The sequence below is a fragment of the Vibrio owensii genome, from assembly GCF_002021755.1.
In the GTDB taxonomy this organism is placed as follows: domain Bacteria; phylum Pseudomonadota; class Gammaproteobacteria; order Enterobacterales; family Vibrionaceae; genus Vibrio; species Vibrio owensii.
Genome location: NZ_CP019959.1, coordinates 3,056,590 through 3,114,260, shown reverse-complemented (window position 1 = coordinate 3,114,260; position 57,671 = coordinate 3,056,590). Strand labels below are relative to the sequence as shown.

Annotated in this window: 48 protein-coding genes (2 of these 48 only partly in view); 15 read left to right on the top strand and 33 right to left on the bottom strand. The window is 45.7% G+C overall.

Going from position 1 to position 57,671, the window contains the following annotated elements; translation table 11 throughout:
• On the bottom strand, nucleotides 1-804 hold the 5' portion of the coding sequence (locus tag A9237_RS14320; protein ID WP_078608440.1) for a leucine-rich repeat-containing protein kinase family protein. 435 nt of this gene lie to the left of the window's left edge; the window shows 804 of its 1,239 coding nt (coding positions 1-804); its start codon is at nucleotides 802-804; its stop codon lies beyond the left edge, outside the window.
• Between the two features lie 223 nt (nucleotides 805-1,027).
• Here A9237_RS14320 and A9237_RS14315 point away from each other — a divergent pair, with 223 nt between their 5' ends.
• The 3 genes from A9237_RS14315 (at nucleotide 1,028) to A9237_RS14305 (ending at nucleotide 5,184) form a co-directional block, all read left to right on the top strand.
• Entirely contained in the window at nucleotides 1,028-1,924 is an 897-nt protein-coding gene (locus A9237_RS14315; RefSeq protein WP_039842282.1) for a 1-aminocyclopropane-1-carboxylate deaminase/D-cysteine desulfhydrase, read from the top strand.
• Between the two features lie 362 nt (nucleotides 1,925-2,286).
• Nucleotides 2,287-3,639, top strand: a complete 1,353-nt coding sequence (locus A9237_RS14310; protein ID WP_078608439.1) for a LysM peptidoglycan-binding domain-containing protein — start codon at nucleotides 2,287-2,289, stop codon at nucleotides 3,637-3,639.
• 93 nt (nucleotides 3,640-3,732) lie between these two features.
• Nucleotides 3,733-5,184 carry a hypothetical protein gene (locus A9237_RS14305; RefSeq protein ID WP_078608438.1) on the top strand — a complete coding sequence of 484 codons (1,452 nt, stop codon included), beginning with the start codon at nucleotides 3,733-3,735 and terminating at the stop codon, nucleotides 5,182-5,184.
• A gap of 81 nt (nucleotides 5,185-5,265) precedes the next feature.
• Here the strand turns inward: A9237_RS14305 and A9237_RS14300 are convergent, their stop codons facing one another.
• From A9237_RS14300 to A9237_RS14285, 4 genes are all read right to left on the bottom strand, one after another.
• Nucleotides 5,266-5,760: a GNAT family N-acetyltransferase gene (locus A9237_RS14300; protein WP_078608437.1), complete on the bottom strand. Its 495-nt coding sequence runs from the start codon at nucleotides 5,758-5,760 to the stop codon at nucleotides 5,266-5,268.
• An 82-nt stretch (nucleotides 5,761-5,842) separates the two neighbouring features.
• A complete protein-coding gene (locus A9237_RS14295; RefSeq protein ID WP_078608725.1) occupies nucleotides 5,843-6,319 on the bottom strand; it encodes a GNAT family N-acetyltransferase in 477 nt (158 codons plus the stop codon).
• Between the two features lie 51 nt (nucleotides 6,320-6,370).
• Nucleotides 6,371-6,913 carry a hydrolase gene (locus A9237_RS14290; protein ID WP_005435018.1) on the bottom strand — a complete coding sequence of 181 codons (543 nt, stop codon included), beginning with the start codon at nucleotides 6,911-6,913 and terminating at the stop codon, nucleotides 6,371-6,373.
• A gap of 117 nt (nucleotides 6,914-7,030) precedes the next feature.
• Complete coding sequence (locus A9237_RS14285) at nucleotides 7,031-7,891, bottom strand: LysR family transcriptional regulator (RefSeq protein WP_038895249.1); 861 nt, start codon at nucleotides 7,889-7,891, stop codon at nucleotides 7,031-7,033.
• 114 nt (nucleotides 7,892-8,005) lie between these two features.
• On the opposite strand from A9237_RS14285, the gene A9237_RS14280 reads away from it, so the two are divergent.
• The 3 genes from A9237_RS14280 (at nucleotide 8,006) to A9237_RS14270 (ending at nucleotide 11,913) form a co-directional block, all read left to right on the top strand.
• Nucleotides 8,006-9,070 (top strand): HlyD family secretion protein, encoded by a 1,065-nt coding sequence (locus A9237_RS14280; RefSeq protein WP_078608436.1) that lies wholly within the window; start codon nucleotides 8,006-8,008, stop codon nucleotides 9,068-9,070.
• 9 nt (nucleotides 9,071-9,079) lie between these two features.
• Nucleotides 9,080-10,099 (top strand): DUF2955 domain-containing protein, encoded by a 1,020-nt coding sequence (locus tag A9237_RS14275; RefSeq protein WP_078608435.1) that lies wholly within the window; start codon nucleotides 9,080-9,082, stop codon nucleotides 10,097-10,099.
• 1,310 nt (nucleotides 10,100-11,409) lie between these two features.
• Nucleotides 11,410-11,913, top strand: a complete 504-nt coding sequence (locus A9237_RS14270) for an ankyrin repeat domain-containing protein (RefSeq protein WP_078608434.1) — start codon at nucleotides 11,410-11,412, stop codon at nucleotides 11,911-11,913.
• A 106-nt stretch (nucleotides 11,914-12,019) separates the two neighbouring features.
• On the opposite strand, the gene A9237_RS14265 is transcribed toward A9237_RS14270, so the two are convergent.
• The 3 genes from A9237_RS14265 to A9237_RS14255 form a co-directional block, all read right to left on the bottom strand.
• Nucleotides 12,020-13,048: a methionine synthase gene (locus A9237_RS14265; protein WP_078608433.1), complete on the bottom strand. Its 1,029-nt coding sequence runs from the start codon at nucleotides 13,046-13,048 to the stop codon at nucleotides 12,020-12,022.
• 30 nt (nucleotides 13,049-13,078) lie between these two features.
• Nucleotides 13,079-14,053 (bottom strand): DUF1852 domain-containing protein, encoded by a 975-nt coding sequence (locus A9237_RS14260; RefSeq protein ID WP_009706956.1) that lies wholly within the window; start codon nucleotides 14,051-14,053, stop codon nucleotides 13,079-13,081.
• A gap of 254 nt (nucleotides 14,054-14,307) precedes the next feature.
• A complete protein-coding gene (locus tag A9237_RS14255) occupies nucleotides 14,308-15,183 on the bottom strand; it encodes a LysR family transcriptional regulator (protein WP_009706958.1) in 876 nt (291 codons plus the stop codon).
• A gap of 112 nt (nucleotides 15,184-15,295) precedes the next feature.
• Here A9237_RS14255 and eamB point away from each other — a divergent pair, with 112 nt between their 5' ends.
• Nucleotides 15,296-15,880 carry a cysteine/O-acetylserine transporter gene (gene eamB / locus A9237_RS14250; RefSeq protein WP_078608432.1) on the top strand — a complete coding sequence of 195 codons (585 nt, stop codon included), beginning with the start codon at nucleotides 15,296-15,298 and terminating at the stop codon, nucleotides 15,878-15,880.
• 141 nt (nucleotides 15,881-16,021) lie between these two features.
• Here eamB and A9237_RS14245 read toward each other — a convergent pair whose 3' ends face one another.
• On the bottom strand, nucleotides 16,022-17,836 hold the full coding sequence (locus A9237_RS14245; RefSeq protein WP_078608431.1) for a DUF4365 domain-containing protein: 1,815 nt from the start codon (nucleotides 17,834-17,836) through the stop codon (nucleotides 16,022-16,024).
• Nucleotides 17,837-18,090: 254 nt separating this feature from the next.
• Between A9237_RS14245 and A9237_RS14240 the strand changes: the two genes are divergently transcribed.
• On the top strand, nucleotides 18,091-18,705 hold the full coding sequence (locus tag A9237_RS14240; RefSeq protein ID WP_078608430.1) for a 3'-5' exonuclease: 615 nt from the start codon (nucleotides 18,091-18,093) through the stop codon (nucleotides 18,703-18,705).
• A 194-nt stretch (nucleotides 18,706-18,899) separates the two neighbouring features.
• Here A9237_RS14240 and malE read toward each other — a convergent pair whose 3' ends face one another.
• The 14 genes from malE to A9237_RS14170 form a co-directional block, all read right to left on the bottom strand.
• Complete coding sequence (gene malE, locus A9237_RS14235) at nucleotides 18,900-20,081, bottom strand: maltose/maltodextrin ABC transporter substrate-binding protein MalE (protein WP_078608429.1); 1,182 nt, start codon at nucleotides 20,079-20,081, stop codon at nucleotides 18,900-18,902.
• Nucleotides 20,082-20,096: 15 nt separating this feature from the next.
• On the bottom strand, nucleotides 20,097-21,344 hold the full coding sequence (locus A9237_RS14230; RefSeq protein ID WP_167371685.1) for an alpha-amylase family glycosyl hydrolase: 1,248 nt from the start codon (nucleotides 21,342-21,344) through the stop codon (nucleotides 20,097-20,099).
• Nucleotides 21,345-21,373: 29 nt separating this feature from the next.
• Nucleotides 21,374-22,384: a substrate-binding domain-containing protein gene (locus A9237_RS14225; RefSeq protein ID WP_078608427.1), complete on the bottom strand. Its 1,011-nt coding sequence runs from the start codon at nucleotides 22,382-22,384 to the stop codon at nucleotides 21,374-21,376.
• A gap of 282 nt (nucleotides 22,385-22,666) precedes the next feature.
• Nucleotides 22,667-23,359 carry an ABC transporter ATP-binding protein gene (locus A9237_RS14220; RefSeq protein ID WP_167371684.1) on the bottom strand — a complete coding sequence of 231 codons (693 nt, stop codon included), beginning with the start codon at nucleotides 23,357-23,359 and terminating at the stop codon, nucleotides 22,667-22,669.
• Nucleotides 23,360-23,381: 22 nt separating this feature from the next.
• Nucleotides 23,382-24,665: an ABC transporter permease gene (locus tag A9237_RS14215; protein WP_005443345.1), complete on the bottom strand. Its 1,284-nt coding sequence runs from the start codon at nucleotides 24,663-24,665 to the stop codon at nucleotides 23,382-23,384.
• 2 nt (nucleotides 24,666-24,667) lie between these two features.
• On the bottom strand, nucleotides 24,668-25,882 hold the full coding sequence (locus A9237_RS14210; protein WP_020197208.1) for an ABC transporter permease: 1,215 nt from the start codon (nucleotides 25,880-25,882) through the stop codon (nucleotides 24,668-24,670).
• Nucleotides 25,879-27,150: a TolC family protein gene (locus A9237_RS14205; RefSeq protein WP_038895267.1), complete on the bottom strand. Its 1,272-nt coding sequence runs from the start codon at nucleotides 27,148-27,150 to the stop codon at nucleotides 25,879-25,881. Before A9237_RS14205 ends, A9237_RS14210 begins: the two co-directional genes overlap by 4 nt.
• Nucleotides 27,143-28,279 (bottom strand): efflux RND transporter periplasmic adaptor subunit, encoded by a 1,137-nt coding sequence (locus A9237_RS14200; protein ID WP_020197206.1) that lies wholly within the window; start codon nucleotides 28,277-28,279, stop codon nucleotides 27,143-27,145. The genes A9237_RS14205 and A9237_RS14200 overlap by 8 nt, the downstream gene beginning before the upstream one ends.
• Before the next feature lie 321 nt (nucleotides 28,280-28,600).
• Nucleotides 28,601-29,782 carry an alpha/beta hydrolase gene (locus A9237_RS14195; RefSeq protein ID WP_078608425.1) on the bottom strand — a complete coding sequence of 394 codons (1,182 nt, stop codon included), beginning with the start codon at nucleotides 29,780-29,782 and terminating at the stop codon, nucleotides 28,601-28,603.
• A gap of 148 nt (nucleotides 29,783-29,930) precedes the next feature.
• Nucleotides 29,931-30,386 (bottom strand): GNAT family N-acetyltransferase, encoded by a 456-nt coding sequence (locus tag A9237_RS14190; protein WP_078608424.1) that lies wholly within the window; start codon nucleotides 30,384-30,386, stop codon nucleotides 29,931-29,933.
• A gap of 75 nt (nucleotides 30,387-30,461) precedes the next feature.
• Nucleotides 30,462-30,917: a GNAT family N-acetyltransferase gene (locus A9237_RS14185; protein ID WP_061008818.1), complete on the bottom strand. Its 456-nt coding sequence runs from the start codon at nucleotides 30,915-30,917 to the stop codon at nucleotides 30,462-30,464.
• A gap of 50 nt (nucleotides 30,918-30,967) precedes the next feature.
• Nucleotides 30,968-31,438, bottom strand: coding sequence for a GNAT family N-acetyltransferase (locus A9237_RS14180; RefSeq protein WP_078608423.1), 471 nt, complete (start codon nucleotides 31,436-31,438; stop codon nucleotides 30,968-30,970).
• A gap of 38 nt (nucleotides 31,439-31,476) precedes the next feature.
• Nucleotides 31,477-31,941, bottom strand: a complete 465-nt coding sequence (locus A9237_RS14175) for an acyltransferase (RefSeq protein ID WP_078608422.1) — start codon at nucleotides 31,939-31,941, stop codon at nucleotides 31,477-31,479.
• 30 nt (nucleotides 31,942-31,971) lie between these two features.
• Nucleotides 31,972-32,820 (bottom strand): MBL fold metallo-hydrolase, encoded by an 849-nt coding sequence (locus A9237_RS14170; protein ID WP_078608421.1) that lies wholly within the window; start codon nucleotides 32,818-32,820, stop codon nucleotides 31,972-31,974.
• Between the two features lie 257 nt (nucleotides 32,821-33,077).
• Between A9237_RS14170 and A9237_RS14165 the strand changes: the two genes are divergently transcribed.
• Complete coding sequence (locus A9237_RS14165; protein ID WP_078608420.1) at nucleotides 33,078-33,617, top strand: TetR/AcrR family transcriptional regulator; 540 nt, start codon at nucleotides 33,078-33,080, stop codon at nucleotides 33,615-33,617.
• A 107-nt stretch (nucleotides 33,618-33,724) separates the two neighbouring features.
• Complete coding sequence (locus A9237_RS14160; protein WP_078608419.1) at nucleotides 33,725-34,234, top strand: GNAT family N-acetyltransferase; 510 nt, start codon at nucleotides 33,725-33,727, stop codon at nucleotides 34,232-34,234.
• A gap of 472 nt (nucleotides 34,235-34,706) precedes the next feature.
• Here the strand turns inward: A9237_RS14160 and A9237_RS14155 are convergent, their stop codons facing one another.
• Genes A9237_RS14155 through A9237_RS14140 form a run of 4 tightly spaced genes read right to left on the bottom strand, consistent with a single transcriptional unit; the run spans nucleotide 34,707 to nucleotide 38,698 of the window.
• Nucleotides 34,707-35,042, bottom strand: a complete 336-nt coding sequence (locus A9237_RS14155; protein WP_078608418.1) for a hypothetical protein — start codon at nucleotides 35,040-35,042, stop codon at nucleotides 34,707-34,709.
• Nucleotides 35,042-35,227, bottom strand: coding sequence for a hypothetical protein (locus tag A9237_RS14150; RefSeq protein WP_078608417.1), 186 nt, complete (start codon nucleotides 35,225-35,227; stop codon nucleotides 35,042-35,044). The genes A9237_RS14155 and A9237_RS14150 overlap by 1 nt, the downstream gene beginning before the upstream one ends.
• Nucleotides 35,224-37,773, bottom strand: coding sequence for a hypothetical protein (locus A9237_RS14145; RefSeq protein WP_078608416.1), 2,550 nt, complete (start codon nucleotides 37,771-37,773; stop codon nucleotides 35,224-35,226). The genes A9237_RS14150 and A9237_RS14145 overlap by 4 nt, the downstream gene beginning before the upstream one ends.
• Nucleotides 37,763-38,698, bottom strand: a complete 936-nt coding sequence (locus tag A9237_RS14140; RefSeq protein ID WP_153303225.1) for a hypothetical protein — start codon at nucleotides 38,696-38,698, stop codon at nucleotides 37,763-37,765. Before A9237_RS14140 ends, A9237_RS14145 begins: the two co-directional genes overlap by 11 nt.
• A gap of 343 nt (nucleotides 38,699-39,041) precedes the next feature.
• Between A9237_RS14140 and A9237_RS14135 the strand changes: the two genes are divergently transcribed.
• The gene (locus A9237_RS14135) at nucleotides 39,042-40,712 is read left to right on the top strand and encodes a zinc ribbon domain-containing protein (RefSeq protein ID WP_078608414.1); all 1,671 of its coding nucleotides are present in this window, start codon (nucleotides 39,042-39,044) and stop codon (nucleotides 40,710-40,712) included.
• Nucleotides 40,713-40,816: 104 nt separating this feature from the next.
• Here A9237_RS14135 and A9237_RS14130 read toward each other — a convergent pair whose 3' ends face one another.
• The 3 genes from A9237_RS14130 to A9237_RS14120 all read right to left on the bottom strand — a co-directional run bounded on the left by A9237_RS14130 (nucleotide 40,817) and on the right by A9237_RS14120 (nucleotide 43,897).
• A complete protein-coding gene (locus tag A9237_RS14130; protein ID WP_038885079.1) occupies nucleotides 40,817-41,329 on the bottom strand; it encodes a protein disulfide oxidoreductase in 513 nt (170 codons plus the stop codon).
• Complete coding sequence (locus tag A9237_RS14125; protein WP_078608413.1) at nucleotides 41,326-43,437, bottom strand: protein-disulfide reductase DsbD family protein; 2,112 nt, start codon at nucleotides 43,435-43,437, stop codon at nucleotides 41,326-41,328. The genes A9237_RS14130 and A9237_RS14125 overlap by 4 nt, the downstream gene beginning before the upstream one ends.
• Before the next feature lie 61 nt (nucleotides 43,438-43,498).
• On the bottom strand, nucleotides 43,499-43,897 hold the full coding sequence (locus tag A9237_RS14120) for a hypothetical protein (RefSeq protein WP_005438907.1): 399 nt from the start codon (nucleotides 43,895-43,897) through the stop codon (nucleotides 43,499-43,501).
• Between the two features lie 139 nt (nucleotides 43,898-44,036).
• Between A9237_RS14120 and A9237_RS14115 the strand changes: the two genes are divergently transcribed.
• The gene (locus A9237_RS14115; RefSeq protein WP_005438909.1) at nucleotides 44,037-44,942 is read left to right on the top strand and encodes a LysR family transcriptional regulator; all 906 of its coding nucleotides are present in this window, start codon (nucleotides 44,037-44,039) and stop codon (nucleotides 44,940-44,942) included.
• A gap of 66 nt (nucleotides 44,943-45,008) precedes the next feature.
• Here the strand turns inward: A9237_RS14115 and A9237_RS14110 are convergent, their stop codons facing one another.
• The 3 genes from A9237_RS14110 to A9237_RS14100 form a co-directional block, all read right to left on the bottom strand.
• Nucleotides 45,009-48,143: an HD domain-containing phosphohydrolase gene (locus tag A9237_RS14110; protein ID WP_078608412.1), complete on the bottom strand. Its 3,135-nt coding sequence runs from the start codon at nucleotides 48,141-48,143 to the stop codon at nucleotides 45,009-45,011.
• Between the two features lie 178 nt (nucleotides 48,144-48,321).
• Nucleotides 48,322-49,695, bottom strand: a complete 1,374-nt coding sequence (melB, locus tag A9237_RS14105; protein WP_005438913.1) for a melibiose:sodium transporter MelB — start codon at nucleotides 49,693-49,695, stop codon at nucleotides 48,322-48,324.
• Between the two features lie 395 nt (nucleotides 49,696-50,090).
• Nucleotides 50,091-52,208 (bottom strand): alpha-galactosidase, encoded by a 2,118-nt coding sequence (locus A9237_RS14100; protein WP_078608411.1) that lies wholly within the window; start codon nucleotides 52,206-52,208, stop codon nucleotides 50,091-50,093.
• Between the two features lie 839 nt (nucleotides 52,209-53,047).
• Here A9237_RS14100 and A9237_RS14090 point away from each other — a divergent pair.
• The 3 genes from A9237_RS14090 to A9237_RS14080 all read left to right on the top strand — a co-directional run.
• Nucleotides 53,048-54,289: a carbohydrate porin gene (locus A9237_RS14090; RefSeq protein WP_078608409.1), complete on the top strand. Its 1,242-nt coding sequence runs from the start codon at nucleotides 53,048-53,050 to the stop codon at nucleotides 54,287-54,289.
• Nucleotides 54,290-54,358: 69 nt separating this feature from the next.
• Complete coding sequence (locus tag A9237_RS14085; RefSeq protein ID WP_078608408.1) at nucleotides 54,359-55,234, top strand: MalM family protein; 876 nt, start codon at nucleotides 54,359-54,361, stop codon at nucleotides 55,232-55,234.
• Between the two features lie 90 nt (nucleotides 55,235-55,324).
• Nucleotides 55,325-57,671, top strand: partial view of a beta-galactosidase gene (locus A9237_RS14080; RefSeq protein ID WP_078608407.1) — the 5' portion only. Its footprint extends 746 nt past the window's final position; only the first 2,347 of its 3,093 coding nucleotides appear in the window; it begins with the start codon at nucleotides 55,325-55,327; its stop codon lies off the right edge, out of view.

Below are 57,671 nucleotides of genomic sequence, written 5' to 3'. Positions count from 1 at the left end.
GATGGATTTCACCAAGTTGTTGTGATGCCCGGCTTGTAAACATGCTTCAAGTTCATCATGTGGGTAACCGTCACTGGTCACTTCGCCCTTGAACACTTTCACCGCCACTTCGTTCGGGAAGTCATATTGAGCGTCAGTCCAGTTAGCATGAGAAATCACACCACTCGCACCTTGGCCAAGAACATGATTAAGCGAGTAACTGTTTGTCGTCACTTTCGGCACACTGTCTAACGAAGATGGGTGTTTGCAGAATGGGTTACCTGCGAAAGCAAACCATGCCAATTTAGGCAGCTTCATCAACACATCCGGGAAGTGCTCTAACTGGTTCGCAGATAAACGAATCAATTCTAAATTGACCAAGTTTTCCATGCTGTTTGGCAGTTGTTTGATGCGATTGCCCGCCAATGCAAGCTTTCTTAGGCGCGGTCTTTCACCTAGGCTGTTTGGAAGAACTTCAATCTCGTTGTCGGTCAGAATCAACCAACGTAACTGAGTTGGTAGTGAGGCTTCACTCACCACTTTGATCTTGTTGGTTTTAAACCCAACCATCTCAAGGTTTGGCAATTGACCCAAGACCTCTGGCAGATGGGTGAAACGATTGTTGGAAGCAAAGATGATTTTTAGCTTGGTCAGCTGTTCCAACTCTGGTGGTAAATCTGACAGTTCGTTGCCAGACAAATCTAACACTTCAAGCGTTTCTGCAAGCTCTAAAATTTCCATAGGAAACTCCGTTAGCCCTTGCGCTAACTTCAGTTGTTTCGTTCCTACTAATTGTCCTGTTTTTAATTGTTCTAGAGTTTGCAAAACCAAGCCTTCTGATTGAGTTGAAATAAGCGGCGTAGTCTACTTGGCTTGAGACAGAAAGGCGAGCCATGGAATTGAATCCCCTGAAACCAAAGCGGCCAAAACATCAGGAATAACCGAAATGGATGTACTGAAACCCAGACTTTTTATCTGGGTTTAATGGCGTTACACTACGCGCCCTTTTTAACGGCAAGGTCGCGTGGTTGGACACGTCAGCAGTAGCATGAAACTCTCTGAAAGCCCGATAACTCAACACAACTTCAACGGTCATACGTTTTTCCTTAAGCGTGATGACATGCTGCATTCTCACTTTTCTGGGAACAAAGCACGTAAGTTTATGGCGTTGATGGAAACGCAGAACAGCGACATCAAAACCCTAATCAGTTATGGCTCTGCCCAATCCAACGCAATGTACTCGCTTGCCGCTCTGGCGCAAATCAAAGGCTGGAACTTCGAGTTCTACGTTCAACATATTCCGTCTTGGCTTAAAGACTCCCCTATCGGCAACTATCGTGGTGCGCTTGATTTGGGTATGAGTATCACAGCGATGCAGGACATCGAATCTACTTTGCATCCAACCGAATACATCGAACAGGTTCGTGGTTTGGACGACACGACCTTGGTGGTTCCAGAAGGCGGTAAAGCAAAAATTGCCGAAGCTGGAGTAAAGCAATTAGCGCGCGAGCTTCTTGATTGGACTCGCCTTGAAGGCAAAAAACAGTTTGTTGTGGCCTTGCCATCAGGAACTGGAACCACTGCGCTTTACTTAAGTAAACATTTGAAGCCACACGGAATCGAGGTTGTTACCTGTGCTTGTGTCGGTGATGCCCAGTACCTCACTGAACAATTCAACACGCTAGAAACAGACAATCACCCAACCATTTTGTCGGTACGCGATAAGCACCATTTCGGTCGTTTATATCAAAGCGATTACGAGACGTGGAATGCACTCTACGATCAAACCAACCTAGAATTCGATCTGTTGTATGACCCTTACATGTGGCAATGCTTGCAGCCATGGTTGGCAGAAAATGAAGATAAGACGTTGATTTACATCCATCAAGGCGGGTTGCTTGGCAATGAATCCATGTTGCCGAGATACCAAAGAGAGTTTGAGTAAGCTAATTGGTTCTTCCAATAGGCCACAGCGCTAGTTAATGGTTATGATTCGCTATCGGTTATTAAACTGTCAGTTCTTAACTGCTAGTTATTAAGCTTTCGTCATTAATAACCAATAATTAGCGCTTCATGCTTTCCTAAAATAAACCATCAATATATCTACCCACCCTTCGCATTAATATTATTTATTGCATCATCCTCTCATTTTAATAAACATTATTATCATTAAATACCTTACCCTGCGTGACTTTCGTTCTGACTATAGATTTAGTAACTAAGCAAAAAGAATTGGTTGTTTTGTCTATAGTGCGTTCTTTTATTTGCCGCTAAGCTATCACCAATTAAATCCAAGAGGCGATATTAATGAAGCGTCCAACATCAACACGTGTGAGGGGAGCTGGCTACTCGCCACTTATCGAATCCACACCAACTACGTCAAACAAACATTCAACTGCTAGCCGTCATTCGAACACAAGTCACCAATCCAGTTCACAGAACAGTGCGCCAGCAAGCTACAGCTCGTCAGTCCACGACTATCAATCTCAGGCTGAGGCGGAATTTGAATGCCGAATTAAAATCCATGCGCCAAAAGACGATTTAAATACACTTCGACCGGGTGTTTTTTCTCTGGCAAAAACGCAAAAAGAACCGCTTATTAAACGCTGGGGAAAATTAGAGAAAACCCAACCGTCGCCCTGTACTGTATTATCAGCAGCATGTTTCGAAGCCGAAGACAAAACCCTTTTACACGAACTTTTTCAAGACGTCGGCTTACAACAAAAATACACTGTCACGCCAAAACCGATCGGCAGTGAATATACCAATGCTGAATTCATTCCTTTTATTCCTGCCGTCGAAACCAAAGGTCTACTGGGTTGGGCAGCGCAAGGCTTTTACTATTATTTCCATGATGGAAAGTTAATGCATGAAATGGCGATTCTTGGTAACGACAAGTTTTCTTGGCAAATGACCACTTCCAACGCCCATGGCATTACAGAAATACTGGCCAGCGCCAAAACATTCAACACCGTACTGGTACCGGTCGCAATCGAGGGTAAGAAAGCCGCACCCCAGCATATTTTCTACCGTCAAGAGAAGCTCACCAACGATGAGCTTGCCGAGATTAACCCTACTTGGTTGGAGCAAAATGCAACGCTCATTGATATTGCTGCGCTTAAAGCGATTGTGAAACAGTCTTTGTTACCAAGAGAAAGTACGACGACACAATCGAACAACGAAATGAGCAAAGCGAAGACCCATAAAGTCAGTACCAACGACGATGGAACGCCGGAACTATGGACGGATATTGCGCCTCAATATGGGTTGTCTGCAAAAGCATTGCTCAAGCTTAATCCGAGCTATGAAAGCGATCCGATCGCACTCAAAGTTGGTGATGTGTTGAATGTTAGTGCGGCTCAACAACCACAAAAAGCGACCAATGCTGAGCAAATATGTCCTCAAGACACCTTCACAGTAGGCCGAGCCTACCCGCTCGGAGACGTTTGGGGAAAGTACGCAAAACGCGATGTGTGGGGAGAATATTCGGACTTAACGCAGCCCTCTTCAGTGATCAATATATTTAATCACGCAGGATTGTCGCAAAACACGCCAGTATTAAATGTGCAAAAAATTGAAAGCCGCGTATTACGAGTGGCCGTTTCTTTCGTCGAGGACGACATACAGTTGACGCACATAACCAGCCTGTCTTCGGTCTAGTTTTTATGGCTTGCTGCTCGACAACGCAAATCAAGATGCCACTTGAGGGAGAGTCTCCCTCATCACTCATATTCAAAATAAGTGAACACACGCATGTACGGTGAAACGAACACTTCGGCGGCTACCTCAAGCCAAGCGAAAAAAAGAAAGAACGATGCCTCCAACACTGCGCAAGGAGGTTCTGCAACTAAGCGCTCGCGCGAGGATCAAACCAGAGAAAACGCCGACAAGTGGGAAGCGTTTCAACGAGATTGGCAAAACCACGTAGAAGAGAACAATCTCACTATCGCAGACCAAGCCGCTGAGGCACTAATACGCTTTAACTACCGCTACGTCGTTAACGACAACACAGGTGCGCTCAAGTATGAGCCTGTCAGTGTCGATCAGGTTTTGAATAACTACCGCGAACTGGAGCGTGTCTACTACCGCCGACAAATCCACGATCCAAGTCCGGTGCAAACTCGACAACAAAGCCAACAGTCAACGTCACCAAGCGCTTCTCATTTTGAAGTAATAATCGCGCCTCAATCCACCATGGGCACTGCTTTAATCGTTCCCTCCGTCGGTATGCCGAAAGAGTTTAAGATCAAAGAAAAACTGGAGGACTTGTATTGGTACACAGAAGGCAGCGACAGACCCGTGTACTTGTTCGTGCACCAAAGTGAGCTGAACTTATATCACGAGCAAGTGGGGACACTACTTCAAGCCGCTGGCGTAGGTTTGGTTGGGTGGTCATTCGAATCTGGCACCGTTGGTTTTGGTGCAACAAGAAAAGCCGTCGTCGATTTTTGCAAACTCAAACAACTCAAAAAAGTCACCATGATGGACTGCAATGTGTTGATGTCTGAAATGGATCTTATCTCCGCGGCGGAAGAAGCCACATCGGAAGTAAAAGATGACACCACCTTGTATATCTCGCTTGGTGTAACAAGTGGAGACACCTACGAAAAAGGCTCAAAAGCGCCGAAAGGGTTACTCAACGAGGGCGCTGTAAAAGGCCGACCAATCGAGCAGTTCACCATGCTCAACCGCAATGTGTTGTTTGACCCTGCGTTTATCTCATCTTCCGAAGACATTGATGTCTCTAACGATATGAAGTTCTTCAACAGCATCAATCAGCAAAAGTCGATTGCTCTAAAAGACTTAAAACTGCACCAAAAACTTAAGGATGAATTGGCGATTCAGTACCCAAGAATCAACAAACTCCGTTTAAGCCCAACATCTCAGGTTTACAACGAGCGGTTCACTGCGCATCTGACTCAAATTGCTCAGAAAGAGCAGAACATGGTGATTGAAGTCAAAACCGGAACCGAATCAAACGCGCAAAAGCACAAAGTGACGGTGAAAGCGCTCAGTGAATTTATTGCAACAAAGCTTGGGAAAGATGCTCTTCGCATTCAATCTCTGATCATTGAAAAGATGCTGGTGAAGTACAAAGACATGAGCATGAACTCGGGCTATCAATATGAAGCGGAAGGGCTGGAAGAAACACAAACCGCGCTGTCCTCTAGCAAGCGAGCATCGAACAAGAACAGGGATGCCTAAGTCAGCACAAGAGGCCGATTTCCCTTGGTAAGCTATTTAAAAAAATCAGGTTACCAAGGGAGGAGATTTCAAAGTTCGAGGTTACGCATTCAATTCCAACTGCCAATACCCGACAGACTTCTTCTCGCCGAACTTAAGCCCGATATTAGGAAACTCCCCTACCTTCTTGAAGCCCAATCTCTCATGCAATCGGATGCTTGACTCGTTAGGCAACGTAATCACGCCAATCACGTTCTTAATCTGTTTCTCTTTCAGGTTATCGAGCAAGTGTGAATACAAAGTGCTGCCAATACCTTTACTGGTGATGCCCTGCTTCACGTAAATAGAAGGTTCAACAGTAAAGCGATAAGCAGAGCGCGGCTTCCATCGATTGGCATAAGCGTATCCCAATACTTGGCCGTCGACCTCGGCTACCAACCAAGGTAAGCCTAAACTCAGCACTTCTTCTATTCGTTGCTGCATCACCTCGACGGAAATAGGTTCTTCCTCAAAAGAAATCGACGTGGACTCCACATAGTAATTATATATTTCAACAATTTGAGCTGAATCCGTGTCTTTAACTTCTCTAATTTCCATTTGTCATCCTTAATCCCTAACACATACCCAAAGTGAACTAGGAGCTAAACCCCAGTACCCTTTATCCGGCTTTAAACCTTTTCTACAGTCGCTTTTCCATGAGTAAAAGATCCCAAACCTCGTTATCAAAACAACGGGTTCCTGATTCATGAGAAGTCACTTTGAAACCAAGCGATTCATAGCAATTCTTCGCGACCGTATTACGCTCAAACACCGCCAACGACAAGACTTGAGCACGGTGCTGAGTTTGAGACAGTTCGATGAGCTGCGTGAGCATGACCTTTGAAATGCCTTGCCCTCGAAACGCGTTAGCAATGAACACACGACAAATACGAAAGTGTGAATCTGAAACTTTGAACAGCTCAACATACCCCGCCTTCTTTCCGTCGCAAATAAGGATAAACGGGAAGACTTCAGGTTTGGAGCAATGAGCAGTGATTTGTTCATCATCCAAAGGGAAATGAAAGTTTGGGCCTCCCCACTGGTAGTTCAATTTTTCTGAATCAATCCAGCGGATGAGTACCTCGTAATCTTCCTTTTCAAATGCTCTCAGTTCCATCTTTGCCTCTGCCATGTTTCACCGTAACAATTGTCTACGACTGCGGTTGTGCTATTTAATGAGCCCTAAGATCTCTTTAAACTCTGGAGCTCGGCAATCTTCTACCATTTCATACAAACACATTTCGACGCCCGTTAGACCAACGCCATTCGCGGTCAGTTTTGCAAGCGCTAGCGCTTTGTTCGCTGGCGTTCGAGAAGAGACACAATCGGTCACCAATTCCACTCGGTAACCCATTTGACGCAGCGACACCGCGGTTTGATACACACAAATGTGCGCTTCGATACCACAAACTAGCCAAGTGTCGACTTTGGCATTTTCTACCGCGAGTTTGAATGTCGGTTCTTTGCAACCATCAAAGGTGTACTTAGCGATGGGTAAGTGATCTTTCGCGAGCACTTCACGAATCGGCTCAACCGTTGGTCCTAAACGATCTGGGTTTTGCTCCAACCACACTATCGGCAAGTTAAGCGCTTTTGCGCCTTTGACTAACTTGGTGGTGCTTTCAATCAGTGCTTCGCTTTCGTGCATGAGCGTTGCCAACTTACCTTGCACATCGACAACAATCAGTCCGGTGGTGTTTTTCGATAACATTCTCATCTCCTATGAGCAGCTTAAACATCATTCTGCTCAAGCCTTTGAATAAAACGAATGTACCAGAAGCGCAGGATAATCAGATCGGCAAATTCGCAAAATTATTGTCCGCTCACGCTATTTGAATCGTTCTCGAAACAGTTCAATCAGCACTTTTACCTTGTTTGGTAAAAACAGATTGGATGGATAAATCAGAGTCAGGTGCTGCTTAGGATGCGTAAACTCTGGCAGGACTTCCACTAACATGCCGTCCTCCAATGCTGGCTTGGAATGCACTTGAGGAATAAACGCAATGCCATTGCCTGCGATAGCCATAGAGCGAAGCAAATTCAAATCATCTGATTTCAATGCCACATGCAGTTCAGAGTCGAGTAAGTCCGCATTGTAACGGTTGGTGAGCAAACGATGATGCTTTAAATCTTCCATGGTTTTTAATGGTGAATGCGCCTCTAGGTAGGCTTTAGACGCAACAAAATGGCTGCGATAAGGCAACAAGCTGAACTGAACATAACTGTCGTCCGACACTTTCGCCACACTAGGAAGAAGCTGAAGATCGAACGCCTGACGCTTGAGATCGACACTCTCTTGGTGGTTTTCAATCTCCACCGACATCTCTGGGTAGCGCGTGGTGTATTCGTTAATGATCCAGTTAAACGCGGCTGAGCTCATCAATGCAGACGGAATCGCGACGCGTACCTTGCCCGTCAGTTCTTGTTGATATTCGTGCATCACATTCAAGCCTTGCTGAATATGCTCAATCGGTTGTCCCACCAGCTCAAACAGACGCTTGCCGTGCTCGGTCAACTCAATGGTTCGCGTGGTTCTAATCAGCAATTGGCAGCCTAGCGCTTTTTCCAATTCCTGTAGTCTGCGGCTCACTTTGGAGCGCTGTAATTGGTTAGCATCTGCGGCAGCACTGATGCCTCCGTGTACAACGGTTTGGCTAAACAGGTGAAGATCATCAAAACTTACGTTCATTGTCCTACTTTTAGGTCATTCATGCACTTAATGTCATTCTACTGAACTGTGACCAACTTCTCTATAATCGCCTGTCTTATTTGCTTGTTAGCGCCATAAATTCAGGTATCTCTTATGACAGCGGATCATAAATTCAAACACTGGATGCGAACACTTATTGTCCTGTTCATTGTACTCTTTTTCTACATCATCATTGCTGACCGTCATGCGCCAATCACCACCGAAGGGCGAGTTCAAGGTTACGTAGTGCAAGTCGCGCCAGAAGTCTCCGGCAAAGTGACCGACGTGCTTATCGACAACAACCAGTCGGTACACAAGGGTGATGTGCTATTCAAAATCGATGACCGCAAATACAAAATTGCCCTAGAGCAAGCGGAGTTGTCATTGCAATCGGCTTACGAAAAAGAAGCCACTCTTTACTCACAGCGTGAAGCGGCATTGGCAAACATTGCACGAGCAGAAGCGACCTACAATAACGCACACCGTGAATACTCACGTTTGCAAAAACTGTCGAAACAGAAAGTGATTTCTCAATCCACTTTGGACAACGCTTTCGCACAAAACCAAGTGTCACGAGCTGCGCTCAAAGCAGAACAACAAAACTTGAAAGTGATTGAAGCACAACTTGGTGACAAAAAAGGCCAAAGTACGGCAGTTCGAATTGCGAAAAACGGCATTGAGAAGGCTCAGCTAGACCTAACCAACACCGCAGTCCTAGCTCCGAGCGATGGCGTGGTAACGAACCTACAATTGGAAGTCGGCACTATGGCAAACACCAACATGCCATTGCTCACGTTTGTCCCAACAGGCTCAATGTGGGTAGCTGCGGATTTCCGTGAGAAGTCTGTGGCAGGAGTAAGCAAAGATTACCACGCAATGGTGGCATTCGATGCAAATCCAGGTTCTGTGTACGACTTCGAATTATCGAGCCGAGATTACGGTGTCGCAGCCGCACAACAAACTCCAAACGGTGCACTGACCAAAGTTGAAGTGAACAACCGTTGGGTACGTGATGCACAGCGCACTCGCGTAAACCTGACCAGCGAAGAAGCCTTACCTTCCTCTCTGTTCGTCGGTTCTCGTGCCACTATCGTCCTTTACCCAGACAACAGTCCGTTCTGGGCAATGATGGCACAAGCTCAAATCTACCTTGCTAGCTGGTTCCACTTTATCTACTAGGCGGCTGCGATGAAAACCTTACGCATTTGGTTCGGCTGCTCAATGGGTTTGGCATTGAGCATGCTCTTTGGTTGGTCTTACGGCTTCTTTGCCGTCATGCTGCCACTGTTCGTGCTCGGCCGTATGGATCACTTCAGCCTGCCACTGGTATTGATGGTGCTGTTCTCGGCGGTTTGGACGACGGTTCAAGCCACCTTTATCCTCGAATACTTACAGTTCCATCCCACTCTGATGTTCGCGGCAGTAGGCATTATGATGCTGTTTAAATGCATCGCGATGATGAACCCAAAAACCTACTTGTTTGGTTACATGGGACTGCTGGTAGGCTCGATCGTGCTGAACTTTGCAAGCTACGATTTCATGGATATTGAAGAGTTCAACGTCAACCTTTGGGTGATTTCGTTCAGCAATATCTTCGTCTGTGCCCTCGCCTATTGGTTATTCCCAGAGCCAGAATCGAAGATCTTACAAACAGAAATGACCACGCCAGTAAAAAGCGACATAGACTACATCAGCCAAGTTGCTATGGGGTGGGTGGTAGCGATGGCGGCGTTTTTGGTGTTCCAAATAGGTGACTTGTATGACTCACTTTCGGCACAAGCTTCGATCCTCATTATCCTAACGCCAATGACACTCGCAGGCTCAATGGCCATGGCGAAAATCCGTATCATTGGCACAGCGCTAGGTTGTATCGCGGGTATGACGGTGCAGTTAATCTTGGGCAGTTGGTTTGGTCATGGATTGCTGTTCTGGCTGGCGTTTACCATCGCTATGGGGCCATTCTGTTTGTGGCTAACAAAAGGCCAAGTCAAAGCCGCCATTGCGTTCTCGGCGATGTCTGCTCTGTCTGTTCCACTGACCACGTCATTAGTGCCTGAGCAGAAAGACGCGTTCTTCTCCATCTTGTACCGATTCAGTTCGATATTCGTGGCAGTGCTGCTGACCGCAATGGTGATGTGGGTGGTACACCACTGGATTCGCGTGATGTTATTGAAGCATCCAGAGATGAAGAACGTGGAATTGAATTAACGGGAAACGGGAAACGGGAAACGGGAAACGGGAAACGAAGCATGCCGCTCACCTTGCTAGGAGCGGCATTTTTATTAAGAACCGGTCACCCTGAACGACGAGTAACGAAGTGATTCAGGATCTACCCGTAGAGTGCTGTTAAGTTTTGAGGTTATCGCCACTTCCCAGCGAGAGGTGAGCAGATTCCTAGTCTCGTCTAGACTCGCTGGAATGACCCAACTTTGGATACACTCCACATATAAGAGTATCGCGAGCAACGTATCTACCAACGTCCGTCATCCTGAACAACGAGGAACGAGGTGATTCAGGATCTACCCACCGAGCGCTATGAAGTTCGGAGGCTATCGCCATTTCCCAGCGAGTGGTTAGCAGATCCCTAGTCTCGCTTGGACTCGCTGGAATGACCCAACTTTGAATACACTCCACATATAAGAACATCGTGAGCAACGTACCTACCAACGTCTGTCATCCCGAACAACGAGTGACGAGGTGATTCAGGATCTACTCGCAAAGTACTTTGTAGTCCTGAGGTTATCGCTATTTTCCAAGCGAGTTGTGAGCAGATTCCTAGTCTCGCTTAGACTCGCTGGAATGACCCAACTTTGGATACACTCCACATATAAGAGTATCGCGAGCAACATATCTACCAACGTCCGTCACCCTGAACAGCGAGGAACGAGGTGATTCAGGATCTGCCCGCAAAGTGCTTTTAAGGTCTGAGGTTATCGCTATTTTCCAAGCGAGTTGTGAGCAGATTCCTAGTCTCGTCTAGACTCGCTGGAATGACCCAACTTCGGACACATACCCAATATAAGAATATCGCGAGCAACGTATCTACTAACGTCCGTCATCCTGAACAGCGAGGAACGAGCATGATTCAGGATCTACCCACCGAATGCTGTTAAGTCCTGAGGTTATCGCCATTTCCCAGCGAGTGGTTAGCAGATTCCTAGTCTCGTCTAGACTCGCTGGAATGACCCAACTTTGGATACACTCCACATATAAGAACATCGCGAGCAACGTATCTACCAACGTCTGTCATCCTGAACAACGAGGAACGAGGTGATTCAGGATCTACCCACAAAGTGCTGTTAAGATCTGCAAACTACTTTACTTTTCAGTGCGTGCTTTTGCGTCTTACGATGTGCGATGAGATTACAACCCCTGTGAAACGATAACTCTATTAGTTTCAACATTCTTACAAGCTCTTCGCACGATGGCAGCAGCGTCCTTCTTTCTTATTTACTTGTCGCCTCAATCCGTCTAAAAATCCATCCATTAACCACAAAACTCAAACTCTGGGCGTAACTATGCTAAAAAAGTTAGCTGCAATTTTGGTCGTCGTCGCTGCCACGGTTACCGTCTTCGCGAGCTCAGTTGATGATGAAAGACTTGTGCTCTGTGCTTTAGGTAGCAATATTGCCCTCTTCAATGACAGCGCCTGCTTAACCTATATCGAGACCTTCAATCTGAGTGAAAGCTATATTGATTCAATCAACTCTGAGCTTGGCATTATGACGATATTGAACTCAGATCATGAGAATAAGTTCAAAGTCGCCAATGTGCTGTTACAACAAGGGGCAGATATCAACAGCATCAACACCCTAGACGGACTTTCTCTTCCACCTTTACACAGTGCCGTTTTATCTGACGATTATGAGTCGTTTCTATACCTCATTGATCATGGAGCAAGCGTTGAAGCTCTAAGCTCGCAAACTAGCGAAAGCTTGTATGACTTCACGAACAGGCTACTTAAGCAAAATCCGACACCGGCAAGAGCCAATATGTTGGAGTTTATTCAAAGAATGATTTAGAGAAGCTTGTCATTAATCATCGTTCGCAAACAGAAAAACCAAGAGTCTGACTCTTGGTTTTGTTTATCTAGGGGTTGATAACTGAATATTGAGTATTGCTAAAGACTCAACCCACCAACTCTTTTCGAATGATCTCTGCGCCTGCGCTGAGTGCATTAAGCTTTGCCGTTGAAACTTCACGAGATAGAGGCGCCATGCCGCAGTTTGTGCATGGGTAAAGTTTGTCGGCATCGACGTACTTAAGAGCTTCGCGAAGAGTTTCTGCAACTTCTTCTGGTGTTTCAATCTCATTGGTTGCTACATCAATTGCGCCAACCATCACCTTCTTGCCGCGGATAAGTTCTAATAGTTCGATAGGCACGCGCGAGTTATGACACTCAAGCGATATAATATCGATGTTGGATTTTTGCAGCTTCGGGAAAACCTCTTCGTATTGTCGCCATTCAGAGCCCAATGTTTTCTTCCAATCCGTGTTGGCTTTGATGCCGTAGCCATAGCAGATATGTACTGCAGTTTCGCACTTTAGCCCTTCAATGGCGCGTTCTAAGCAAGCTATGCCCCACTCGTTCACATCATCAAAGAACACATTAAATGCTGGCTCATCAAATTGGATAATGTCGACGCCTGCCGCTTCAAGCTCTTTGGCTTCTTGGTTAAGAATCTTTGCGAATTCCCAAGCCAGCTTTTCACGGCTACCGTAGTGATCATCATAAAGTGTGTCGATCATCGTCATGGGCCCCGGCAGCGCCCACTTGATCGGTTGTTTGGTTTGTTGACGCAAGAACTTCGCATCTTCCACAAACACAGGTTTGGTTCGGCTTACTGGGCCAACGACCGTCGGTACACTCGCGTCATAGCGGTTACGAATGGTCACGGTTTTGCGGTTTTCAAAGTCTACTCCGCTAAGGTGTTCAATAAAGGTTGTCACAAAGTGTTGGCGTGTTTGTTCACCGTCACTGACAATATCGACCCCTGCTAGTTCTTGCTCTTGTAAAGAGACACGCAGCGCATCGCGTTTGCCATCAATTAGCTCGTCGCCTTGCAGTTTCCACGGTGACCAAAGCGTCTCTGGTTGAGCCAGCCAAGAAGGCTTAGGTAAGCTGCCCGCCGTTGAAGTCGGTAATAGTGTTTTCATCGTTATTCCCTTCTAGATTCTCGTTATTGATTACGCGTAATTTGCAGACCATTGCTCAAGGATGGCTTGATAAGGCTTAATGAAGTGCTTCTCAGCAAACTTCCCTTGCTCTTTCGCAAGCTGGCTGCGCTCTTCGCGGTCATAAACGATTTGGGTTAACGAGTGATCGAGATTCTTCAAGTTCGGTTGGTAACACTGGCCGGCTACCGCGTTCGCGTTGTAAATCTCTGGGCGATAAATCTTTTGGAACGTCTCCATGGTACTGATGGTGCTGATAAGCTCTAGATTCGAGTAGTCATTCAACAAGTCACCGAAGAAGTAGAACGCTAACGGAGCGACACTGTTTGGCGGCATAAAGTAGCGCACCTGTAAGCCCATCTTTTTGAAGTACTGTTCGGTCAATGACGATTCGTTTGGCTGGTATTCAAAACCCAACACTGGATGCTGGTTGTCAGTACGGCGGTAAACCTTGTTGTCCGACACACTCAAACAAATCACTGGCGGCTTTTGGAAATGTTGTTGGTACGATTCCGACTTCACGAACGCTTTAAACAGTTTGCCGTGCAACTCACCAAAATCAGCAGGAATGCTAAATTGAGGCTGGTCTTTGTTGTGGTCTAACAGCAGAACGCTAAAGTCGTAATCGCGCACATAAGAAGAGAAGTTGTTACCCACAATGCCTTCGATGCGTTCATTGGTTTTGCGGTCAATAATGTTGGTTTTAAGCACTTCAATGGATGGGAACGCTTCGCCACTGCCTTGGATATCCATATCCACAGAGATGATTTCCAACTCGACACTGTAACGATCGCCATTTGGGTTATCCCAATGCGCCAAGGCATTAAAACGATTGTCGATCATACGCAGTGCATTGCGAAGGTTATTCTGGCGGCTGTCACCACGAGCTAGGTTGGCAAAGTTGGTCGTGATGCGCGTGCTGTCTGATGGTTGGTAGTTCTCATCAAAACGGATGCTCTTAATAGCAAAGTTGAAATCGTTATTCATGGTGAGTTGGTATCCTATTTCCTTAGATAAACGCTGACTGATTCCTAACTCTGTTCTTGGGGATGGTTGTGTTTTTTGATTTTCCCAATCGTCAGTGTGTGCAGCGTTTACTTCGAAAATTCAGTTCAAAAACAGCTGTCACAGTGCCTAACACCAGAGCAGTCTGTTTTTTATACTTGCTTCGTTACTTGAATAACATTGGTAATACTTCACGTTGAACATGAAGGAATTTCATGGTTTGAGGAAAAAACTGTCTAGTGCGCGTTACGCATACAGTCGATAAAGACCTCCATTGCAGGCGTGACACACTTTCCGGCATGGTAGCCACACAGTGGTTTGATCATTTGTGGTGCGTCGGTAAATGCGAGCTCTTGCAGACTGCCCTCTTGCAGTTCTTTTTCAACAGTGAAACGAGGCAGATACGAGATACCGATATTACTCTCTACACAGTTTTTGATGGTGTTAATGCTGCTCAGCTCAATCATGTTATCGATGCTGATGTTGCGCTCTTGGATGATGCTCTCAAAAGTCTGACGGAAAAGGCACTTAGGACCATTGCTGATGAACCCCAAATCAATGTGTTGATCCCTTTTCTGTAAATCCAATCCAGTTAAAAGCGGCGAAGCAACAAGGACTAACGGCTCTTGTTCAAACTCATGCACCTTGAGTGAATCATCATTACCGACACGATAAAACACACCCAAATCGGCTTTATCAGCAATCAATTCATCACGAATCTTGTAGCAGTTTTGTGATTGCAGAGAGAGCCTGACCTTCGGCGCTCGTATTCTGAATTCCTTCAAAACATTGGCCATTTTATAAGCGAGCTGAGTTTCTGCGATTAAAACCTTCAACTCTCCTGTCGGCTCAGAACTTTCCTGCTGTGCCGTGCCTTCAATGTTTTCCATCACTCGTGCGAGCTCATAAACGTACGGAAGAATCTTTTCTCCTGCTTGAGTCAGCACCATTTTTCGGCCGATCTTTTCGAACAACTGCAATGAGAGATCTTGTTCTAACTGTTTGATCTGAAAAGTTACTGTCGACTGAGTGCAATAAAGCTTTTGCGATGCTTTAAGAAACGAGCCTTCCTCAACAATGGTTTTAAACGTAAGGAAACGCTTTAGATTCATGACCAAACTCCTAACTGAATAGTTCAAAAAGTTAAAACTCTCAGTTTAAATATATTCAATTTTTTAATTGATTAACGCGAAGTATAGTGCACAAAAAACAGGAGAGATAGAGATGAGTGCCATCTACACCGCATTTTTCACCTACGTCATCATTACTTCGATCACGCCGGGTCCCAACAACATTTTGTCGCTCAGTGTTGCAACCCAGCACGGGCTAAAGCGTTCTACCAAAGTCATTTCTGGGATGTTCTGCGGCTATATTGTTTTGATGCTGTTGTGTGGTGTTTTCACTTATCACATGGTCAGCCTGCTTCCTGTAATTACACCTTGGCTCACATGGGTGGGTGCGGCTTACATAATTTGGTTAGCTTGGGGAATCGCGACAAGTGATATCAAAACTACATCAAAAGATTCTGAGGGCATCACTTTCTTAACAGGTTTTGGTTTGCAGTTCGTGAACGTGAAAATCATTCTGTACGGCGTAACATCTATCTCGACATTCGTGTTGCCTTACACACAAAACATCTACTGGATCTTAGCCACCAGCTTAGTGCTCGCGTTTATTGCATTGGCGAGCAACTTGATCTGGGCAATCACCGGCAAGCTGCTTCAATCGCAATTTCAGAAGTATGGCAAAGCGATCAATATGACCTTAGCGGCGACACTGCTTTACTGCGCGGTACAGTTGTTTGTTTGAGGTTGGGGTGATGAGACGCAGCGATTTCTGCGTCTCAAATTGTAGGCGGAGAAGTGGTTGGCTTTGAGTGTACTGACTCAAAGTTGGGCATAAATGATTTAGAGCTAAGTCTTGTGATAACGGTATTCGGATTAGTTTGTTTTAAAAATCTATCTTATCAAGCCACTCGGCATGCTTTATGCGCTCTTCTTGCTGCCATTTCAAACTCCAAACCCAATCATCTAGTCTTGGCGAGCAATCAGAACACTTATCACAGTGACTTTGCTTGAATCCTAACGCAAACTTTGGACCCTCAGTGTTATCGAATGCTTTGATTAACAAGTTCCCAGTTCCAATTGTGTGTTTATGCTTTAAACAAGTCATGATAGGCATACTCAAGGAGTGCATTCCTAACTGTTGAGCGATCATCCCTCTAGGTCGATAATCAACAAACATATGTTCACAATGACCAATAACATTTGTAGGGTCATAGTTGGCTAAACCTATAGCAATGAACTGCCCCTCTCTCGAAGCAGGATCATCTGGGTCCATACCCAAATTTTTAGCCATATCAGCAAAGAACTGCTTTTGCTCTTCAATGCTTGCTTCAAAAAGTGGCTTTGGTTTCTTCTGGTTAGCAATTATGGGGTCCAGACAATCAAGGAGCTCTCGTGAGTCTGGGAAATGATCGAGAATTAGCTCTCTCATATCAAATTGAACAATATCTTTTAACCCTTTCTGTATGCTAATGAATAGGTACAAGTGTTCAATTTTTCCAAGATCTCTAATCATTGCTAGATAAGTTAAAGACATGTAGATCATGCTTTCAAACCATTCATCTAGAAACGTAATGGCATCATCCGTCCCCCTAGTTTTGTGAATCGACTTAAACATACCAATTGACATTGTTAAGTCTTTCATCACATCAGCCAAAATGTTGAACTGACTTTGTCTAATCAAACGATGACACAAGTTAATGATTTTCTGTAGTAGCATGCACGCTTCATGGTATTGAGTGTTAGCTGCGCGATTCATATACAAAAATTCAAAGCTGTCAGTTTTGAAGTGAGCATTCGTATGATGAAGTGCATTCAACTGTTCAATTTTAATAAAGAAAACTGTACATCTGGCCTTAGCTATCGCAGTTAGACGATAAGCTGACTCTCTTTGCTCTCTTGCGCAGCGTACAAGATAATCACATAGCTTTAGCTTCTCTAAAGCTTCATCGCTTTTTAGTTGCGTGTAGGGCTGAATATCAAAAGCAAAAGAGTAGTACAAAGCTGCAATGAACCTGTCTTTTGACGGTACTATTGGAGAGTTAATAAGATCACTCGCTTGTTTAAACACTTGAGGATATGCCCTTTTAACCATCAACCTTTCTAACTTGATATGGTAAGCCGTGAACAGAGCATCACCAACTTGTTCGATACATGTGTTCAAAGCATCTGGTTGAAGGGCTTTACAGTTGTTAACTGCAAGCTTCAGATCTCGTAAAGACAGAAAGTCCCAACATTCTTGAACAGACACCAGCAATTTATCGAATGCTGCAAAATCGTTCCTTTCTAGCTTATTCTCAACGGGTAAATGGACGGTCAAAGTATCAGCAGATGAGTCAATTACTTTCCCCAAGATCTCTTGATTGTCAGTAATAGAAACCCAGTAAATATCTTCGCTAGACACTTCAACAACCACCAATATCACTGGAATATTGAACTTGAGATAATATAGAAGACGGGCGCGAGATACCGAGAAAGACAACTTCTGTCCATCATCAATGAATGAGCAGTTCTCTTGACCTTTAAGCTGAATTTTAAATACGCTCTCTTGACCAAGAGCTTTTCCGGTTGAGTCTTTCAGCTCAATTTCACAATCAATGCCATGATCATCTTGGTCTTCTTGACTTCGAATAATCCAGCTAAGCGGCGCTTTGTAGTTAAAAATTCGGCCAGCGGCTGCGCCAATCTCACCTGCATTCATAGTGAACCCTGATACTGATAATCTTGAAGATTTTTACTCTAACAGGAAGCTACAATAATTAAAATTACATAGAGCAACTCATACTGAGAGTTAAGCCAAATTATTTTAAGTAGTCCAAAACTTGTATCGAAGACATGTAAACCTCACATCTCCAAACAAGCTTGGGGGCATTTCCGTGTCCCACTTCCCCCGACTTCCCTTTTCCCACTCTTTCAACGATACTCTTGCACCTTATTGTTCAGTTGGAAAACTTCATGCCTCAAGCTAACTCCGTTGTCGTACTCGACTTTGAAACCACAGGTCTGTCTCCGAATATGGGCGATCGCGCGATTGAAATCGGCGCGATTAAGATCGTTGATGGTGAGGTGGTCGATAGTTTTCAGCAACTTATGAATCCCGGCTTTCGTGTGAGCTCATTTATCGAGGGTTACACAGGCATTACCAATAACATGCTGCGCACCGCACCGAGCTGCGATGAAGTCATGGCATCGTTCAGTGAGTTTATTGCGGGAGAGAATCTTATCGCGCACAACGCGTCTTTTGATAAGCGCTTTCTGGATGCGGAACTGGAGCGAATCGACTGCGGTTATTCTGGCGAGTTCGCGTGTTCTTTATTGGTGGCAAGACGCCTGATTCAAGACGCCCCGTCACACAAGCTGGGTGAGTTGGTTCGTTACAAGAACATCGAAAACGACGGTGTATTCCACCGCGCGTTAGCCGATGCACAGGTAACAGCAAAGCTGTGGTTGTTGATGGTAGAAGAGCTTGAACAATCCGGCATTGCAGCGCCAAGCTTCAAGTTTATGCAGACGGTAAGTAAGACAGCAAAAGGTAAAGTGGATCAGCTACTGGCTAAAAGCCGCGCTTAGTTCAACTTCTTGGCGTATCTTCCTACTTGCCTTTATTTAGTCAGTTCTGATTCTGCCCTATTGGACAGACAAACTTTGTTATAACGCTTGATAATGACATTGAGATTTTCGTCTTGTTATCAAGCGTTCATCTTATGTGATTCAAACTCACTTAAGCAGATTGGAAACTGCTCATCTAGTATTGCAGAAGTACCCTACTTATTCGCCAACATGCGTTTTTCAACTGTTGCAAGTGCATCCTCAATCGATTGTTTGTCTGTAAGTACATCCGCAATTGCAGCTTGTTGACCAAACCAGAATGGCATCATTTGAGGGATGTTAGGCATTACTTCACCTCGAATTGCATTCTCATAGGTTGCGGCCACTCTAAAGTCTTTCTTCAGTTCTTCATTGAATGATTTCAATGCAGGTACACCAATTGGTTTATCGTTATTCATGTAGCGAAGACCATCGTTGGTCAGAAGATAGCTTTCGATAAACTCTCTCGCCAAATCTTCATTTGGTGTGGCAGAGCTAATGCCGGCGGTCAGAACACCCACAAATGGCTTGGATGGGTTACCATTGAGTTTAGGAAGGACTGCCAACCCATAGTTCATTCCATTTTTGTCCAAGTTAGCCCATGCCCAAGGGCCATTAATCGTCATAGCTACCTTGCCTTGATTGAAGGCAGACTCAGCATTAGCATAATCGGCATCAGCGATGATGATCTTGTTATCGACGAGCTCTTTCAAAAATGCCATCGACTTATGAGCGCCTTTGTTGTTTACCCCTACATCTTTTGCATTGTAGCCTTTGTCATTTGTACCAAACGCATAAGCACCATTAGTGGTTAACAATGGCCAGGTAAAGAACGGAGATTTAATATCCCACATAATGGCTTTTTTGCCTTGTTTGGATAGCTCTTTATCCAGGGCGTAAACATCTTCCCAGCTCTCAATTGGCTCTGAAATAATGTCTTTGTTATAAATGAGTGAGAGTGTTTCCGCCGAAATCGGGTATCCAAAATACTTACCATTGAAGTTCATTGCACTCCAAGTAAACGCTTCAAATTTACTTTTGTATTCCTCGCTAGGCTTAACTTCACGAACAAGGCCAGCTTGAGCGTAACCACCAAATCGATCGTGGGCAAAGATCATGATGTCAGGCCCCTGACCAACCGCAGCACGACTCTCGTATTTCACTTCTAGTTTGTCAGGGTATTCCACAACTAAGTTAATACCCGTTTCTTCAGTGAATTTTTTACCAATTTCGATAATGCCGTTGTAGCCTTTGTCACTCGGCACCCATACTGTAATTGTGTCTTCTGAGAAAGCGACAGCGTTTGAAGAAGTTATTGCCAATAATGTAGCGATACTAAGCGCTTTTAGTTTGTTCATTGTTTCACCTTATTATTACTGTTGTTCAACCACTGCTTTAAATCCATAAGGTTCCAAAGTAATGGCTGTTTTATTTAACGTAACTGCAGCTTGTTTTGATGAAAAATTAATGCAAATAATGACTTTGTTATTTTCTTTTTGACGAGAAAAAACAATAACTTCACCGTTTGAAGCTTCTAGAATCTCTGGTACAGAACCATATTGGCCGTTCCATAGTGCTGGGTTGTTTTTCTTTAGGAAAAACAGTTCTTTGATTAGCGGTGTAAAGGCGAATGTCTTCCAATCGATGGTATCTTTTTCAAAAAAAGCGAGCTTTTTGCCTAATCCCGACTCTTGCCCGTTATAGATCAATGGCATGCCGTGGAATGTCATCGTCAGCGCCAAATACGCTTTCAATGCATCGCCGAAGATTTTCACATCGCACTCATCCCAGGAATTTTTGTCATGATTCGTAGTAAAAGCCATACGATAAGCATCATATGGGTAACGCGACACCTCTTTTGATAGGTACTCTTTGAAGGATGTGATGATTGGTTTACCAGCAGCCACCGATTTCATAACGTCGTAGAAATCCCAGTTATAAGTCATATCAAACGACTTTTCATGTAGCTCCACCGTTGACCATTCAGCAAGCATGAAGACTGGCTTAATTTCATCCAACGTTGCTCTTACGCGCTCCCAAAATGGGGTTGGAACAAGACCCGCGACATCACAGCGATACCCATCAATGTTAGCCTCTTGAACCCAATACTTAAGAGCGTTTTCCATTTCGTCCCAGAGTGGCTTCTGAGTGTAATCGAAGCCCACGACATCATCCCAATACTCAAGCTCTTCACCGTTATCATAGACGTACGAATGGATCTCTCCTTGGGCATTCTTTAGGTACCATTCAGGATGCTCAGTAACCCAACGGTTATCCCAAGCTGAATGGTTAGCGACCCAATCCATAATGATGTACATTCCTAACTCATGAACGGCATCCACTAGAACTTTGAAATCATCTAAAGTGCCAAGCGTTGGACAAACTCCATAATAATCTTTTACAGAATATGGGCTTCCCAAGCTCCCCTTACGCTCTTTTTCACCAATAGGATGAATGGGCATTAGCCATATAATATCTACACCCAACTCTTTTAGACGCGGAAGGTCTTGTCTAAATGACTGAATGTCTCCTGCTTCTGAATATTGTCTAAGGTTGACCTGGTAAATATTGGCCGATTTTGACCACTCAGGATGCTGAAAGCTTGTATTTACAGTTGCCAATTTAACTCTCCGTGTAAACGTTAAAATTTTTATCGTTGCTGTGTCGAACTACGTCTAATGAGCTCGACGGGTAATATGGTTTGAAGCTCTTCGATCGGTTTGCCATCAAGCAGAGATTTCATTTTTTCTGCTAGTGGCTTTGAAGAGTCATTAATTGGAGACAATGTCACTGTGAGCGGAGGGTTGAATTTGGCGCTGTTAAGGTGAGCTAGCACATCATCATGTGCAACGACAGATATGTCTTTTCCAACTTCCAGTCCGATTTGTTTAATTGCTTGATAGCATCCCAAGGCCAAGCTGACACTTGAGCATACGATTGCCGTCGGAATGAAATGATTGTTTGGGTTAAGCAATGCCATTGTGGCTTCAAAACCTTCATGTTCAACAACGGATACGTTGACAACCTTGCTTTTAATATTTGCGACTCTTCTTTCAAAAGCCGCTTGACGCTGCTGAGCAAACGCTAAATGTGTTGGGGCGTTTATGAATGCGATCTTCTCGTGACCAAGCTCTATGAGATGGTCTACTGCAAGTGTGGCGACTTGTTCATTATCAATATCGTAAAAAGCATAGTTAGGTTTAACCTCTGAGCGACCATGAACGACGAACGGGAAGTTTTTTTCCACTAAATATTTGATTCGCGGGTCATCAACTTCTGGCGCTTTTAAAATCAAGCCGTCAACCGTTTTTTTTGAGACAAATTGTTTAATGGTAGAGAGCGCGTCGCCTTTCACAGAAGAACCGATGAGTAGATGGTGATTTAATTCCGCAAGGTAAGAACTGATCGAGGCAAGCTCTTCAACATAGGTTGGAGCATCGACTAGTTCGTTCGTTGATTTCAAAATCATTCCAATCATCCCAGAACGGCCAGTAGCCAGTTGTTTTGCACTCGCGTTTGCAGAGTAGCCAAGCTCTTTGGCTGCTTTAAGGACGCGTTCACGAGTTTTCGCTCCTACTTCAGGGTAGCCATTTAGTGCTCGACTTACTGTCGCCTTTGATAACTTAAGATGTTCGGAAAGTGTTTTGATAGTCGCCATCATTTTCGCCAAATATTTAAACCGATTTAAATTTAGAGCCAAGACTAATTACACACAATAAGAACAATCACTTATTGTGATCACCACCTCTAACTGCGCAATAAATTTAAACCGGTTTAATTTATAGATAATCGAAGAAAAATGATTAGCCGATCATTAGGCGACAATCTATGAACTTTGCGATAAGGATAGAAAGAAAGGGTTAAGCAATTCTGATTTAACCAACCAAAATTGCTTCTTGTTTAGAGCTGTTTATCGGAGGAACTCAAGTCTATAGAAAGACTTTTAAGTAGGCACTCTATCCGAAATAACCTTGCCATCTTTGATGGTGATGATGCGTTTGGTGCGCTCTGCTAAGGCGTTATCGTGCGTCACTATGATCAAGGTTCTGCCTTCGGCGTGGAGTTGGTTGAACAAGGCTTCAATCTCCGCGCCAGATTTCGAATCCAGTGCCCCTGTGGGTTCATCCGCTAAGATGATTTGCGGATCGTTGACCAAGGCTCTTGCAATCGCGACCCTCTGTTTTTGACCGCCAGAAAGCTGGTTTGGTTTGTGGTCGAGACGATCCCCTAGCCCCACTTGTTCCAACAACTTCGCGGCACGTTGGCGACGCTCTTTGGCTTTGATGCCAGAGTATACCAACGGCAGTGCCACGTTATCCAATGCTGTCGCGTATTCCAACAAGTTAAAGCTTTGGAAGACAAACCCAATCTTTTGGTTGCGAATACCCGCTAGATCGTTCGCACTTAGATTTGCCACGTTTTGACCACCCAGTAAGTATTTACCATCGGTCGGTTTATCTAGGCAGCCGAGCATGTTCATTAGCGTTGATTTTCCCGAACCAGACGGGCCAAGAATCGAAAGAAACTCACCTTGATTGATGGTTAAGTCTACACCGTCTAGCGCGCGCACCTCCGCCTCTCCGCTAGAGTAGTATTTGCAGATGTTGGTTAGCTCAACAAGTGGTTTGTTCGACATCTTCTCTCCAGAATTCTTATTATTATTCACTTTGCAGTGCCTCCAACGGGCTCACTTTGGCGGCTCGGTTTGCTGGTAACCAAGCGGATGCAACACCGATGATCACCAAGGTGGTAATCACAATCGCAACGACAATCCATGACAGCTCTGGGACTGGTTTGCCAAGGTGCTCATAGAATACGTTGCCCTCTAGGTTGATGGCGCTGATTGCCGATACCAATGCGTAGGTCACGCCTAATCCCAATACGCCACCTAACATCATGGTCATCAGTGATTGCACCAAGTAGTGCAAGCGAATCGCTGTTGGTGTAGCCCCGACTGCCATTCGCACGCCGATGTCTCGGGTTGAACGCTTCACGGTCGCGTACATAACGTTGGCGATCCCCACGCCCGCAACGGCAAGGGTGACAAAACCGATGATGCCAAGGAAGCTTTGCAGGCCAATCAAAAACTGCTGCATGCTTTTCTGTTTGAGGAACATGTCTTCCACTTGCACCACTTGCTCATCACTGACGCTAGCACCATGTTTGCGAGCAATGACTTGGCGAATGGTCTCTGCGAGCTTTTTGCGGTCAGTGTTAGCTTGTGGCTCGACGTTGATGCCACCAATATCGCCATTGGTATGAAAGCGTTGCCACGTTGCTAACGGTACAAAGCTGGAATAGTTGATTTGGTCGCCCTGCTCAATCTCAGCACTGCTTTTCTTCAATACACCAATCACGGTGAATTCTTCGCTGCCAATCTTGACCTTTTCCCCCACGGGATCGGTTTGCAGTGTCACTGGCGCAAACCAGCTGAAGTCATCGACAGGGTTGAACAAGTCAGCCGCGAGCGAATAACCCAATACGACCACTTTGCGCATCTGCTTTTGGTCGAGTGGGTTTAGCCAACGTCCGCCATCCATTGGTGTTAGGTTGGTCATTGATGCAAAGTCTGTCGTGACGGCCAATGGCTCTTGCCATGAGCCTCGGTCGCCCACAGTAATGCGCTCATTCCAAATAGCGGTCGGTGCAACGCTCTTCACTTCTGGAAGGGCTTTGACCACATCGGTATCGTCGACTTTTAAGGTTAAGAATTTGCCTTGGTGAAAAGCGCCATAATCGACCGTCGCCATACCACCCGTTAGGTAAATCAGGTTCCCGTTGCCATTTTGCGCGGTTCTTAATACGCCCTGACGAATGCCCTCGCCCACGGCCAGCATTGCGGCGATACACAAGGTCGCCCATGCCACAGCAAGAATGGTTAAGCCTAAGCGAAGCTTTTCTGCCGCCATTTCCTGAAAGATTTGTCTCATTGGTAGCAACATGATTATGCCCTCGCGCTCAAAGCGATTACCGGAGTGAGTCGCGATGCTCGTCTCGCTGGGAAGTAAGACGCCAACAACGCCAGAACCAGCGTGACTAACAGTGACCAAGCGATCGAATCCGGTGTGATTACAGGGAAACCTAACCACTCCGGCAAGGTGATTGAGCCTAACAACGCCACCACCATATACGCGACTAATAAGCCAAGTGCCGTGCCGACAGCCACCAAGAACAAGCCCTCCAGAATGAACTGACTAAGGATGGATTTTTGTGTCGCGCCTATTGCCAAGCGCACGCCGATTTCTCGCGTTCGCTCTGTCACTGAGAGGAACATAATGTTCGCGACACCGAGCGCCCCAACGGCCATGGTCATTGCGCCACTTGCCCCAAGGAAGATTTGAATGCCTCGGAAAATACCCGTGATTAGCGCAGCACCTTCACTAAAGTCCGGTAGGTTGATCGCTTCTTTATCGGTTGGGTCAAAGTGCAATTGTTTGGCGTAGAAGTTGACGATGGCTTGTCGGAAAGCGGGACCATTCATACCCTCTGTTGGCTTAAGCAGTAGCATCCACGGTTTGGCATCCCACAAATCGAGATACGTGGTTTGCGGAATAAACACTTTGCGGCTGTCGCCGAATGAAATGCCTGCATCTTCATCTTTGATGATACCAATCACCAAGAAGGGAATACCGTTCACTTTAACCATTTGCCCGATGCCGATTTCACCCATCTTAGCAATTTGATCACCAAGCACAGCAACACGCGTATGGTTAGCGATATCAGTTGGTGACAGGTTGCGTGAGCCAGACTCCAACTTACGTTGAATGAGGGAGAAGTAAGACGGATCAATACCACTAACGTTACTGGTTAGGTTCTGGCCTTTGTCATTGGTGACGCTCGCATCCCATTTGGCATAAACGCTCGATGCCGCTTCGACAAAGCCGGACTGCTTGATCATATCGACTTTGTCTTGCGGGATCTGAATTTGACGCCTTGAAGGTAAGCCGTGCCATGGTTTGCTGGTGCTCGACGGAAACGCGATTTGCACGTTGTTGACCATAAACGACAACTGCTGAGTTTGATGGCGATAAAAGCCCTCACCCAGTGCAATCAGCACCACCACGGATATCACGCCCCAAGCAATGGCAATGATGGCGAGCATGCTTTTCATGCGATGCGCCATCAGCGTTTGCCATGTTTGTTGCAATAAACTGGTCATGAATTAAAAGCTCGGGAGATCAGTGCCATGGTGTCGTCGTCTAACTTGCCTGCGGTTTGCAGCAGACCGATGCGCTGACGCCAGTAGTTGTACAAGTTGCTTTGTAGGCTATTTTTGGCCTCGAACAAGTTGTTGTGCGCGCTAATGACTTCCGATACTTCTAGCATACCTGCATCGTAAAGTTTCTCTTTGCTGCGCAGCACTTTCTCACGAGAGATAACCAGTTCGTTAGCCATTAAGACTTGGTTCCAGTTGATGTCGACTTGAGTAAACTGCTGGATAACGCGCTTTTGAATGTCGATTTCGACTCTGCGTAGATCTTGTTTGGCACTGAGGATATTCAAGGATGCTTCATCGACTCTGGCGCGCGTTGCACCATTCAAATCGATCGGCACGCTTAGGGTAATACCCGCGTTGAATTCACCGTCTTTGCGTCGGTCATCATCGTTGTAGCCGACGTTTCCTTTTACTGTTGGGTAGTAACCACCTTGAGCGGAGTCTTTGGCAAACTCACTGGCTTTCACGTTTTGCGCAGCCACCAACAACTCTGGGCTGCTGTCTTTGGCAAGCTTTAACCATTGCTCTTGAGAGTCCACCATCATTGGCGGTTGAATAAGAGAATCGGTGCGAATTTGGTCGACGCTTTGTGGGATCTGATTGATCAACGCAGCAAGCTCAGCTCGTTTGACTTCCAAATCAGCTCTCGCGCTCAAGATCCCTGCTCTGTCTGCTACTTGAGTCGCACGGATCTCTTCGACATCAACCGATTTCACCTTACCGGCGCGGTAACGCTTCTCGATGATCTTCAGCAGTTTGTTGCCTTCTTCCAATTTGGATTGCGCCAATTGCAAATCGCCTTGTGCGCTCGCGACATCCAAATACGATGAAAGCAGTCTTTGTGCTAATTCATTGTGTGATTGAGCCAGTTCTAATTGAGCCTTGATGTAGTTGGCATTGGCTTGGTCTAGATCGGACCACAAGCTGCTGTCCCAAATGGTTTGAGACAGTGATGCACCGTAGCTGTTGGTGTTATCGGCCGATTCACTCCAATCCGCCGATGCCGTCGCACTCAAACCCGGCAGTAATGAACTGCGGCTCGCATCCACACCGACTTCACCGAGTTGCACGCCAATCTTGGCTTTCTCGTAATTTGGGTCGCTCTGTTTCGCTTGTTGCCATGCTTGCTCAATTGAAATCGCATAACTTGGTAAGCTGAGTGTTGCGGCTAATATCGCGCAACCAATTTTAGACAAATGCAGCTTAGCCATGCGCGGCTCCCATCATCATGCTGTTATCGATGATCTCTTCGTTTAGCTCAACGCCATCCAATACTTCTACATTGATGCCATCTGACAAACCAAGCTTCACCTTCTGTTTGTGGAAGCCTTGTTCTGAACTATCTGGAATCAATACGTTTGGCGTATCGCCATCAAATTGCAGCGCACGCTCAGGCAGCGTTAATACGTTCTCTGATTTCTTCAGCGTGATTTGCGCATTGGATGAGAAGCCCGAGCGAAGCAACACTTCTTGTGGGATCTTCAGCTCACCTACTTCGACTTCAAAACCGTTATCGAAGCTTTTTGCCGACGCGTTGCCTTCTGGCGAGTTTAGGTTCTCTGACTGAATCGCAACTTTGGTCAGCACGCCGGAGATTTCTACATCTGGATACGGCGCAACGGTCAGCAATACCGGCATACCCGGAGAAAGCTGCGCGGCATCATGCTCGCTTACACTGCCTTTGAAGATCAGGCTGTTCATATCGGCCAGAGACATCATTTCTGTTGCAGCTTGGCTCGATTCGGTTGAGATGATTGGCTCACCAACTTCCACTTTGCGGTTCAATACTGTGCCGTCAATCGGTGCGTAGATGGTCGAGGTCAGACGCGCGTTACCGATCGATGCTTCACCACTGCGGATCAGTTCGAGGTTCTGGCGTTTTTGAAGCACGTTCGCTTGTGCCGATTTCACCGTCGAGCGCGCACTAACGTATTCATCGTAGTTGCTTGGAATGATGTCTTGCTTCACCAAGCTCTCTAAGTTGGCGAGCTTTTGCTTAGCGGATTCGAGGTCTGCTTCACTGCGCATCAAGTCCGTGGACGCATCCGTAAGTGCCTGTGGCGTCGGGTTCGGACGAACCTTAATCAATGGCTGGCCTTGTTTCACTTTCTCGCCAACTTGGACGTAAATCTCGCCGACGATACCGTCAATTTGCGACTTAATCGAAACTGAGTGTGCAGGGACAATATTGCCGACTGCGACCGCTTGTTTCTCAATGGTTCCTTTTTCCACTGCCAGAGTAGGAAAAGCCTCTGGTTGAGCCGAAGATTGCAGATAGAAATACGCACCGCCGCCAAGCAATGCAACGCTCACAGCAGCGACAAGCCAAGTTTTTGCCATCATTGATTCCAATTATTGTTTTGTAGTCTTGTGACCATCTCATGAACATTAAGTTCTAAGGATATCGTGGTTTGAAGCCGCTAAGATTGTCATATTTAGTAAGGTTTTGTCAGGGCGCTTTGACAATAAGCAGGATGAATAGCTGAAATCGGCGTTAAACGCTTAGATTTTGTACTTGTTTGAGAAAGATGGAACTCGCAGAGATGACGCTAACCTAGAACCTTGAAATAAAGAGACAGAATAAAGAAAACCTCAAGCTCACGCGTAAATGAACTTGAGGTCTAGTTTTAAGCTTTGGGAATAAAGACTTAATGAGCGGGCTTAATGAATTACCGCCGTCGACTGAGTTTGGTTTCCGGTGACTTCGGCCAAGCTTTGCGTGAGTTGTTGGTAATACGGGTTCCAAGTCAATCTTGCGTAGACCTTGCCCTCTTCTTCATGTCCCCAAGCAGACCACCACACTTCACCGCCATTTTCACAGTACGCGGTTGCCTTCTCGTCCATGCTATTCATACACATTCTGTGTTCACCATGTTGGCCATAGTATGTGTTTTCAGGCGCAAACAATGGGCTCATGTGTGAACCTGTGCTGATGCGCATCGAGTCGAGTCTCATGGTCAGCGACGTTGCGGAAGACAGCGCGATGTCCGATTCACCGTACCAAAGCAGTTGATTGGCCGAGTTAACAAAACGCTCTTCGTAAAGGGTTTTGACGGCTTTTGGGTCAACCACGCTGTCGGCTTCGCTCAACACGATTAATGTTGGTACCTTAACGGTGTTTTCTTTGAGCAAGCTTCTTAATTTGGTCGCGCTTTCTGAATACGCGATAGCCCCATTCAGCGGCGCAGAACTGTAGCGCGCTAAGTTATCTTCTTTGGTTGTATAGCCATCGACAAACAGTGAAGCGAATGGCGCAAACTTCTCTAGTATTGGCGCTTTAGATTGAAAGCCCGGAGAGAACAGCAACAAACCGTCGACGTTGCCTTGTTCAATGGCATTGATGGTCACCAAGTTTCCACCAGTAGAAAAGCCGCCTAACCAAACTTCATCGTAATCTTGCTTTAGTAGTGCCGCATAGTGATCGACCATAGTTTGCCAATCATTGTAGGTTGGCAGCATAAGATCCGATGGCTTACTGCCATGACCCGGTAGCAAAACGCTTTGCACATAGAAACCCTGCGCTTGGAGTGTTTTACCAATGTCTGAGAAGCTATAAGGCGAATCACCCAGTCCGTGCACGAGTAAGATCGCTTTGTTGGACTTGTGCTCTGGCTTCAACTCAAAAGGCATGTTCATCGCGATTTCTTTGTCATGATCATCACTGATGTAACCACGATGTTCGACTAACCAATCCTTGGTCACCGACAAGTAATCGTCAAATGTCGGTTGAATGTAGTTGTAGTACTGCTCTGATTGATTCAGCGCGACAGGCGGTTTTGACGCACACCCCACCACAGAAACAACCAGCCCGAAAAGCAGTGCCATAAGTACGATTGGTTTCATCTCTATACCCGTATCAAAAGAAGATAAGAGCATAGTAAAGCGAGTTAAGCACTAGGTCAGTACACAAAACTACAGAAGTTGTATACAAAACTACAGGATTTCAGTTTTTGGGGTTTTGTATACTCATGCTCCACATTTGGTGCACGGATTAACGGGTGAAAGACTTGACCATATCGTACTGATGCAGCCCTTCGCCAAAGCCATTTTCAACAATGCTTACCGTGATGAATCCGTATCGATTGAAGAGTTTTTCCATCAATTGTGTGGTGCTGATGTGAATATCATAGAGATGGCCTTCTGCTCTGATGCGCGATTCCATCTCTTGATAAAAACGATCTGCCGTTGAAAGCAGATGGCGATGTCCTATCGAACCGTGACGAAACATCACCCACGCAATACCATGAGTTTTACCTTTGGTGTAGTGTCCACCACAACCGATCACTTGCGCGTTTTCTTCAGCCACGAGGTAGTTTTCATCGGCGTAGTTATCTAAAAAATCGACTAAATCCGCCTCATCACTTTCGATGAAATATTTCGGGCAGTTAGACAGCAGAATGTCGATAATCGCTTGCTTGTCTTGTGGGGTGTAAGTTCTGAATCTCATCGCTTTGTTCTATATCGCCGTTGATTGTGCTTGGTTGCACTACCGTCGAGGCTTAACTCTCTGGTTAGTAAGTATTTACAACGCCAGTTTGAAGCCTTCGTGCGTGGCCTTAAAACCCAGTTTTTCGTAGAAGCGAAGTGCATCAGGACGTTGCTTATCACTGGTCAATTGAACGAGTTGACAACCTTTGTCTTTCGCCTGCTTTATCGCGTATTCAAACATCTGCTCACCAAAGCCACGTCCGCGATAATCTTGATGAATTCGGACGCCTTCAATCAGGCAACGCCAACTGCCAATGTGGGTCAGATAAGGGATAAAAGTCAGCTGTAACATGCCAACCAAAGCACCCTCTAGTTCTACCACCAGCAATTGGTTGTTTGGGTCTTTGTCGATCGCTTCGAATGCAGCAAGATAAGCTTGATTCAGTGGCGAGCTTGCGTCTTCCCTCTTGCTTCCTAACGGGTCATTAGCCAGTAATGCAACCAAGCTGGTTAAGTCTTCAAATGTCGCGCTACGGTATGTCAGTGGCATCGATTCTTCCTTGTGTTTTTACTTTTCGTATTGTGTTAATCGAGAGCGGCTTACTTCGTTCTTACCATTTGAGGAAAACCACTTTGCGCGATTTCATAGGTGACGAATCCAAACTTCTCATACAGCTTTTGTGCGGCTTCATTTTTAGGATGAACGCCGAGACGAATACCATCACAAGTGCCTTCAACTCTCTTTAATAGTGCTTTCATAAGTGCTGAAGCGACGCCTTTGCCGCGATGGCTTGCATGAACCGCCATTGCCAATTCAGGATATTCAGCATATTGAACGGTTTGGCTCGATTTATAGCGAATCTGGACAATGCCGATTGGCTCATCGAATTGGTTTAATGCGAATAATCCGAGGTCGCCCGCTTTGCCCCATTCTTCAAAATAGGCTTTGATGTGCGCCAGTTCGAGCACTTTTGGATCGTGGTCGGGTTCATCGTCCGGCGTCCAAAGCGCCACCAACAATAGCTCTTTTTGCAGCGCTAAATCCGACGCTGTCACTTCTCTAAACTTCATTTTTTCCGTGGTTCTTCCGTGGATGCTCGTGTTCTTCGTCAGGGTAAATCTCTCAACTTCTTCGCTGGATTCCCTGCATAAATGCCTTTCTCTGTGATGTCTTTCGTCACCACGCTACCTGCGCCAATAACCACACCTTCACAAATTTTCACGGCAAGTATCGTGGCATTCGAGCCTATGGTTACGTTATTCCCAATGACTGTGCGCCCCCAGCTGTCTGGATTCGCGTCTGGTTTTCCGCCTTTGAACAGGTCGTTGGCAAACATTACCCCATGACCAACAAAACAATCACTGCCGATGGTCACGTATTCGCAAATAAATGTATGAGATTGGATTTTAGTTCGCTCACCAATCACTGTGTTCTTCTGGATTTCGACAAAGGGGCCAACGAATACGCCTTCTTTTAGCTCGCAGCCATAGACGTTTGCAGGTTTGATGATGGTGACGTTTTCACCACAAGTCACATCTTTAATTTGTGCATGTAAGACTTTTGGACTGTACATCTATTCTCCAAAATAAAAATGAGTGATTGATTAGATTTCTACACGACGCCCAGTTGGTAAATGCTCTAAACGCTCATCAAGTACTTCTTTCAGCAAATGATACGCTTTCATGCCCGTGCAGTGGCCCGTGTAAAACTTCTCAACAGGGTATTCCAACAGGGCTTTACCTAATGCTTTTATGTCGTCTTTAGTGCCGCCGATGCCATTAAATACGGGTAAGCCCACAAGGTGAAAGCCACCTACTACCGCTTTGATTCTGCAGTTTGGAAATAATTCAATGGCGGTTTCAATCATATTCAATACTCCGCTGTGCGCACATCCTGTGAACACAACCAAGCCATCTTCTTCCTTGATCACCAAAAGTAACTCATGTTCAAAAGCGTCTTGCTCATAACCGCCATCTTTCGATTGGGTGTAGAGGTACTGATTTCCTTTGGGTTGTGGGTACTTGTCGCTGATCTTGGTAATCACATGAACATTTGGAGCAACTTGCGTCGTTTCGCTTACCTGCACTATGCGGTCATTGGTTGTGTCTAACAAAGCTTTGTCGATACCAACATCACTCTTGAAGCCAAAAGCTCGAAAGCAGTAATCCTGATCTCCACACGATTTTAAATAGACTTTGGCTACATCGTGTTGCTCTAGAAAGTGAGAAGTACCGTTGCAATGGTCATGATGCCGATGAGAAATAACCGCGAGCTCAACTTCTTGGATATCGATGTTTAGTAAAGGCGCGTTGTCGCAAAACGTTCGTCCACTGCCCATATCGAACAACAGTTTGGTTCCTTCTGTATCGATGTGCAGCGATAAACCGCGCTCAACACAGAGATCGGCTCGGTCCTCAACACGAGAATTATCGACGAGAGTGGTAACGATCATGGTGTCTCCTAATGACGTTGAACCGCTTTAGTGGATGAGACAATAACGAGGTTTGATGCTTGTAGAAAAAAGTAATGGTAATTGTGTGATTAGACAGAGGTTTACGGTACCCGTTTTCGATCGTGCTTGATTTTCACTTCACTCCTAAAACATCAATCAAGCGATTTTGATCCTATTAAGACTTGACGGAAGATCAATAAACGCACTATTATTCGCAAAACTGACCAGTTGGTCAGTCAGTATGTAGAGTGAACACAATGGACAAAAGACAACAGATCATTGAAGTTGCAACCCAGTTATTTGCAGAACACGGTTTTGAGAAAACGCCCGTCTCCACCATTTGCGAGAAGGCTGAGATTTCAAAAGGTTTGGTGTTTCATCACTTCAAAAATAAAAACGAACTGTTAAGAGAAGTTTTTGTTCATATCACTCAGATTATCGAAGAAGCCGACAAAAATGATGAACACGTAACAGAGAGTGATGATCGCCTAGAAGCCATGATCCACTCGATCTTCGATGGCATGACGGTTCCTGACCATCGCAAGATTTACCAGTTCAACTTTAGTGTGATGGTTCACCCGACAACCAGAGCGATTGTTGTCGACCTGATCGACGAACGCTACCAAGGTTTACAGGCATCTACTGAAGAAGTCTTCCGCTCGCTAGGACACGCAAACCCGGCAGTGGTGACAAAAATGTTCATCGCAGAGATAGACGGCATTGCCATGAACTACTTACTGAATGAGGACTTCCCTATCGAAGAAATCAGACAAGAGTTCATCAAAAAGTACTGTTAAAAATACCAAAAATCATGCACATATCGATGCGTGATTTTTTTGGCCAAACATACTGACTGCACGGTCAGTCAGTATGTTTATTAAATTTAAAAACGAAGGAGAAACCAATGAATACACCTTATCAAATTCAATACGAAGCGTTCGCAAAAGCAGGTGGACTATACGATGAGAGACACGCCAAACTCTATGCAGAATTTGCCGACAACCTTATTGCGGATGGTAGCTTTTCAATCGTCTACGAAGGCGTGGCACACGCATGCTATACCCCTATCGTGATTGACGCAGCACCACACCTAAAATGCTATGTGCTTGCGCCACTGGCCGTACTACCTGAATACCAAGGCAAAGGCTACGCGACAAGATTGATGGAAGAAGCAGAAAAGCAATTAGATGCTGACGTTATCTTTGTGATGGGTGAGCCGTTCCACTACGGAAACCGCTACAACGCGCCGCACAATGTGTTGCCACCAGTAAGAACTCAAGCTCCTTTAGAGTGTTGGTTTGCACGTGAGCTTACACCTGGCGCACTAGATGGTGTCGGCGAATCAACCTCATCCATCAAAGGCCCTTACGCAGAACCATTGATGTGGGGTCATCCCGACGAGCAGGTTCAATAACGCCTAAATAACAAAAGCCCAAAACACTTGTTTTGAGCTTTTGTACATAACGGGTTCCCCCCTAGTCTATCGGCTATTTCCAAAACTAGATTCAGAGAGAGTACACACTGAAACAACCACAATAAACAAAAGTGATTCCGATTACACTAGCTAGTTTGCTATCGTTTAGGTGGTGACATATGTGTTTTTCCGTGAGCAATTTGTACGACTTACGCTCGGCTCAGACTTCGAGACTTATCACCCTTGCACCAATGACATTAACAGGCTCAATTCCAGATATCCGTGTTATCGGCACTGTACTGGGTTATCTGGCTGAAGTAAGAAACTCTCAAATAAAAGGGATAAACACAAAAGGAGTATAACGGCAATATGCCCCAATATTCAGGCGAACTATTCGTTCTGAACCGAATAATAAATTGAGAAAGGTCGACATCAGCATATCGACCTTATTATGTTTGTTCTTGAAGGGTAATTACTTTTTCAACGAAGTCTGGTTGTCTATGGAAACAAGTTGTTCAAGCAACAACTTTTGTTCTCGATCTAGCGAACCCATTACTTTTTTTAAGTTTGCTTGATAAGCATCGAGCACGTTTTTATCTGCACTAATAGCGAGATCAAGTTGGCGTTCATACTTCTGCAAAACTTGTGTCGTGCGCTGAATATTTTTTATATTTTCGCGATGTTCCGCATGCATAAAGTACAGCGTAGAGGCCGCTGTAATAATCACAACCAACTTATCAATCGATAACCAACCCGACTTGCTTTCATTCTCACCAACCAATTGCTCAGATATTGCTTGCTCACTCATTATTCCATGCCTACTAATTTCAATTTAAATTTAATTCGTTCTGCAGTGCGCTGAAGTTCCTGCAATGTTTGATCTTGTAAGTGGGATTGATACTGCACCAAGCCCGTCGCTGCCGCATAAGCCACTAATGCTGAAATGATCAACCAGCGGTGAGACTTAATGGCGTGTTTCAATTTTGTAATCAAAACAGATCCCCTCTACATTTAAATCGGCTCTGGCCTTCAATTTCTTGTTGGCGAGAGATCTGCAACAAATTTTCAATGGTTAATGGTGGCATCTGAAAACACTCATAAACACTCCCATTACCACGCTGGACAAAAATCAAACTGTTATAGCGCTCTCTATCCGTATTATGAATACGCTTTATTTGAGGGCTATTCGATTGCTGCATTACGGTCAATGCTCGCTGTTCAAGAAGTTCACGTATGGACACTCGGCCCATCTGCTTAATCTCTTTCCAACCTTCCATTGAGTCATAGTTTTGCAATAGCAACAAAGCGTCTTGGGCTGGATTTGGTTTGAGGAACCATTTCTGATCCAACAGATAGCCCACCTCTTTACTGGCCAAGATATTTGGCAATGCAACTTCCTCTAACTGACCATCGCTGCCATAATTCAAACCAGCATAAAATCCCATCCTTTCATCGCGCTTAATGACAGCGACGTTAAAGTCGTAAGGGACCTCGACTTGGCCTGATATAACAACTAAATCTCGTGCCACCTGATCAAGCCGTTGAGTCTGTTCGAAAGTACGGTAAATCTTGCTAGGTCGCTCACTCTGTGCCTGTGTATCAATCAAACTTGATAATGCAGTTAACCCTTGACCACCAGTTACATGCAATAACCACTCTTCAATATCGATGATGCTACCCAATAATGTGGCTGTCGCTTTATCCAACAAGCTCAGTTCAGCAGTCTGTACTACCGTCTGTTCAATAAACTCATTCATCGCCATTGCGTATGAGTTTCTATGATTAATTCCAACAGTACCTATTAAGGCAACCCCGATACCAATCACACTAAAATAACTGACGCCTATCACACGGTTGCTTTGATAACTCGCACGACCAAACTGGAAAAGCAAGGAGAAGATAGCAAACAAACTCGCTGTAATCGCCACTGGAGGGATGAATGATAAACGAACCGCATCACTGCCTATTTGATAGAACATGCCACCAGGTGCAAAAGCCGATTGTGCCGTTGCATCGGTTAACATACGCACGAAGTTAGCGTTATCTAGTGATGCTACCCAACGTTTAAATAGCTGTTCACGCCCTGTCGTATGTTGGTAGCTACTATAGTAATGCTCTTTTAAGATCTGCTTGAACATCGCCCGCGTGCTACTGTGCTTAGCAATATCGATCTTATCCATATTTCGATTGCTAAGTTTTAGTTGGCTAGTGGCTTGATATTGACGCCATGTTTTATCAATTTCCACACGAGCACGTTCTTGCAACGAACGGCGAATCGGCGTTGAGTCAGTGCGTGACCACGTTGCCGACACTTTGTACCCTTGCTCTCGAGCGATTTGCACCACGATTTGCTTAATTGCCGCTTGGGCGACAAATTCATGTTGCTCTAGATCATCGTCAAACGGGTATCGATGCTCCAGATAAGCAATTCGGGCATCTTGCAGCTTGGCTGTAAATGAACGTGTAATACCTGCTAAATACTTATGATATAACCAAGGCTCATCATCTAAACTCAATAGACGCAGACCTGCTATTCGGCCCGAATCTATTTCGCTTTGCATATAGTCATGCCACTGTTGGCGTAATGCATCGATACAATTAGAATCGCAGCTTTTCGCACGTAAGCGTTGGACTTGCCCACGATAAACTTCTACATATCGTTTGACTAAGGGTTCAACAAATTCCGCCTCATTATCAAAACCTTGCTGATAAGTGAGCCATTCTTGAGCCAATTGCGCATCAATTTTACGTTGCAACTCACCAAACTCACGCTTAAACGCACTTGGCCCAGTATAGTTCTGGCGAATTTTTGCGATCGCTTTTTGGGTTACCAAATAGTGTTTTAGCTCTTTATCGTATTCTGCCCGTGCTTGCTTATAGCGTGGAAAAATTTTGCTATTAAAATACGCTTCCTGGTCGCGCTCCATTAACGTAACCATCATATTTTCGGTCTGAGCTGCAATCGTGCTATCAACAGCAGTAGACATCAAAGCCAATGATGGCAGCAACGCAACGAGAAGCTTACGACGCTCATCATCGGCAACGATCGAGTTCATTGCCTCTGCACGATCAAAAACCACCATTTGGCGATCTAAGACTTCTTTAAATAAGAGTGATCGCACCGCCGCTAGCTTAGTTTCTGGAGATGTCGAGATGACCAACTGATCGACCGTGATGCGCAGCGCAGGTACCGACACGATCCAAAGCAATATAAACACCACAAAGCGACGACTGAAAGCTCCTACAAATGGCGCGATATTTAACGCAAGCATGTGTTTTGGAATTGCAGTTGCGACCGCTAACGCCAAACCAAATCCACTGACGATACGACCAATCAACTCAACATGTTCAGCCAACTCTGCATATTCGCCCACTAACGTTTCTAGGCCTGATGCATAAAGCTGAACAAGTACAGTATTCAACGACACCTCAACCCACATATAAGCTAGTAGGCCTGGTAGCATGATAAAAAGCAGCAACAAAATAGGAATGGAACCCTTATTGGGTTTCGTTGCAGTCACGTTTTGGTTAGGCACCATGTTTGCCTCCAAATACGATCACTTTCTTTTTACGCGCACTGCTATCGTCAGCTTGGGAATGGCACAACGCTTGATTACTTTGGCCCTGTCCTGCTGAGCATCGGTCAATAAAAGTCGCAACATCACCTCGATAGGTTAGGTAGCGCCCAGTTGAGAGTAAAGACTGTTGCTGCTTAAGTTGATTAAAATCCGCATCAGCTGGCAACAATGAAACAAGTTTTACCTGAGATTTGATACTTTCTCGGCTGTAGGGTTCGGTAGGTGTACTGATCATCGTACCTTGAGTCAGCGCTTGGCAGCTTCGTAAAACATCACCGTGCGTGAGCACTAAAAAGTGAGTCGTATCTATCGCGTTTACAAATTGCATCGACAATTCGCCTACGGCAGAAGCACGTTGACCAGTCACAATCAAAATATTCCTTGGAGTAAACGACAGGTGCTTTTTCTTTAAAAGCTTATGTTGCTCCCCAGTAACCAACAATGTTTGGTCAAGGTAAGCGAAATGAGTTGTCCAATCTCGAACTAAAGTTCCCTTATCAATATTTGTCAAATCAAACAAAACACCATCAAAAGAGAGGGTTAAAGATTCAAGTGTTTGTGAATGACTATCGTTTGGGAAAAAGAAGTAATCATCACCTTGTTTTTTTAAGGAGACAAGAGTGTAACCAAACGAAGAAGATTGCTGCTGTTTAAGATCTTTGAGCAAAGCAGTACGAGTCGCTATCGGGTAACGGCAACTACCCTCGTCCAAAGGTACAATTCGACCAAGGCGATCGAGCACTAAGCCGCGTTGCACAAGTGCATCTTGCAAATCCCTATTCTTTTCTGACTCATCAGCATAATCTGGTAAATGGGGCGTGAGTAACAAAGTAGGAGCAACATAAGGGATAGGTGGAGGACTAGAGCAACCGGCTAATACTAACAACAGTACAATCCAACATATATTCCGTTTCATTTTGAGCTTTATGTTCCAATTTCAAAAAAATCGGCGAATTCTACATTATTTTTTATGCCATTAATTGATTAAGAGCACATTGTTCACTTTTATTTTTTCACTCGCTCAATATACAACCAATCCACTTTAGTTGGCGAAACTTTACGCCTTTAGCAATACATAATTTTAACAATTAAAATCATTACAGGATATGTGACTAAACATTATTGAAGTGAATCACAAATTCATAAGCTAAATACTAGATTGTTTCATCAAATATTTTTTATTCGGCTAATCTGCGCCAGTTTATTTCGGCTCATAGTAAGGATGACCAATGCACCATTGCGGTAACGGCCTGTATCTTCAGGATAAATTTTGCACTCAATGCGGCGAGGAAGTTGAGGAAAGCAAAAAGTTGCTCACGTTAACGGATATCGAACCATACCTACTCGATGATCTTATTCAATCTTGCCCGGAAGCCAAAACCTTTACAGGTCGTCTAAAAAACAGTTTCTATTACAAGCGTCGTAATAAAGGCGGCAATATTACCTATTCTTATTGGTGGATTACCCTAGAAAATGCTGATGGTGAGATCAAACAGATCAGCATCGACGCTGAAAACACAGCGTTCAACAATCTAAAAAATGGTACTGTCATCAGTTTGCTTGAGCCAACTGGCATTAATCTACACTACCTATTAGACGATGCAGCAAAAGGGATTGTGACTAATAACTTGCTCGCTTCTGGCGTCATTCTTCACAATGATGATGGGCAGGTATCTACCCTGACCAATCACTATGATGTCACTAAGCCCAATGCGGGACAGTATATTAGCTTAAGCTTAATGTTTGCATTTATTGCAGCGATAGTGGTTGGTGGTTTAATGGAGATGGGCGCGAGCGCTATTCTTATAAGTAGTATTGTGATCGCCACCTTAGGGTGGATGGGATATAACCGAGATGTCACGATTTACCAAAAAATAAACAGTCGCAAAGAGAGCATTACCGCAACCTTGGCAAAAATTTTAGAGATAAGTAAATACCAGCTAGGTTTTCATAAGATTGAACGCACAAATCACGATGATGATATTTTTTGCGGGGCTTGCGATCACCGCATTCAATTAGACCTTCAGTACTGCCCTAAATGCGGAACAAGTCAAGCTCCCCATCAAACTCTGCAGCGGACATCAGAGAATGAATTTGATTCTATCGCTTGTATGAATGAAACCACAGAATCGCAACTGCTTGTAGATGAGCCTCAACCCATAGAGATATCTAAAAAAAGTATTCGTGAGATGCGCCTAGATAAAATGAAAGAGTTTTATCAGTCTCACCAACAAAAATTCATATACCGTCATGCTCTAAGTCCAAATAAGAAATTTGATGGTAGCGCTTGGTGCTATATGGTTCAGGTCACAGACCGTCATATGAATACCGATGTGAGCGACGTGACTTACACTGAAACCTACACGATTCGTGATAAACACGGTTTTTACGACACGAAAACCACTACCCATCGTGTTCGCGATTCTAAACTTACGGGAAAAGTCACCGTAGAAGACGACGCCGGGGAGGTTTTTGAACAACGATTACCGGAGTCTTTAATGGCGCATACTGAAGTAGGTGACTATCTATTGATCGGCTACTCCCGTCGCCAGAAAAATGATAGGTATCGAACGTATAGTGAGTACTACTACAACATCAGTAAAGGCCGTTGGGAAATGCCTGAATCAATACATGATTACGGTGAAACAAGCTTGCTGTCAAAGTTTTTGGTGCTATTAGTCGCGGTAGGATGTGGGGCACTCATCTACCAAACCCAAACCCTAGAATTAGGTGCAGGCCTGTTTGGGTTATTTATGGTTGGCGTCGCGCTCAAGTCTCGCAATATGGACAAAGCCAATAACCAAAATGCGAGTGATTTGATTCAGCCAATTATGGACACTCTATACCGAGTTCGTGACAACAAGAAAGAACTGTTGGCCTACCTTACAAAACTAAAGTAACTTTAAATTGCACTAGCCAAATTAAAAAACGTAGCACGCCATACTCACCTGCACACTTATGTCATTGTAAAAGCGTGAAAAAAGTCGACGTGCTACGCATTGATTTAGGCCATCCAGATCCTTGCCAGAATGCCCATTGGCGTTGTGACGCCTGTGGTAATTGAGCTCACTTCTCCATCTTTTAACACATAGATGGTCGGGGTCACGCTGATGCTCCATTCTTGCATGATGGCGCTTTTCGGATCGTTGATGTTATCGAACTGGTAGTCTTTAGACTGCATGAACTTTTGCACCCGTTCTTGCGGGCCAGACGCGCCAGATACCGCAACCACTTCATAGTAATCGCTTAACCAACTCACGCTTGGGCTAACAAACTTGCATGCCGGACACCACGTTGCCCAAAAGTACACCACGACGGGTTCTTCGTGGCTTTTGGCAATCACATCGACAAATTCACCATCGGCCATGATCGCACTCAGAGGCGGCGCTTGCTCTTTAGGGATGTCTTTGGTGCGATACCAATCCATGGCGACCGAAATCACGGTCACCATAAGGACAAGTTGTAGCGCTTGACTGAGCCAGTATTTGAGCGACTTGCGCTTTTTTACTGTGTTCACTTAATCGCGCCTCCACTTGCTTGTTCGATTGCTTTCACCACTACATCGTCAGTCAGGATCACTGGCAGAGGAATCCCCTCTGGTGCTGCTGGGCCATACACGATGTTAAATGGCACACCAAAGCGACCGTGCGCACGCAAGAAATCGGTCACTGAGCCATTCGGATGTGTCCAATCGCCTTTCAGTGTCGCCACGTTCGGACTTTGCAACAGTGAGTAAACCGGATCTTGCCAGATCACGCCGATCTTGTTGGCTTTACAAGTCACACACCAATCTGCCGTCACATCGACGAACACCACACGGCCATTCTTCACGTGGTCGGCAATCGCTTCGTTTGACAGTTTTTCCCAAGCCAAATCTTCTGGCAATGGCGTCGCCCAATGATTTGCAGTCACACTGCCTAGTACCAGACCACCAGCAATCAGAATCAACGAAACCGTGCCAGAAATCGCCAACGCTTTATTGCCATAAATACGCTTAACACGCGCCATGATAACGATGAAGGCAACTAGACCAATCAGAATGACCCAAAATACCGGCAAGTGATTCGCCATCAATGACAACAACCACGCACTGGTTGCCAACATCATGATGCCGAAGACGATTTTCACGACATTCATCCATTGGCCTGGCTTTGGTAGCTTGAGTGCAATCCCCGGGAAGATAGCCACTAAGATCCAAGGCAGTGCCATGCCCAGAGCTAACGCAGTGAAGATAGCAAACAGAGTCACCACGTCTGCACCCAGTGCAAACGCCACCGCAGTGCCTAGGAAAGGTGCAGAACAAGGCGTTGCTAGCAGAGTCGCGAACATACCTTGAACATAATGCCCAAGCAGTGAGTTATCCCCTTTTGAAGCTAGCCAAGTGTTCGTCCCCGAAGACAAGCGAATTTCAAATAAACCAAGCATGTTGGCACCAAACAATCCGGTCACCAACAGCATTAGACCTAAGAACCAAGGGCTTTGGAATTGAACGCCCCAGCCGATGGCGTTACCGGTGAGCTTCAGCACTAAGATAAAGCCAGCCAGTAACCAAAACGACGTCAGAATACCAAGCGAAGAAGCCACGAACTGAGTGCGAATTTGACGACGCTCAACGCCTTGTGCCGCTACGATGCTGCTTAACTTCATGCCGAGAACTGGCAATACACAAGGCATGATGTTGAGAATCAAACCACCGAGTAACGCGAACAAGAAAATGTTCACCAGCGATGTACTTGGCAAGGCTTCAGTAATAACACCCGCTTTGGCTTGCGCGGTTTCTTGCGCCAGTAAGTTGTTGTCTTTGATTGAGACATAAACCGATTGGTTATCCAGCTCTACGTCACCCAACCAAGTATTGACTAGGTAGTTGGCGGTAAGCGTGTTGCCCTCTTGATGCAGCCCTTCTAATTTGAAGCTGTAATCGCTGGTTGCTTCGTCGACGCCATCAACCAACACTTCTGGTTTTTGCCAACCTTGTGAGTTAGTCAATTTGATTTGTAGCTTAGATTGGTTTGCATCCCAGTTCGCTTCTGTCACTTCAACAAATGGTGAAGCTTGAGGCACACCGCTTACCGCTTGCGCGTAAGTGAACATCACATCTTCATCGACTTGTAGATCGGAAGGTAGGAAAGACAGTTGAATGTGGTAATCCGTCAGGACACAAATCGTTGTACATGAAGACAGCGTCAGCGTCGCATCAATCGTCACTGGCTTGTTCATGTCTTCGACGTGCAGCGTCATTGGGAAGACAGTGTCACCTTTGTAGCCTAGCGTCTCGATGCCAAGCAGTTCGTATTTCTGTGGGTACGGCCATTGCCAATCCACTTTGGTCAGGTTTTGTGATTTTTCCCAATCAATGGAAGGTGCAACACCGCCCTCACCTGGCGAACGCCAATAGGTTTTCCAGTCACCGGTCAGTTTGACATCAAGGTAACCTGTGATGGTGTTGGTATTCGGATCTTGTTGTCCGGTTAAGACAAAGCGTGTCTGCACAGGTGGGTGCTGAGGGTTGGTCAGCCAACCTGTGTCCGTCGTTTGTGCTTGGGCAAACAGTGAGAATATGCTCAGTGCCAACGTCATGATGAGCATCAAAGCGGCTTGAGTCGTTTTTTTCATGTGGTTCATAGTTATTCCTAGTTAAAACAAGTGTAGAAAATCGCTGACGAAACTCGTCAGAAATCACTTGTCATTCACGGAATACACACAAGGTGAGATGGACTCGATACTTTCGGGCTATCGGTTCGGTCCATTGCCTTTTGCTGGCGAACGCACAACAGCGCCACACGACAAGCGCGAGAATGCCAACAAACAAAACAACGACCAAGGTTTCCAGTTGTTGCTGAGCAAATTGAATCAGCTTTTCAGACAACTCACATTTGCCAGATTTGTGCCCGCTCTCTGCTTTTACGATTTTGACTTCATCGCCAACGACCGCAGAAGTAGAGCTCGCGTCATATTGCATTGCACAACTGAACATCAAGCCAGAGTTTTTCATCAGACACACCACGATCACCCAGCCAATTAACGCTAGGAGCCATTTGCCCTGTTGTCGTGACGCAGCAGATTGTGAGGTGGATGAATGCATTCTAACTTCGATAAATGTGGAAACGCCGGAAATCATACGCAAGTTAGCATAAACCTCAAGTGGTATGATTTTTTGCGTCGCTCTCATTGGTAACTAATTATGATAGTCTTATGACTACCGTTTCCGTAAATAATTCAACATGCTCAATAAAGTTAATCTTGCTGATATTCGCTCGTTCGTTTTGATCGCTCAACTGGGTAACTTCACCAAAGCGGCAGAAGCCCTTTCGGTGTCTCGTTCTCATGTGTCTCGCCAAATCAGTGGGCTTGAAGCGCAAATGGGCGTGACCTTGCTGACCCGTACGACAAGGACTCTGCGCCTGACTCATGCCGGAGAGCGTTTCTACCAAGAATGTGAGAAGGCACTGCACGATATAGACCAAGCGTTGATCGCCGCGGTCGACGACACTCAAGAAGTGCGCGGTTTGATTCGCGTAAACTGCGTGGGTGGTTATATCGGTGAAGACATCATTGCCAAATACGTCAATGAGTTCATGTTGGAATATCCGAACATTACGGTCGATCTCGACTTCTCTTCACCACGCATTGATTTGATTGAAGATCAGTTCGATGTAGCGATTCGCATGGGCGAGTTGGAAGACGCAGGCTTTGTTGCGCGCAAGCTAATGATGATTGATATGGTGACGCTAGCAAGCCCGAGATACTTGAAGACTTATGGCGAGCCGGTCACTCCAAAAGAGTTAGCCAAACATCGCACGCTAACGGGCTCAGTCACTCGTTGGAGTTACCGCAACGTTGCTAACCCGAAAGAACACAGTGATGTGATAGTGAAAGGTAATCTGCGTTGCAAGAACGGCCGCGCACTTGTGATGGGCGCACTACACGGTAACGGAATTATTCGTGTACCATTGAGTTACTGTGACGAGGAAGTCGAGCAAGGCCAATTGGTTAAAGTGATGCCGGAATGGGAGATCCCGTCTGTGCCGCTATCCGCCATTTTCCATCGTGATCGCTACCAACCTAAACGTCTTCGTACCTTCATCGACTTCGTCAAAACGAAATTTGAACAAGACTTTGATGTTTAAGTTTGGCGCATAAAAAAGTGCGTAAGAACCGAAGCGCTTACGCACATTATGAAAACTTGATGAAGGCTAAGATAGCTTCTCTATATAGCCCTCAATATCGACATCATCGATCAGCTCATCTGGCAGATAGCGCTTGGCGTAACTTAGATAAGTGCCACTGGTTAGCAGCAGCTTAAATACGTCTTTATCAATGTGCCCACCGAGTGCCATTTTCGACATAATACTGATTGCCTCACTCAAGGATTTGGCTTTCTTGTACGGTCGATCAGCCGCGGTTAACGCTTCGAAAATATCCGCTACCGCCAGAATGCGTTCAGGGATCGATAATTCCTCTCCCATCAAACCTCTCGGATAACCAAAGCCTTCCATCGCCTCGTGGTGCGTAGTAGCGTAGCGAGGAACGCGCTCAAGTTCGGGTGGGAACGGTATGCTTTCGAGCATCTTGATTCCGCTGATCATGTGCTCATTAATCTTAAAGCGCTCTTCTGCTGACAACGTACCGCGCTGCACGGCCAAATTATACAGTTCACCATGATTGTAGAGCTTTTCTGGCACCGTCATATTGATGCCAAACTCAGGGTCGAGATCAAACGGCTGTTCACGCTCAATCACATGCTCAGGACGATCAGAAAGCAGCTTCTCCGTTGCCGGCGTTGGTTGTGGTTGATAACGCGTTTCTTCTAATGGCGATAAACCAAGTCCACAATCGAAGTAACGTGTCCACTCTTTCTCGGCCAACTTGTGTAGGCGTTCGATGTCTTGATCCGACATAAACTCCGCCCCCACGTTCGCATTGGCGACAAATTCGAACTCTTCTTTCAGCGCCGCAAATTCTTGTTCCAGTGCTTGCTCGGGTTGCTCATCGACACCCATAGTTTTTAGCTTTTTGAGTAGATATTGAATCTGCGCATCTCGCCACAGTACTTCGAATCGCATGCGAACTTCGTGAATGCGGTTGTAGTTGGTTTCTAGCTTACTGCCCTTATCAACCACATACTCAGGCGTCGCAATCTTGCCACAATCATGAAGCCAAGCTGCGATGCGGAACTCACGACGCTCTTCATCGCTTTCAAAAGCGAACGACTCAAACGCCCCTTGATCTGATTTCTCGGCCTCTTCCGCCAACATCAAAGCAATCTCCGGCACGCGGTTACAGTGCCCTGCCGTGTACGGCGACTTTTCATCGATCGCGCGTGCGATAAGCTGAATGACAGATTCAAAGAACTCATTTTGTCTTTGTTCAAACTGCTTAAGCGAATTACTGCCTCGCATCACTGAAAGACCAAGTTGGTGAATCTCTTCAATACGAGAGTGAACACGCTGCACTTTGTCGTATTCGCGATCGCGTACAAATCTGACTTGCTTTCTCAACATATTGATTGGCTGAGAGATTGGTTTCGCCATCTCCCATGCCACGGGAATCAACAACGCAAGAACAAACAAAGATGCGCCCACAGCATACAGCGTCACTTCATTTACGCCAGACATGACGTAAGCTTGTGGAATCACAACAGCAAAGTAACGCTCTTCCTTATGAGTGAGTTTGGAGACGAAAACATACTTGTCTTTTCCATTGATCTCCACCAGTTGAACCGAGTTGATGAACTCAGGATCTTTGGCAAATTTGACCAATTCTTCGTATGGCGCAAAGGTATAAGTCGACAGTGCTGCCTTACCCTCAAACCATTTTTCGCGCAGCTCTTTTCTTTGCTCTGGCGTAATCGCATCAATGGCGCGGTTAATGATCTCAACTAGAGGTCTTTGCTCCTCATTCGCCAAGTAGTAAAACGCGTTGGAGAGGTTGGAATCTTTAACCAAAGTGATGGCTAAGTTCTGACGAAATGTTTCGCGTATTTTGTTGACCAATATTTGGCGAATGTCGAGCACAGCGACGATGTCTCCATTCAATACCCCGTCGATCGCATCGTGCAAAGAAGCGTAATTGACGATGGTCATTTGCGGGTAAGCTTCTAACAAATCATCTTGAATGCTCCACCCTTTTAGCAAGCCAATTCTTTCGTTCTTCACTTGCTCTAAGGTATTGATGTGCTTGTTCTCTTCTGTGGTGAGTAACGCAAACTTTGCGTGATAAAGAGGCTCACCCACTACACCGATGCTCGAAAGGTCATCTTGGTCGGCAATCGATTGAAGAATATCGATATTGCCATTTTTAAAGTCGTTGACGAGCTCATTCCAACTTCGACCGTTCACAAACTTAAACTTTAAGCCGGTCATTTCCGAAATCATCTTAAACAGATCAATTGAGAAGCCGTTTGGGCGACCGCCAACGGTGTAATCAACCGGCGCCCAGTTATTTTGGTTCGACACTTTCAACTCTGGCGTTTGTGCTACCAGCGCTCGCTGCTCATCCGTTAAATTCACCGGTGAAACCAAGGGCAAGCGCTCTTCGATGTCGATCATCTTGTTGGTCGCAATCAATCGACCGTTCGCTTGGTAGATAAATGCTTCCGCTTCTGACGCTTGCTTGTTTTCGATAAAACGGTTGGTGAGTTGAGCCTCAAGCGAGGAGAGAAGAATGTCCACCCCCACCACGGTATCGGATTCAGGCACCTTAATGGAGAAGGTTTCCCCTGAGACTTTTAGCGTGTTAAACAGATACGGAGAGGTGTTGTAAGTATCATCGTAATCGGCATTTTCAAACCAGCTACGCTGAGTCGGGATGAAGTTACTGAACTCGTCTGAAGCATGGCGTGATACGAAGTTTTCATCGTAGTAAATACTCACCTTACGACGATCTCGCTTCACGCCACTATGAACGACCAACAACCATTTATCGCCGGGTTGCGCTTCCACACGAGAACGTATTTCTTCTGAAGAAAGGTTGATCAGTTGGAAGAAGTCATTGTTCGCTTTGGCAACAAAAATACTGTGAATGCTAGGTTCTCTTACCAGCAATTTAGACAGAGGGATGATGATGCTCTCTTCGGGCGTATCTACCCCAATGAGCGACACCAGTTGTGCGCCACTTCGTGTCACGTTCTCTGCTAAATTTTGTAGATTGGAGAGATGACTCGATACCCCTGTCGCGATGGCTTGATATCGAGTGAGGGTGTGTTGCAGCTCAGTTTTTCTTGCAAAGTGGTATTGCAAAACTATCGCCACACCTACTGTCACTAGGGTACAGAAGACAAACATCAACCCTAGCACTGTCCTTAACGAAATGCGTTTACGTTTTTTCATCGTTTTATCTTGGAGTAATCCAAGCGCCTTAATCCTTTAACCAACTGAAATTATTGTCTAAAAATTGAATTTCAGCCAATCAAAAAACTTTATCGAAGCAAACAAAAACGCCTCCATCTGGAGGCGCTTTATCTTAGTGACTAAATTGAGTTGGGGTACTTAAGTGAAAACGTAACGATTACGCTTGTGCTGGTACGCTTTCAACTTGAGTTTGTTGCTCAGCTTCTTCTTTGTTGAAGCCTTCATGTAAATGGTAGTAACGTTGGTAAATCACGCCACTGATGGTCATCATGATTGCAGGTAGACCAATCATCATAAATTCTAAGCCCATAATGGTGCTTGCTGATTGCTCCACGTTTGGTACGTAACCCACAACAGACAGACCAACACCCACGATGAAGCCACCTGCTGCGCCTGCGAATTTCACAAGCATGGTTTGTACTGAGAAGATAACGCTCTCGCTACGACGACCTGTTTTGTGCTCACCGTAGTCCACAACGTCAGCCAGCATTACAGTTTGCAGCGCGTTCGCGATACCCACACCGAATTTAATTGCCGCACCCGCCATACCAATCATTAGCGCGTTAGCTGGAGCGATGAAGCCCATCAATAGTAGAAGTACACAAGATAGAATTGGGAAGCCACAAGCGATAGGCCATAGAAGCTTACGTGGTAGTAGAGAAGCGATACGAGGGAACAAGAACACGCCCGCTACTTCTGCTGCACCTGCAACCGCCATGTAAACTGGGAATAGTTCTGCGTTGCCCAGTGCGTAAGAGAAGTAGTAAATCGCAAAGCCACCAACCAATAGGTTCGCAATTTGGAAAGACAGAACCGTGCCGATTAGCGCTTTAAGCTGGTCGTTTTTACCGATGATAGTCAAAACGTCTTTGAAGCTGAATTTCTCTGCTGGTTTTGCGTTAGCTGGTGCTGCTTTCTCTTTTACGTTACGAGCAATCAAGAATGCACTCATTACAAACAGAACCGCAATCAGCATCGCAACATTGAAGAAACCGTCGCCTTGGTTGCCGTTACCTAGCTCGCCCACGATGTGCAGACCGTAAGTACCAGTAATGAACCATGCAAGGCTCGCGAACAGACGTGGCCATACCACCAGCTTTTCACGTTCTTGGCGAGAGCTTGATAGCGCTGGAATCATTGACCAGTAAGGGATATCCATAATGGTGTACGTTAGACCCCAAAGGATGTATGCCGCTGCTGCGTAGATGTAAAGCGTAGTACCTTCAAACATGTGAGTACTGAAAAGGCCAACCAGTACTACTGCGTTTAATAACGTACCAATCACAATCCAAGGGCGGAATTTACCGAATTTTGAGCGCGTGTTGTCCACGATCACACCCATCATTGGGTCAGTAATCGCATCAATAATACGAGCCGCTAAAAAGATGGTACCAACGAAAGCAGCAGACAAGCCGGCAACGTCAGTGAAGTAGAACATTAAGAAGATGTAGATAGGTGCACAGGCAAAGTCTTTACCGAGTGCGCCAAGACCGTAGGACAGCTTGGTTTGTAGCGTAATTTTATCAGACATAATAGTTCCTTAGTGTCGTACTGCTATTCATTCCCCTAACTAGAATTCATAACGTCGACGTCTTTTATTTATATTTCGATGCTAATGCTACTCACACACTGAATGCCTTACTGTGATCAAAAACCGCTTTATGGAAACGTTTACAGGCAAGTTTTCAAAATGAGACATCGAACAATATTTAGACCTATTAATGCGAGGAGATCGTGTTATTTACGCCATTTTATCAACACTTTACGCTCATTAAGCATGATAACGATTTCAAAACGGCCATTTAAAACCAACGCAAAAAGCCGTACAAACCTGATGTTTGTACGGCGATAGAAAACCAATGAGAAACGATGAAATCGTCTAAATAGCTATGATTCTAAATAGGCAAGGTTCTAAACAGATATAGCTCAATGGATACGTTCGAACTTCACCAACATGGCACTTTCTGCATCCAGGATTGGCATAGTCAGGCCAACCTCTTCACACCATGCACCAGATAGCTCACAACCCGATTCAGTCCAAGGCGGTTGATAATTCACGATGTCATCGTAGTTAGACGGTTTATCCAATACCGTCACTCGATATGTTGCTTGTGGATCCAAGCCCGGTACGCGCAAATGCCCACTTAAAGAGTTCGTTGGCATCGCGAGCTGAGCGATCATCACCACCGCTTCCGATTGATCGTTTGAAACAACCGCATGAATTTGATGCGCTTTATCGTCCGTTGGGATTCGCCAAGTTCTTCCGCTGTGTAGCAATGGGCGCAGCATCTTGTGCAGCTTGATGTAGCGCTCAAAGCCTTCTTTTTCTGCTTGTTCTTCTTTCACTGGGTCAAGCTCAATCCCCATGTGACCGAACAGTGCTGTAAGCCCACGGAACTCGATGCTGTGACGACGGCGCGTACTATGACAGTGGCTCGCACCAATGTGGCTGCCCATCACTTCTGGCGGGAAGAAGTAGCTCATACCGCGTTGAATGGTTTGACGCTCAAGTGCATCGTTATTGTCTGAAGCCCAGAATCGATGCGTACGTTTCAGAACCTCAAAATCAATACGACCACCGCCGGCTGCACAAGATTCAATCTCGACTTTCGGGTGCTTTTCACGAACTTTATCGACTAACTGATAGTAACGTTGAGTTTGATTGTGTGCCGCAGCCTGACCTAAGTGCGCTGGCTGAACGACTTCACGGTTCATATCCCACTTGATGTAAGCAATGTTGTAAGTCGAGAGGAAATGATCCAATCGCTCAAACAAGAAGTTAAACGCATCATCGTTTTGTAGGTTAATCACGTATTGGTTGCGACCGGTTGGCTGATCGTAACCGTTTACAGCCAGCAACCAATCAGGATGCGTACGGAACAATTCGGAATCTTTGTTGATCATCTCTGGCTCAAACCACAAGCCAAATTCCATGCCCAATTTATTTACGTGTTCCACAATCGGATGCAAGCCATTTGGGTATTTGGCTTCACACAGAAACCAATCCCCTAACCCTGCTTTGTCACCGTTACGCCCTTTGAACCAGCCATCATCAATGATAAAGCGTTCAACACCCATCTCTGCGGACTGAGTTGCCATCGACATGATGTATTCAGGATCGTGGTCGAAGTAGATACCTTCCCACGTATTGAGGTGGATTGGGCGAGGTTTGTCTGTGAAATCACTCGGCAAAATCATTTCGCGTACATGAGAGTGGAAGTGATGACTCATGCCATTCAAACCACAATTACTGTGGCTCGCGTACAGCCAAGGCGTTGTAATGCTCTCACCTTCTTTTAGCGCCACTTCACCAGGCAGGTAAATAACTTCAGCTTGCATGTAACGGCGGCCATCAGCTTTCACGTCTACGCGCAATCTGTGGTTGCCACTCCATGCGAAATGGAAGCCCCACACGTCACCATTCATTTCATCAAAGTGAGTCGTACCGGCAACAAGCGCAGGATAGTGCTCATGAGAGGTACGTCCACGACGGTTTTCTTGTTGATAGCCGCCTTGCAGCAATGGCTGGCGCACCGTTTGGAACTCATGAACCCAGCGTCCGTAATAAGTCATTAACTCATTCGCACGAGCTGGTAAAGGCAACGTATTGGCAAGACGGTTCACATGATAAACGCCTGCTTTTTTGTTGGTGAGCGTATGACGCGTTTTCACCACATCGTTGCTATCAAGCTTAAGTTCGGTTTGTAAACGAAGACCTGCGATCGCATCTTCGCTCTCAATCACAATACTGTCTTGCTGTTGTTCAATATGGGAGATGACAAACACTGGAGCCCAATCTTGACCATCGCGATGCCCTTCCACACCTGGGCTGCTGAAAACGCCACGACCAAGCTCTGGGTGTAGAGTCATGGATACGTCGCTGTCCAAACGACCGTATGGCACGGGACGATGTAAAGCCATGCGGAAACCACTAAGGTCACCACTTACTTTTTGTCCCCAATACAGAATCTCTGCATATTCGCCCAACTCTACAATCAATTGAGTTTGCTGACCGGTTAGCTCAATCAGTGTTTTGTCCGTCATCTTGTCTTACCTTGAAACTGGAAATTACGCTGCATCATAATGAAAAAAACAAAAGAATCTGTGAGCCACACCAAAATCATGGAAACGTTTACAGTTAAATTTTCAAACTTGTGCCATCGCCCGCTACGCCTTATTCCTTCTTATATTACGCAGCGATCAGCTCCTCAAACCTCAGATTCTTTGGTAACTGAGCTCTTTAAAGTACAGCACGTAAATTCGAATACTAAACTGATTTATAAAGAATTTTTCGTTATTTAATTCATTACCTTACAACAACAAAATCATAAATAAGGTTACAGACCGCTCAGTTGAACTCCTCACCTCTTGAAGTGGTTAACCGACAACCGTATTCTTGAGGCTTCGAGATTCTTTATGAAGTGTCTCTCTTGGGTCCTAACTCAAAATCCCAGTTTGACGATACCGCAAATGCTCGTGTGCAGTGCGCCCGCGAACCACTTGTTGTATATGCTTCCTTGTCTCACATGCCCAGTTGATTTCAATTGGGCTCTCTTTCCTCTTCTTCCTAACAACTTCCTTTTCTTAGAAAAAATCCAATTTAAATCATCATCTTAAATAACATCGACCCCATTATCCAAACCCAAACACAGCCCAACCAAAGTAAACGATTCCAACTTTAGCGGTTAGAAATCAATCTAAAATCGCACTTAAAAGCTCTATTTAAGAGATCGCAATCACACAAAATAGTAATAAACCCCTCATTACGACAAAAATGCCAACCTCATCATGAAAACGTTTCCAGAGTTTATTTACACTGCGCAGCGAGTTAGGACTCAAACCAATAAAAAATAAATCCATAAAAAATAGAATGGAGACACTTCATGAAACAAAAGACGCTTGTAAGAGCGCTTGGGTTAACCCTCGCCCTAGCACCGCTTGCTGGTATGGCTGCAGTGGAGAACATCACTTACTTCGGCTACGCCAAGTGGGGCAACATTTACACCGATAACGATGAACACAATGGTGGCAAAGGTGAACGCAACGATGTGATTCGTGCTGGTCAAGGTTACGGTAACTACCGTTTGGGTAACGAACTGAACTGGTGGGAAGCGGGCCTCAAAGCCGACGTTTGGCAACAAGGCGACGCGTACTTTGATACCACGCTTTACCTTGGTAGCGGCGAAAGCTGGGGGGACGTTAGCTTGATCCAAATGTGGTCGGCAGGTCATGGTCTGTTTGAAGGCCAAGCGGATGCCACCGTTTGGGCGGGCGAACGTTTTTACCGCCGTCATGAAGTGCACATGATCGACATTAAATACTGGGACACATCGAGCACAGGTATCGGTATTGAAAACTGGGATCTTGGCTTTGCTAAAGGTCACATCGCATGGATGGCGCCAAACTCTAGCGCGGATGGCCGCAGCTTACACAACATTGACGCACGTTTAAGCGGCATTGAACTGAGCGACAGCGCAGATCTTACGGTCGGTTTGAACTATGTGTTCACGCAAAACTCTAGCTATGACGAAAGTGACATCACCACTTCTGGCGCCATGCTTTCTGCACTTTACCGTCAAGCTTGGAACTATGGTTCAAACACATTCGCTTTCCAATACGGTACAGATGCGCTTGCGGGCGGCTTGATGAGTGCTGAAGGCGGCTCAAACCGTAAATACAACACAGGCGTTGAGCACGATGGTTACAGCTGGCGTATTTTCAACTCTGGCGATCTTAACGTGAATGAAGATTTCCAAGTGATGTACTCCATCGCTTACCAAGACAAAAAACTGGATAACAACGAAGGTGAGAAATGGTTCAGCGTGGGCGCTCGCCCTCAGTACAGCTGGACAGAATACATGGCAACCGCACTTGAAGTTGGCTACGAATCAGTAGAAGCACAAAACGGCGCTGGCACTAACGACATGTACAAAGTGACGGTGGCGCAAATGTTCCAAGCAGGCAAAGGCGTTTGGGCTCGTCCATCACTGCGCTTGTTCGCGACCTACTCAGAGAAAACCGATGAGTGGAACCGTGGCGGCGAAGTCTACGGCCATGCTCGCAGCACTGGTGGACAAAACGTCGACGAAATCACCTTTGGCTTTAACGTCGAAACATGGTGGTAATCCAAACCCGCTACTATTTATGAACCCAACGGGGTGAGTAATACGCTCACCCCACAAAGGACAACGCAGATGAAACTAAAACCGCTAGCAACTCTATTCATGGCTCTGTCTCTTGGCGCGTGCAGTGGATTACCAGAGCAAACCTTCAATACCGATTTGAGCCAACCACAATGTTGCTCAACGTTAGATGCTTTGCCTCTGACCGCCCTATCGATTCCTTTCCACCAGCAGGTGGTTATAGATGCAAATCTGCCAAGTGTTAGCAGTGCGGTTTTACTTTCTTCAGATTCTGCTTCATCCAAACCGCTGCCGGTGATGAGCTATCAAATCACTTCTGACGCTCCATTCTCGCTACTTGTTCGCTCTTATGTTGATAACAATGCGTTATTTGCTGCGAACGTTCTTATTTATGACGCGAAGTGGCAGCTTCTATCCGATTACTCAGCAAAAGACTTTAACTACCACACAACGGGCATGCGTGGCCTAGAGCGTGTTGAACAGGTGATCACGGTAAACCCACAACTTAATGGCGCGAAATACGTAGTCATCGCTTCAGATTCGACACTGCTTGGCACCGAATTGACTCGTAAGCACCCAGAAGAAGTTTACGCAGAAACACAAAACGTCATTGGCAGTAAACAGCTTCCGCTCACTGCTCAGTTCCAACCTTTTGGCGTTATTGATGTTACGGCGAGCGCCTCCGACAACAACGCGGTATTAACGCTTTTGGCGGAATTGGGCACACAAACCAACGACACCGCAAAAGCAGAGTTAACCCCTGCCGCATCACCTGAAGCACAAGATGAATGGACGTTGTACCAATCTCAAATCGATGCAGCGCTCAAAGACAACGACGTAAAACAAGCTGCGGCGATTGCCAACCAAGCAGCTGAGCAAGGCTTTACCCAAGCAAAAGATTATCTCGTGAAGCAATTAGCGAAATAACGCTTCACAACAAGACCAAAGACACTCTCGCTACGGGCTCAAACTCCGTAGCGAAACAAGATTAGAAACAAAAAGTTAAGTAGGAAAACCATGAAGGCATTTTCAGAAATTCTCCAAAGACGCGACTGGGAAAACCCGCAATCAGTGAACATTCACTGTCTTAAGGCTCACAGCCCTCTTTCCAGTTTCCGCGATATTGACCATGCCCGCGACGGTATTCAAGCCCAGCGCCAATCGCTGAACGGACAATGGAAATTCAAACTGTTTGATACGCCAGAGCAAGTTGACGGCGAGTTCATCGAGTCACAATTCAATGACAAAGACTGGGATGAGATTACTGTCCCTTCAAACTGGCAAATGCAAGGTTACGACAAGCCTATCTACGCCAACGTGAAATACCCATTCGAAGTAAACCCGCCGTTTGTACCAAGTGATAACCCAACGGGTTGCTACCGCACTACCGTGTCACTTTCAACAGAAGATTTAGCCAATACGCAGCGCATTATCTTTGATGGCGTGAACTCGGCTTTCCACCTTTGGTGTAACGGCACTTGGGTTGGCTACAGCCAAGATAGCCGCCTGCCTTCCGAATTCGACCTAACACCTTACCTTGTTGCGGGTGACAACAGCCTAGCCGTCATGGTGATTCGTTGGAGTGATGGCAGTTACCTAGAAGACCAAGATATGTGGTGGCTAAGTGGTATCTTCCGCGACGTGACTTTGCTATCTAAACCACAACACTGCATTGAAGATGTGTTCATCACACCGGATTTAGACGCGTGTTACCGCGATGGTTCACTGTCGGTTGTGACTTCGATTTCTGCGCCTGACACCTACCAAATTCAAGTGCAGCTGTTTGATGGCGAACAAGCCGTGACAGAGCCACGCATCGACCGTCCGCACAACCGTCGCATTGACGAACGTGGCACGTGGGATGACGTGGTATTCCAAACATTGCACGTATGCGAACCAAAGAAATGGACGGCGGAAACACCGAACCTTTACCGCTTAGTCGTTTCACTGTTGGATGAAAATGGCACGCACTTAGAAAGCGAAGCGTACCATGTGGGCTTCCGTAAAGTCGAAATCACCGATGGCCAATTGAAGCTAAACGGTAAGCCTTTGCTGATCCGCGGCGTGAACCGTCACGAACATCACCCAGAGCTTGGTCATGTGATGACGGAAGAAGACATGATCCGCGACATCTGCTTGATGAAACAATACAACTTCAATGCGGTACGTACGGCGCACTACCCGAACCACCCTCGTTGGTACGAACTGTGTGACCAATACGGCTTGTACGTGTGTGATGAAGCAAACATCGAAACGCATGGCATGCAGCCAATGAACCGCCTATCGAGCGATCCACAATGGGCACACGCTTACATGAGCCGCTACACCCAAATGGTGATGCGCGATAAGAACCACCCTTCGATCATCATCTGGTCTTTAGGTAACGAATCCGGTCACGGCAGCAACCACAATGCGATGTACGCTTGGTCTAAAAACTACGATCCTTCTCGCCCAGTGCAATACGAAGGCGGCGGTTCAAACACCACAGCAACCGACATCATTGCGCCAATGTACGCGCGTGTGAATACGGTCATTGAAGACGAAGCCGTGCCTAAATGGGCAATCAAGAAATGGGTGTCGTTACCAAACGAAACACGTCCTCTGATTTTGTGTGAATACGCACACGCAATGGGCAACAGTCTGGGTAGCTTTAATGACTACTGGGATACGTTCCGCGATTACCCTCGCCTACAAGGTGGCTTTATTTGGGATTGGGTCGATCAAGGCTTGAGCCAATGGGATAAAAACGGCCAACACTTCTGGGCTTACGGTGGCGACTTTGGTGATGAAATCAATGACCGTCAGTTCTGCATCAACGGTTTGATCTTCCCAGATCGCACGGTTCATCCAACGTTGGAAGAAGCAAAATACTGCCAACGCATGATCACCGTGTCACTGCAAGAGCAAACCAAAGACGCTTGTACACTGTTAGTGACTAACGAGAACTTGTTCCGCGCGACCGATAACGAGCAATTGAACTGGTCTCTGTTGGAAGATGGCAAAGTCATCCAAACGGGTTCATTGGCGTTTAACGTAGAAGCCGACAGCCAAGCAAGTATTGAGATTGCCCTTAACTTCACGCCGAAAGCGGAAGCGCAATATCACTTAAATACCGACATTACTTTGATTGCTGCAACGCCTTGGGCAGACGCAGAACACGTCGTTGCTTCTGAGCAAATGTCACTACGCAATACAGCAGGCCTTGTTCTACCTACATTGGAAACGCAACCGGCGCCAATGCTAACGCAGCAAGACAATGCCATTTTGGTGTCTAGCGTGGATGAAAAACATCAATGGCGTTGGGATAGCCAAACTGGCTTGATGACCGATTGGCGTGTCGATGGTGAAGCACAAATGCTTGCAG

Coding starts and splice junctions, on each gene's coding strand:
- A9237_RS14120 (WP_005438907.1), bottom strand. CDS start 43,897: ATGCATTCATCCACCTCACAATCTGCTGCGTCACGACAACAGGGCAAA.
- A9237_RS14270 (WP_078608434.1), top strand. CDS start 11,410: ATGCTAAAAAAGTTAGCTGCAATTTTGGTCGTCGTCGCTGCCACGGTT.
- A9237_RS14145 (WP_078608416.1), bottom strand. CDS start 37,773: ATGGTGCCTAACCAAAACGTGACTGCAACGAAACCCAATAAGGGTTCC.
- A9237_RS14110 (WP_078608412.1), bottom strand. CDS start 48,143: ATGAAAAAACGTAAACGCATTTCGTTAAGGACAGTGCTAGGGTTGATG.
- A9237_RS14240 (WP_078608430.1), top strand. CDS start 18,091: ATGCCTCAAGCTAACTCCGTTGTCGTACTCGACTTTGAAACCACAGGT.
- A9237_RS14090 (WP_078608409.1), top strand. CDS start 53,048: ATGAAACAAAAGACGCTTGTAAGAGCGCTTGGGTTAACCCTCGCCCTA.
- A9237_RS14170 (WP_078608421.1), bottom strand. CDS start 32,820: ATGATCGTTACCACTCTCGTCGATAATTCTCGTGTTGAGGACCGAGCC.
- A9237_RS14185 (WP_061008818.1), bottom strand. CDS start 30,917: ATGCCACTGACATACCGTAGCGCGACATTTGAAGACTTAACCAGCTTG.
- A9237_RS14135 (WP_078608414.1), top strand. CDS start 39,042: ATGCACCATTGCGGTAACGGCCTGTATCTTCAGGATAAATTTTGCACT.
- A9237_RS14245 (WP_078608431.1), bottom strand. CDS start 17,836: ATGAATGCAGGTGAGATTGGCGCAGCCGCTGGCCGAATTTTTAACTAC.
- A9237_RS14285 (WP_038895249.1), bottom strand. CDS start 7,891: ATGAACGTAAGTTTTGATGATCTTCACCTGTTTAGCCAAACCGTTGTA.
- A9237_RS14280 (WP_078608436.1), top strand. CDS start 8,006: ATGACAGCGGATCATAAATTCAAACACTGGATGCGAACACTTATTGTC.
- A9237_RS14165 (WP_078608420.1), top strand. CDS start 33,078: ATGGACAAAAGACAACAGATCATTGAAGTTGCAACCCAGTTATTTGCA.
- A9237_RS14160 (WP_078608419.1), top strand. CDS start 33,725: ATGAATACACCTTATCAAATTCAATACGAAGCGTTCGCAAAAGCAGGT.
- A9237_RS14225 (WP_078608427.1), bottom strand. CDS start 22,384: ATGATGGCGACTATCAAAACACTTTCCGAACATCTTAAGTTATCAAAG.
- A9237_RS14175 (WP_078608422.1), bottom strand. CDS start 31,941: ATGTACAGTCCAAAAGTCTTACATGCACAAATTAAAGATGTGACTTGT.
- malE (WP_078608429.1), bottom strand. CDS start 20,081: ATGAACAAACTAAAAGCGCTTAGTATCGCTACATTATTGGCAATAACT.
- A9237_RS14190 (WP_078608424.1), bottom strand. CDS start 30,386: ATGAGATTCAGAACTTACACCCCACAAGACAAGCAAGCGATTATCGAC.
- A9237_RS14220 (WP_167371684.1), bottom strand. CDS start 23,359: ATGTCGAACAAACCACTTGTTGAGCTAACCAACATCTGCAAATACTAC.
- A9237_RS14315 (WP_039842282.1), top strand. CDS start 1,028: ATGAAACTCTCTGAAAGCCCGATAACTCAACACAACTTCAACGGTCAT.
- A9237_RS14275 (WP_078608435.1), top strand. CDS start 9,080: ATGAAAACCTTACGCATTTGGTTCGGCTGCTCAATGGGTTTGGCATTG.
- A9237_RS14195 (WP_078608425.1), bottom strand. CDS start 29,782: ATGAAACCAATCGTACTTATGGCACTGCTTTTCGGGCTGGTTGTTTCT.
- A9237_RS14300 (WP_078608437.1), bottom strand. CDS start 5,760: ATGGAAATTAGAGAAGTTAAAGACACGGATTCAGCTCAAATTGTTGAA.
- A9237_RS14205 (WP_038895267.1), bottom strand. CDS start 27,150: ATGGCTAAGCTGCATTTGTCTAAAATTGGTTGCGCGATATTAGCCGCA.
- A9237_RS14295 (WP_078608725.1), bottom strand. CDS start 6,319: ATGGAACTGAGAGCATTTGAAAAGGAAGATTACGAGGTACTCATCCGC.
- A9237_RS14260 (WP_009706956.1), bottom strand. CDS start 14,053: ATGAATAACGATTTCAACTTTGCTATTAAGAGCATCCGTTTTGATGAG.
- A9237_RS14155 (WP_078608418.1), bottom strand. CDS start 35,042: ATGAGTGAGCAAGCAATATCTGAGCAATTGGTTGGTGAGAATGAAAGC.
- A9237_RS14290 (WP_005435018.1), bottom strand. CDS start 6,913: ATGTTATCGAAAAACACCACCGGACTGATTGTTGTCGATGTGCAAGGT.
- A9237_RS14200 (WP_020197206.1), bottom strand. CDS start 28,279: ATGGCAAAAACTTGGCTTGTCGCTGCTGTGAGCGTTGCATTGCTTGGC.
- A9237_RS14085 (WP_078608408.1), top strand. CDS start 54,359: ATGAAACTAAAACCGCTAGCAACTCTATTCATGGCTCTGTCTCTTGGC.
- A9237_RS14125 (WP_078608413.1), bottom strand. CDS start 43,437: ATGAACCACATGAAAAAAACGACTCAAGCCGCTTTGATGCTCATCATG.
- A9237_RS14310 (WP_078608439.1), top strand. CDS start 2,287: ATGAAGCGTCCAACATCAACACGTGTGAGGGGAGCTGGCTACTCGCCA.
- A9237_RS14115 (WP_005438909.1), top strand. CDS start 44,037: ATGCTCAATAAAGTTAATCTTGCTGATATTCGCTCGTTCGTTTTGATC.
- A9237_RS14255 (WP_009706958.1), bottom strand. CDS start 15,183: ATGAATCTAAAGCGTTTCCTTACGTTTAAAACCATTGTTGAGGAAGGC.
- A9237_RS14215 (WP_005443345.1), bottom strand. CDS start 24,665: ATGTTGCTACCAATGAGACAAATCTTTCAGGAAATGGCGGCAGAAAAG.
- A9237_RS14305 (WP_078608438.1), top strand. CDS start 3,733: ATGTACGGTGAAACGAACACTTCGGCGGCTACCTCAAGCCAAGCGAAA.
- melB (WP_005438913.1), bottom strand. CDS start 49,695: ATGTCTGATAAAATTACGCTACAAACCAAGCTGTCCTACGGTCTTGGC.
- A9237_RS14210 (WP_020197208.1), bottom strand. CDS start 25,882: ATGACCAGTTTATTGCAACAAACATGGCAAACGCTGATGGCGCATCGC.
- A9237_RS14265 (WP_078608433.1), bottom strand. CDS start 13,048: ATGAAAACACTATTACCGACTTCAACGGCGGGCAGCTTACCTAAGCCT.
- eamB (WP_078608432.1), top strand. CDS start 15,296: ATGAGTGCCATCTACACCGCATTTTTCACCTACGTCATCATTACTTCG.
- A9237_RS14180 (WP_078608423.1), bottom strand. CDS start 31,438: ATGAAGTTTAGAGAAGTGACAGCGTCGGATTTAGCGCTGCAAAAAGAG.
- A9237_RS14100 (WP_078608411.1), bottom strand. CDS start 52,208: ATGACGGACAAAACACTGATTGAGCTAACCGGTCAGCAAACTCAATTG.